This window comes from Micromonospora sp. WMMD1128, from assembly GCF_027497235.1.
In the GTDB taxonomy this organism is placed as follows: Bacteria; Actinomycetota; Actinomycetes; order Mycobacteriales; family Micromonosporaceae; genus Micromonospora.
Window position 1 is genome coordinate 1,015,613 of sequence record NZ_CP114902.1, and the last position, 46,888, is coordinate 1,062,500.

At 72.8% G+C, this 46,888-nt stretch carries 45 protein-coding genes and 2 tRNA genes (2 of these 47 cut by a window edge); 33 read left to right on the forward strand and 14 right to left on the reverse strand.

The features are described from left to right. The 4 genes from ettA to O7602_RS04965 form a co-directional block, all read left to right on the forward strand. Positions 1-377, forward strand: partial view of an energy-dependent translational throttle protein EttA gene (gene ettA, locus O7602_RS04950; protein WP_281587038.1) — the end only. Its footprint begins 1,300 nt before the window's first position; only the last 377 of its 1,677 coding nucleotides appear in the window; its start codon lies off the left edge, out of view; its stop codon occupies positions 375-377. Positions 378-390: 13 nt separating this feature from the next. Next, on the forward strand, positions 391-834 hold the full coding sequence (locus O7602_RS04955; protein ID WP_281587039.1) for a thioesterase family protein: 444 nt from the start codon (positions 391-393) through the stop codon (positions 832-834). After that, the gene (locus O7602_RS04960; RefSeq protein WP_281587040.1) at positions 831-1,499 is read left to right on the forward strand and encodes a hypothetical protein; all 669 of its coding nucleotides are present in this window, start codon (positions 831-833) and stop codon (positions 1,497-1,499) included. Before O7602_RS04955 ends, O7602_RS04960 begins: the two co-directional genes overlap by 4 nt. A gap of 131 nt (positions 1,500-1,630) precedes the next feature. Next, complete coding sequence (locus O7602_RS04965) at positions 1,631-2,215, forward strand: YbjN domain-containing protein (RefSeq protein ID WP_281587041.1); 585 nt, start codon at positions 1,631-1,633, stop codon at positions 2,213-2,215. Between the two features lie 18 nt (positions 2,216-2,233). Here O7602_RS04965 and O7602_RS04970 read toward each other — a convergent pair whose 3' ends face one another. The 3 genes from O7602_RS04970 to O7602_RS04980 all read right to left on the reverse strand — a co-directional run bounded on the left by O7602_RS04970 (position 2,234) and on the right by O7602_RS04980 (position 5,364). Beyond that, positions 2,234-2,620, reverse strand: coding sequence for a globin (locus tag O7602_RS04970; protein ID WP_281590121.1), 387 nt, complete (start codon positions 2,618-2,620; stop codon positions 2,234-2,236). A 78-nt stretch (positions 2,621-2,698) separates the two neighbouring features. Continuing rightward, positions 2,699-4,066 (reverse strand): MFS transporter, encoded by a 1,368-nt coding sequence (locus O7602_RS04975; protein WP_281587042.1) that lies wholly within the window; start codon positions 4,064-4,066, stop codon positions 2,699-2,701. Between the two features lie 236 nt (positions 4,067-4,302). Next, on the reverse strand, positions 4,303-5,364 hold the full coding sequence (locus tag O7602_RS04980) for a mechanosensitive ion channel family protein (protein WP_281590122.1): 1,062 nt from the start codon (positions 5,362-5,364) through the stop codon (positions 4,303-4,305). Positions 5,365-5,618: 254 nt separating this feature from the next. Between O7602_RS04980 and O7602_RS04985 the strand changes: the two genes are divergently transcribed. After that, positions 5,619-6,158, forward strand: coding sequence for an HNH endonuclease (locus O7602_RS04985; protein WP_281587043.1), 540 nt, complete (start codon positions 5,619-5,621; stop codon positions 6,156-6,158). A gap of 8 nt (positions 6,159-6,166) precedes the next feature. Here the strand turns inward: O7602_RS04985 and O7602_RS04990 are convergent, their stop codons facing one another. The 3 genes from O7602_RS04990 to O7602_RS05000 all read right to left on the reverse strand — a co-directional run bounded on the left by O7602_RS04990 (position 6,167) and on the right by O7602_RS05000 (position 8,093). Next, the gene (locus O7602_RS04990; RefSeq protein ID WP_281587044.1) at positions 6,167-7,012 is read right to left on the reverse strand and encodes a class F sortase; all 846 of its coding nucleotides are present in this window, start codon (positions 7,010-7,012) and stop codon (positions 6,167-6,169) included. A gap of 12 nt (positions 7,013-7,024) precedes the next feature. After that, positions 7,025-7,537 carry a hypothetical protein gene (locus O7602_RS04995; protein ID WP_281587045.1) on the reverse strand — a complete coding sequence of 171 codons (513 nt, stop codon included), beginning with the start codon at positions 7,535-7,537 and terminating at the stop codon, positions 7,025-7,027. A 109-nt stretch (positions 7,538-7,646) separates the two neighbouring features. Beyond that, a complete protein-coding gene (locus O7602_RS05000; RefSeq protein WP_281587046.1) occupies positions 7,647-8,093 on the reverse strand; it encodes an Lrp/AsnC family transcriptional regulator in 447 nt (148 codons plus the stop codon). A 144-nt stretch (positions 8,094-8,237) separates the two neighbouring features. On the opposite strand from O7602_RS05000, the gene O7602_RS05005 reads away from it, so the two are divergent. From O7602_RS05005 to O7602_RS05055, 11 genes are read left to right on the forward strand one after another with little or no spacing between them, the layout of a single operon-like run. Further along, on the forward strand, positions 8,238-9,116 hold the full coding sequence (locus O7602_RS05005; RefSeq protein ID WP_281587047.1) for a tryptophan 2,3-dioxygenase family protein: 879 nt from the start codon (positions 8,238-8,240) through the stop codon (positions 9,114-9,116). Positions 9,117-9,132: 16 nt separating this feature from the next. Next, on the forward strand, positions 9,133-10,413 hold the full coding sequence (kynU, locus tag O7602_RS05010; RefSeq protein WP_281587048.1) for a kynureninase: 1,281 nt from the start codon (positions 9,133-9,135) through the stop codon (positions 10,411-10,413). Beyond that, entirely contained in the window at positions 10,410-11,738 is a 1,329-nt protein-coding gene (locus tag O7602_RS05015) for an NAD(P)/FAD-dependent oxidoreductase (RefSeq protein WP_281587049.1), read from the forward strand. The genes kynU and O7602_RS05015 overlap by 4 nt, the downstream gene beginning before the upstream one ends. Positions 11,739-11,758: 20 nt before the next feature. Next, positions 11,759-13,240 (forward strand): 2-hydroxymuconic semialdehyde dehydrogenase, encoded by a 1,482-nt coding sequence (locus O7602_RS05020; protein ID WP_281590123.1) that lies wholly within the window; start codon positions 11,759-11,761, stop codon positions 13,238-13,240. Positions 13,241-13,251: 11 nt separating this feature from the next. Further along, positions 13,252-14,046, forward strand: a complete 795-nt coding sequence (locus O7602_RS05025) for a fumarylacetoacetate hydrolase family protein (protein ID WP_281587050.1) — start codon at positions 13,252-13,254, stop codon at positions 14,044-14,046. Next, positions 14,043-14,975, forward strand: a complete 933-nt coding sequence (locus tag O7602_RS05030) for an acetaldehyde dehydrogenase (acetylating) (protein WP_281587051.1) — start codon at positions 14,043-14,045, stop codon at positions 14,973-14,975. The genes O7602_RS05025 and O7602_RS05030 overlap by 4 nt, the downstream gene beginning before the upstream one ends. Then, entirely contained in the window at positions 14,972-16,030 is a 1,059-nt protein-coding gene (dmpG, locus tag O7602_RS05035; protein ID WP_281587052.1) for a 4-hydroxy-2-oxovalerate aldolase, read from the forward strand. The genes O7602_RS05030 and dmpG overlap by 4 nt, the downstream gene beginning before the upstream one ends. After that, on the forward strand, positions 16,027-16,800 hold the full coding sequence (locus tag O7602_RS05040) for a fumarylacetoacetate hydrolase family protein (RefSeq protein ID WP_281587053.1): 774 nt from the start codon (positions 16,027-16,029) through the stop codon (positions 16,798-16,800). The genes dmpG and O7602_RS05040 overlap by 4 nt, the downstream gene beginning before the upstream one ends. Further along, positions 16,797-17,219: a RidA family protein gene (locus tag O7602_RS05045; RefSeq protein WP_281587054.1), complete on the forward strand. Its 423-nt coding sequence runs from the start codon at positions 16,797-16,799 to the stop codon at positions 17,217-17,219. Before O7602_RS05040 ends, O7602_RS05045 begins: the two co-directional genes overlap by 4 nt. Continuing rightward, positions 17,216-17,740, forward strand: coding sequence for a 3-hydroxyanthranilate 3,4-dioxygenase (locus tag O7602_RS05050; protein ID WP_281587055.1), 525 nt, complete (start codon positions 17,216-17,218; stop codon positions 17,738-17,740). The genes O7602_RS05045 and O7602_RS05050 overlap by 4 nt, the downstream gene beginning before the upstream one ends. Next, positions 17,740-18,837, forward strand: coding sequence for an amidohydrolase family protein (locus O7602_RS05055; RefSeq protein WP_281587056.1), 1,098 nt, complete (start codon positions 17,740-17,742; stop codon positions 18,835-18,837). The genes O7602_RS05050 and O7602_RS05055 overlap by 1 nt, the downstream gene beginning before the upstream one ends. A gap of 63 nt (positions 18,838-18,900) precedes the next feature. Here the strand turns inward: O7602_RS05055 and O7602_RS05060 are convergent, their stop codons facing one another. Further along, positions 18,901-19,854, reverse strand: coding sequence for a dienelactone hydrolase family protein (locus O7602_RS05060; RefSeq protein WP_281587057.1), 954 nt, complete (start codon positions 19,852-19,854; stop codon positions 18,901-18,903). A 186-nt stretch (positions 19,855-20,040) separates the two neighbouring features. Here O7602_RS05060 and O7602_RS05065 point away from each other — a divergent pair, with 186 nt between their 5' ends. The 3 genes from O7602_RS05065 (at position 20,041) to O7602_RS05075 (ending at position 22,261) form a co-directional block, all read left to right on the forward strand. Further along, complete coding sequence (locus tag O7602_RS05065; protein ID WP_281587058.1) at positions 20,041-21,504, forward strand: amidase; 1,464 nt, start codon at positions 20,041-20,043, stop codon at positions 21,502-21,504. Positions 21,505-21,576: 72 nt separating this feature from the next. After that, the gene (locus O7602_RS05070) at positions 21,577-21,861 is read left to right on the forward strand and encodes a hypothetical protein (RefSeq protein WP_281590124.1); all 285 of its coding nucleotides are present in this window, start codon (positions 21,577-21,579) and stop codon (positions 21,859-21,861) included. Beyond that, positions 21,848-22,261, forward strand: coding sequence for a DUF5130 family protein (locus tag O7602_RS05075; protein WP_281587059.1), 414 nt, complete (start codon positions 21,848-21,850; stop codon positions 22,259-22,261). Before O7602_RS05070 ends, O7602_RS05075 begins: the two co-directional genes overlap by 14 nt. Positions 22,262-22,324: 63 nt before the next feature. On the opposite strand, the gene O7602_RS05080 is transcribed toward O7602_RS05075, so the two are convergent. Together O7602_RS05080 and pepN are read right to left on the reverse strand one after the other, a co-directional pair. Next, a complete protein-coding gene (locus O7602_RS05080) occupies positions 22,325-22,888 on the reverse strand; it encodes a Uma2 family endonuclease (protein ID WP_281587060.1) in 564 nt (187 codons plus the stop codon). Between the two features lie 84 nt (positions 22,889-22,972). Beyond that, entirely contained in the window at positions 22,973-25,519 is a 2,547-nt protein-coding gene (gene pepN / locus O7602_RS05085; RefSeq protein WP_281587061.1) for an aminopeptidase N, read from the reverse strand. 255 nt (positions 25,520-25,774) lie between these two features. Here pepN and O7602_RS05090 point away from each other — a divergent pair, with 255 nt between their 5' ends. The 4 genes from O7602_RS05090 (at position 25,775) to O7602_RS05105 (ending at position 28,757) form a co-directional block, all read left to right on the forward strand. Next, positions 25,775-26,401 carry a DsbA family protein gene (locus O7602_RS05090; RefSeq protein WP_281587062.1) on the forward strand — a complete coding sequence of 209 codons (627 nt, stop codon included), beginning with the start codon at positions 25,775-25,777 and terminating at the stop codon, positions 26,399-26,401. Positions 26,402-26,595: 194 nt separating this feature from the next. Next, on the forward strand, positions 26,596-26,883 hold the full coding sequence (locus O7602_RS05095; protein WP_281587063.1) for a hypothetical protein: 288 nt from the start codon (positions 26,596-26,598) through the stop codon (positions 26,881-26,883). Between the two features lie 128 nt (positions 26,884-27,011). After that, entirely contained in the window at positions 27,012-28,211 is a 1,200-nt protein-coding gene (locus O7602_RS05100) for a DUF1015 family protein (RefSeq protein ID WP_281587064.1), read from the forward strand. 75 nt (positions 28,212-28,286) lie between these two features. Further along, on the forward strand, positions 28,287-28,757 hold the full coding sequence (locus tag O7602_RS05105) for a ribose-5-phosphate isomerase (RefSeq protein ID WP_281587065.1): 471 nt from the start codon (positions 28,287-28,289) through the stop codon (positions 28,755-28,757). A gap of 27 nt (positions 28,758-28,784) precedes the next feature. Here O7602_RS05105 and O7602_RS30955 read toward each other — a convergent pair whose 3' ends face one another. Further along, a complete protein-coding gene (locus tag O7602_RS30955) occupies positions 28,785-29,120 on the reverse strand; it encodes a hypothetical protein (protein ID WP_348651325.1) in 336 nt (111 codons plus the stop codon). Positions 29,121-29,673: 553 nt separating this feature from the next. Then, positions 29,674-30,894: a GNAT family N-acetyltransferase gene (locus tag O7602_RS05115; protein WP_281587066.1), complete on the reverse strand. Its 1,221-nt coding sequence runs from the start codon at positions 30,892-30,894 to the stop codon at positions 29,674-29,676. A gap of 99 nt (positions 30,895-30,993) precedes the next feature. Between O7602_RS05115 and O7602_RS05120 the strand changes: the two genes are divergently transcribed. Then, a complete protein-coding gene (locus tag O7602_RS05120) occupies positions 30,994-31,524 on the forward strand; it encodes a hypothetical protein (protein ID WP_281587067.1) in 531 nt (176 codons plus the stop codon). Between the two features lie 216 nt (positions 31,525-31,740). Here O7602_RS05120 and O7602_RS05125 read toward each other — a convergent pair whose 3' ends face one another. Further along, positions 31,741-34,743, reverse strand: coding sequence for an Hsp70 family protein (locus O7602_RS05125; protein ID WP_281587068.1), 3,003 nt, complete (start codon positions 34,741-34,743; stop codon positions 31,741-31,743). Positions 34,744-35,024: 281 nt separating this feature from the next. Here O7602_RS05125 and O7602_RS05130 point away from each other — a divergent pair, with 281 nt between their 5' ends. Continuing rightward, positions 35,025-35,351 carry a trypco2 family protein gene (locus O7602_RS05130; RefSeq protein WP_281587069.1) on the forward strand — a complete coding sequence of 109 codons (327 nt, stop codon included), beginning with the start codon at positions 35,025-35,027 and terminating at the stop codon, positions 35,349-35,351. A gap of 22 nt (positions 35,352-35,373) precedes the next feature. After that, positions 35,374-39,888: a serine protease gene (locus tag O7602_RS05135; protein ID WP_281587070.1), complete on the forward strand. Its 4,515-nt coding sequence runs from the start codon at positions 35,374-35,376 to the stop codon at positions 39,886-39,888. Positions 39,889-39,918: 30 nt separating this feature from the next. On the opposite strand, the gene O7602_RS05140 is transcribed toward O7602_RS05135, so the two are convergent. After that, positions 39,919-39,989 (reverse strand) — tRNA-Gly (locus O7602_RS05140). A gap of 159 nt (positions 39,990-40,148) precedes the next feature. Between O7602_RS05140 and O7602_RS05145 the strand changes: the two genes are divergently transcribed. From O7602_RS05145 to clpX, 5 genes are all read left to right on the forward strand, one after another. Continuing rightward, a tRNA-Pro gene (locus tag O7602_RS05145) sits at positions 40,149-40,222 on the forward strand. A 149-nt stretch (positions 40,223-40,371) separates the two neighbouring features. After that, positions 40,372-41,718 (forward strand): trigger factor, encoded by a 1,347-nt coding sequence (gene tig / locus O7602_RS05150; protein ID WP_281587071.1) that lies wholly within the window; start codon positions 40,372-40,374, stop codon positions 41,716-41,718. A 174-nt stretch (positions 41,719-41,892) separates the two neighbouring features. Continuing rightward, positions 41,893-42,534, forward strand: coding sequence for an ATP-dependent Clp protease proteolytic subunit (locus O7602_RS05155; protein ID WP_089158260.1), 642 nt, complete (start codon positions 41,893-41,895; stop codon positions 42,532-42,534). Positions 42,535-42,548: 14 nt separating this feature from the next. Continuing rightward, entirely contained in the window at positions 42,549-43,211 is a 663-nt protein-coding gene (locus O7602_RS05160) for an ATP-dependent Clp protease proteolytic subunit (RefSeq protein ID WP_281587072.1), read from the forward strand. A 225-nt stretch (positions 43,212-43,436) separates the two neighbouring features. After that, complete coding sequence (gene clpX / locus O7602_RS05165) at positions 43,437-44,729, forward strand: ATP-dependent Clp protease ATP-binding subunit ClpX (RefSeq protein WP_281587073.1); 1,293 nt, start codon at positions 43,437-43,439, stop codon at positions 44,727-44,729. A gap of 23 nt (positions 44,730-44,752) precedes the next feature. Here the strand turns inward: clpX and O7602_RS05170 are convergent, their stop codons facing one another. Continuing rightward, complete coding sequence (locus tag O7602_RS05170) at positions 44,753-45,391, reverse strand: XRE family transcriptional regulator (protein ID WP_281587074.1); 639 nt, start codon at positions 45,389-45,391, stop codon at positions 44,753-44,755. Between the two features lie 26 nt (positions 45,392-45,417). Here O7602_RS05170 and O7602_RS05175 point away from each other — a divergent pair, with 26 nt between their 5' ends. Together O7602_RS05175 and O7602_RS05180 are read left to right on the forward strand one after the other, a co-directional pair. Beyond that, positions 45,418-46,251: an EamA family transporter gene (locus O7602_RS05175; protein ID WP_281587075.1), complete on the forward strand. Its 834-nt coding sequence runs from the start codon at positions 45,418-45,420 to the stop codon at positions 46,249-46,251. A gap of 39 nt (positions 46,252-46,290) precedes the next feature. After that, a protein-coding gene (locus O7602_RS05180; RefSeq protein WP_281587076.1) for a carbon-nitrogen hydrolase family protein crosses the window boundary here: on the forward strand, positions 46,291-46,888 show its 5' portion. 200 nt of this gene lie beyond the right edge of the window; only the first 598 of its 798 coding nucleotides appear in the window; its start codon is at positions 46,291-46,293; its stop codon lies beyond the right edge, outside the window.

Genomic DNA, 46,888 nt, shown 5'->3' on the forward strand with positions numbered 1-46,888 from the left:
CGGACCAGCAGAAGCCGACCAAGGTGCTCTCCGGCGGCGAGCGGAACCGGCTCAACCTGGCGCTGACGCTCAAGATCGGCGGCAACGTCATCCTGCTCGACGAGCCGACGAACGACCTGGACGTGGAGACGCTCTCCAGCCTGGAGAACGCGCTGCTGGAGTTCCCCGGCTGCGCCGTGGTCATCTCCCACGACCGGATGTTCCTGGACCGGGTCGCCACCCACATCCTGGCCTGGGAGGGCACCGACGAGGACCCGTCGCGGTGGTTCTGGTTCGAGGGCAACTTCGAGGCGTACGAGAAGAACAAGATCGACCGGCTCGGCGCCGAGGCGGCGCGTCCGCACCGGGTGACCTACCGCAAGCTCACCCGTGACTGACCGGTGCTGACCCTTGTCTGACCGGTTTGTCTACCACTGCGCGCTGCGCTGGTCCGACCTGGACGCGTACGGCCACGTCAACAACGCCCGCATCCTCACGCTCTACGAGGAGGCCCGGGTGGCGATGATGTTCGCCGGCGGCCGGGCGTGGGGGGTGGGTTCGTTCGCCGACGGGGTGGTCATCCGCCGGCACGAGGTCGACTACCTGCGCCCGGTCGACTACGCGCTGGGCCGGGCCAGTGCGGACGCGGCGCCGACCGTGCGGATCGAACTCTGGGTCGACGAGATCAGGGCCGGGTCCTTCGCGGTCGCCTACGAGATGTACGACGGGGACACGCTGGCCGGCACCGCCCGGTCGGTGCTCGTGCCGTTCGACCTGTCCGCGCAACGGCTGCGCCGGATCTCCCCGGAGGAGCGGGCCTTCCTGCTCCGCTACGCCCCCGGGCTGGCCGGATGACCGGGCCGGGGGCCGGGCACGGGTTGACCGGGGTGGCCGACGCCGGCGCCTTCCTCGCCCGGCTGGTCCGGTTCGACCCGGCCGCCCTGGTCCGGCTGCGGCCGGTGCCCGGCACCGGCCGCACCGCCCTCTGGGCGCGCCTGCCCTGGGGGGTGCTCGTGGTGCGCACCGTGCCCGGCGGCGCGCCGGGTGACGCCACGGTCGCCGCGGGAGAGTTGCTCACCGAACTCTCCGCCGGCGGCGCGACGCTGCCGCGACGCCGCGACGACGGTTGGCGCTGGCCGCTGCCACCGCCGGCCAGCCGGGCGGTGGAGGTGCTTCCCGGCGCCGAGCTGCGCCGGATCGCGGACGCGGCGGCCGGGACGCTGCGCGAGGCGGTCACCCACGGGGTGGCCGGCCGGGCGGTCGGTCAGCGGGCGCTGCGGGACGCGCTGCTGGACCACGTCGCGGTGGTGGTGACCCCGGACGAGGAGCCGGGTACGCCGGTGGAGGTGTCGCAGCGGTTGGTGCAGGGCGTGGTGCGGATGGGCTTCGTCGGGACCGGTGACGTTCAGGTGCGGGCGGTCGGCCGTTGGGTCGGGCTGGTCGGGCCGTACGGGGCAGCGTGGTCGCGTACCGTCGCGGATCTTGCACTCACGCCTACCCGAATTCATCCGAACGGATGACCCGACATCGTTCTTCCGGGCTGGGGCGGTCGTTGGGGGGGTGCCTCCTGCCGGCTGTCCGGGTACCGTCCATCCTCGGATCCAACGCACCGTAGGCGACTGGATCCGCTGGGGAGTGAGGTGCGCGAGCGATGCCGTGGTGGTCATGGCGCCCCGGTCCCGCCGGTGGCGGCGATCCGGATACTCGAAGCGGGACCACAGTGGACGAACCCGTCCGGGTCGGGCCACCGACCCCACGCCAGCCGGGTGACGACGCGGCGGCGCCCGAGCGGCAGGTCATCACCGACATGCCGGCCACCGTCGCTCCGGTCACCCTGTGCCGGGTCCGCGACGCGCTCGACCTGCTCGACGTGCGCTACCTGGCCGACGGCGACGGCAACCTGCTGGCCATGTGGGAGCGGCACGCCGTGCTCGTCGCGCTCGAGGGTCCGGAGGACGAGATCCTGGTGATGCGGGCCCGTCCGCACGCGACCGTGCCGCCGGACTGGGCCGACCGGGCCTACCGGGTGGTCAACGAGTGGAACCACACCCGACGGTTCTGCAAGGCGTACATCGGCGACCCGACCGAGCGTGGCCAACTGCCCATCTACGCCGAGCTCCAGGTGCCGCTCGGCGCGGGCACCCACGACGCGCTGCTGGTCGAGATGCTCGACTGCGGCGCCGCGGTGGCCACCACGTTCGTCGACTGGCTGCACGACGAGGGCGCCCTGCTCTGAGCCCGCGCCGGCCGCCGGTCAGCCGGCGGCCGGGTCGTCCTCCGCGTTCACCATGAAGTAGGCGGACCGCTCCAGGTAGTCCCAGAGCGTGGCGGCGAGCTGTGGCGGCAGGTCCAACGTGGCCACCGCGTGCCGCATGTGGCGCAGCCAGGCGTCCCGCTCGGCGGCGCCGATCCGGAACGGGGCGTGCCGCATCCGCAGCCGCGGGTGCCCGCGTTGATCCGAGTAGTCCCGCGGGCCGCCCCAGTATTGGATGAGGAAGAGGGTCAGCCGGTCCGCCGCCGGGCCCAGATCCTCCTCCGGATACATCGGCCGCAGCAGCGGGTCGTCGGCGACGCCGGCGTAGAACTCGTCGACCAGCTTGCGGAAGGCGGGCTCACCGCCGATCGCCTCGAAGAGCGTCATCGACTCGCCTGGGGAAGTCACACGTCCATCCTGCCAGGTGCGACCCGCCACCCGCGCCCGCCCGCCGGGCGGTGGCGGTCACGTCACCGCGTGCCGGCGTCGGGCGGGCTCCCGCCCCCGGTCGTCCGCGCCCGGCCCCCGGTGCGGTGGGTGCTGGCTCCCGACGACCGACTCCGCCCGCGCGCTCTGGACGGCCGCCTCGATCGCCGCCGGACGGGGCCAGGTGACCGCCGCGACGAGCATGAGGAGAACGCCCGCCGCGCTCCAGAACCCGACCACCGTCGGGATGGGGAACCGCTCGGCCAGCGCGCCGGTGGCCAGCACCGAAGCGCCCTGGATGATCTGGGTGCCGCTGGCCATCACCCCGAACGCCCGGGCCCGGTAGCCGTCCGGCAGCGCCTGCATGAACAGGCCGTTCGACAACGGGAGGATCCCGCCGACCGCGAAGCCGCACGCGCCGGCCAACAGGGCCACCACGGCCGGCGGTGGATCGAGGAGCGCGGGCACGAGCACCGCGGGCGCGGCGACCGCCAGCGCCGGCATCAGGGCCAGCCGGCGGGCCGGGCCGACCAGCCGCCCGATCACCAGCCCGCCGAGGACGTATCCCACCGGGTTCGCGGCCATGATGACCGCCTGTGCGGTGCCGGCGTTCATGCCGCCGCCGGTCCGCTCGGCGGCCCAGCCGGCGGCGAGCCCCTCGGGGACGATCGAGAAGACCATGGCGCTGAACACCAGCACCGCGATCGCGCGCAGCACCGGCCGCGCGAAGACGATCCGGAAACCCTCGGCGGTCTCCCGCAGGAGGTGGCCGCGGTGCGCCCCGGCGGTCGCCGGAGCGCGGTCCCGCAGGCCGAACCGGACCAGCGCGGCCGACAACGCGAACGTGCCGGCGTTGATCAGCAGGGCGGTGCTCGGGTTCAGCACCGCGATGGTCGCGCCGGCCAGGTAGCCGACGACCTGGGCGGCCTGCACCGCGCTTGTGGAGGCGGTGAGGCCCACCACCAGCCGGTCGCCGGTGAGGATGTGTGGCAGCAGCGCCGAGCGTGCCGCCTGGCTCGGCGGGTTGGCCAGCGTCGCCACGAAGATCAGGCCGATGATCGCCCAGGCCGGCATGAAGGGCATGGCGACGAGCACCATCAGCGCCATCCGGATCAGGTCACAGAGCACCATCACCCGGCGGTAGCGGTGCCGCCCGGCGAGCGCCGACAGCAGTGGGCCGCCGATCAACCAGGGCAGGTAACTGGCCGCGAACGCGGCGGCGGAGAGCGCGACCGACTGCGTCTCGTGCAGCACGAGCACGGTGACCGCGGCCTTGGCGAGATAGTCGCCGACCCAGGACAGGACGTTGGCGGCGAAGAGCGCGCGGAACTCCGACTGGCCGAACACGTCGCGGAAGGTGGCCGGGCTCTCCTGAGCGGGCCGCTCGTCGGACACCGTCGCCTCCATCGTTCCGGGTCGACCACTTGTGATGGCCCGACCGGGAACCGTCGTCGGATCGGTCGATCAGCGAGGACACGAAGCGCACTCCCCGGTGGAGCGCGTGCATCGGATTCTGCCCGATCGTCTGACGGGTGCCTAGGGCGAACGGATCGATCGTCGCATCTCCGACTGAACCGAACGGACGATACCCGAGGGGCCGTGCGGCACGCGACCCCCGGCGAACGTCCGTACCAATCCCGACGTCAGGTGGCCGCGTCGGTGCCCGTTCCCCCCGCTTTGGGCTGCGGCGGCAGCCCGGGATAGAGCCGGGTCGCCGCGATCTGGGCGGTGATCCCCGAGTTCTCCAACGCCTCCGCCAGCCGGCGGCGCAGCTCGCGAGCGACCGTGAACTGCCCGTCCGCGGTGGTCTTGACCACGGTACGGATCACCGACCCGTCGACCGTCACCTGCTCGATGCCGAGCACCTCCGGCTGTTCCACGATCTTCGGCGACAGCTCCGGGTCCAGCGCCACCGACGCCGCCGCGGTCCGCATCACCGCGGTCGCCTGCTCGGTGCCGGCGAAGCCGATCGGCAGGTCCACCACGACAAGTGCCCAGCCCTGGCTCTTGTTGCCGACCCGGACGATCTCGCCGTTGCGGATGTACCAGAGCACCCCCCGAGCGTCGCGCACCGTGGTCACCCGCAGGCCCACGCCCTCCACCACGCCTGTCGCCTCGCCGAGGTCGACGGTGTCGCCCACGCCGTACTGGTCCTCGATCAGCATGAACAGGCCGGCGATCAGATCCTTGACCAGGCTCTGCGCGCCGAAGCCGAGCGCCACCCCGGCGATGCCGGCGCTGGCCAGCAGCGGGGCCAGGTCGAAGCTGAACTCCTTGAGCACCATCAGCAACGCGATGCCGAAGACGAACGCGGTGACCATGCTGCGCAGCACCGACCCGATCGCCTCCGCGCGCTGCCGCCGCCGCTCCGGCACGAACTGCTCCGGCGCGAGCGTGGCGCTGGGGATCCGCTCCCGCAGCGGGCGGAGCATCGTCGGCACCGCGCCCTGGGTGGTGGTGCGCACCAGCCGGTTGATGGTCCGGTGCAGCGCCCAGCGGGCGGCCACGGCGAGCAGCAGGATCAGCGCCACCCGCAGCGGCTTCAGCAGGACCCAGTAGCTGCTCTCGGCGAACCAGGCGGAGCCGGTGAGTCGGTACAGGAACTCGCAGGAGCTGCTGCCCTGGCAGTCGGGGCGCCGGTCGGAGATCGCGGAGAGCACGGCGGCGATCAGGTCGGAGACGTTCACCGTGCTTTCGTACCGCATCGGCGGTGGGCGTCCACCGCGGACCCGCCGGTCCGGTCCGCCGCCCGGGCGGAGCGAACCGGTCATCTTGGCACGCCCGGGTCAGCCCCGAAGTGGGTACCCCGGATTAGTACGTGCAATCCGGGGCGCGATCAGGGACTATTGGCCCAACGGACGTCGGTGGTCCCGCCGGCGTCGGGGCCGTTCCGCGCGGTGTGCGGGGCGGTCCCGCCCGTGGTGGTGGCGGGAGCGGCTGGACCGGGAGGGTGAGCGCGATGCCTGACATACGACCCACGGCGGGCTCCGGTGCACTCGTTCTGAACGCCACCTACGAGCCCCTGTGCGTCGTGTCGGTGCGTCGTGCCGCGATCCTCGTCCTCTCCGCCAAGGCGGTCTGCGTGGCCGACGGCGAGGGCATCCTGCACAGCGCGCGCAACACGCTCCCCATCCCCTCCGTGGTGCGCCTGACCCGCTACGTCCGGGTGCCCTACCGCACCCACGTGGGGCTCTCCCGCCGAGCGATCTTCGCCCGCGACGGTTGGCGGTGCGCCTACTGCCGGGGGCCGGCGGAGACGATCGACCACGTCTTCCCGCGCAGCCGCGGTGGCCGGCACGCCTGGGAGAACGTCGTCGCCGCCTGCGCCCGCTGCAACCACACCAAGGGCGACCGGACCCCGGCCGAGCTGGGCTGGCGGCTGCACCACCTGCCGGCCGCGCCGAAGGGCAACGCCTGGCGGGTGCTCGGCCACCGCGCCCCCGACCCGCGCTGGGCGGACTGGCTAGACCTGCGCGAGCCCGAACACGAAGCGGCCTGAACCCCGGCTCAGCGGGCCTGGACCAGCGCGGCGTAGACGACCAGGTTGTCGGCGTACCCGGTCTCGCCGCCCACCCAGCGTCCACCGCAGGTGATCAGCCGCAGGTTGGGGCGGCTGAAGTCCCCGTAGACCTCCCGCACCGGCAGCTTCTCCTTGCCGTACCGCTCGATCGAGGTCACCTCGAACACCGCCACCGAACGGTCCTGGCGGGTCACCTCGATCCGGTCGCCGTCGTCGAGTTTCCGCAGCCCGTGGAAGACGGCCGGGCCGGTGGTGGTGTCGACGTGCCCGACGAGCACCGCCGGGCCGTACTGGCCGGGGGTGGGCCCCTGGTCGTACCAGCCGACCTCGCCGGCACGGTTCACGTCCGGCACCGCGATGCTGCCGTCGGGCGCGATGCCGACCCGGTGCACCGGCGCCTTCAGGTCGAGCTTGCCGATCGTCAGGTCGGTCGGCGGGCTGGCGGGCAGCACCGGGAACTTCTTCGGCGGCGGGCGCAGGCCGGCCACGATCCGGTCGGGCAGCATGCTGACGCCGGTCACCCGTTCCACCCCCAGCATGGCCACGATCAGCGCCATCAACCCGGCCACCACGAGCACCGGTACGCCGGGGCCGCGCCCCGGGGCGTACCGGCGGGTGGTGGCCGTGGTGGCGCGGGCCGTGACCGGGCGGGCCGTCGGGTCGGCGGTGGTGACGCTTGCCGAGAAGGCGTGCCCGGCGGTGTGGCCGAACCGGCGCGCGGCGGCCGAGGCCAGCCGCAGCGCGGTCCGGAGCCGGCTCCGGTCCGGCGGCGGTCGGCCGGGGTGCTTCCGGCCGCGACCGCCGGCCCCGCCGTGGCGCGGTGAGCGGGCCATGGCCGCACCCCGTCAGACGCGGCTACCGGTCTTGCGGCGGGCGCTCACCCCGGCCACCACCGCCACGGCCACCAGGCCGCCGACCAGCAGCAGCGAGCCGGCGCCCCGGCCACCTCCCGCGGTGCCTCCGCCGCCGGTCGCCGGCCCCTTGCTCGGCTGCGACATGTTCAGCACGGTGAGCATGGTCGAGGCGGTGGCGCCGTTGGCGCAGTCCAGGTTCACCGGGTAGTCGCCGGGCGCCTTGTTGCCGGGCACGGTGACCGAGCCGGTGAGGAAGCCGTTGTTCGAGCGCAACGTCACCCGGCCGAACGCGTCCGAGGTGACCTGCGCCTGACGGTCGTTGTTGTTGTCGCAGCCGGCCCGGAGGCTCACCCGGGAACCGGCCTGGACGCTGTTCGGCGTCACCTCGATGAACACGTTCTCCCCGGCCCGGGCCGGCGCGGCCGTGGTCAGGACGAACGCCGCGATCAGGCCGAACAGGCCGAGTACGGACGACAGCGCGCGATGTGACAGGAGCCCTCGCATGGTTCCCCCCTCCCGGTGCGACGGCGCACCGGACCCACTGACGGGCAGCGAGGGCTGCCTTCCCGGTCAGCGGGGCTGTTAACAGGGGCCCCCTCCGCTACCGGAGGCGTTAAGCGGGGGCCCCTCCTTTCACCACGGGGTGCCAGGTGAGCGGCGTCGAGAGGACCATGGTGCTTGACGGCTGGCCGTAGGGGGCCAGACGGTCGATCACCGCCTCGAACTCGCCCATCGAGGTGGCCGCGACCTTGAGCATGCTGCACGCGTCGCCGGTGATCCGGTTGATCTCCATGATCTCCGGCCACTGCGCCACCCGCGGGTCGTTGAGGATGCAGCGGGAGCCGTAGCAGGACATCCGGATCAACGCGAGCACGGTCCGCCCGGCCCGGGCCAGGTCCACGTGCGCGTGGTAGCCGGTGATCACCCCGGACTCCTCCAGCCGCCGGACCCGTTCCGCGACCGCCGGCGGGGACAGGTGCACCCGGCGGGACAGCTCGCTGTAGGAGAGCCGGGCGTCGGCCTGGAGTTCGCGCAGCAACGCCCAGTCCATGTCGTCCACGCGGCGACCTTTCTTCCGTGAAGTCAGTCTCCTGAGATGCTTTCAGCTCATGAAGTCAGACCACCCTACCCCCGTTGAACAGGCATTCCATCCGGCCGTCCACCAGCGAGATCATGGCATCTACCCCGCAGGACGGAGAAGACGGTGGAACACACGACGGCGGTCCGCCCGGCCACCCCGGAGCAGCGGGCGGCCCGGGCGGAGCGCAACGGAGGCGAGCCGACGCTTGAGTTCGCCGAGCGCGTGCCCTACGACGCGTACGTGCACGCCAGCACGCTGCACCGGCTCCAGCAGCCGCTCAGCGACGACCCGGGCGAGATGTCCTTCCTGATGGTCAGCCAGATCATGGAGCTGTACTTCAAGCTGACCTGCCACGAGCTGCGGCACGCCCAGCGCGAGCTGCGGGCCGACCGGGTCTGGGAGGCGCTGCCGCCGCTGCGCCGGGCCGCGCTGCACCTGGAGGGGCTCAACGCCGCCTGGCAGGGGCTGCGGTGGATGACCCCGGCCGACTTCAACCGGTTCCGCGACCGCCTCGGCGAGGGGTCCGGCTTCCAGTCCGCGATGTACCGGCACCTGGAGTTCCTGCTCGGCCTGCGCGACCCGGCGCTGATCCGCCCCTTCCGCCGGCAGACCGACGTGTACGCGGAGCTGACCGCCGCGATGGCCACGCCGAGCCTCTGGGACGACGTGGTCGCGCTGCTCGCCCGGCGCGGCTTCGACGTGCCGGCCGAACTGCTGGAGCGGGACGTGACGGCCGAGCACGAGTCCCATCCGGGCGTGGAGGCGGCCTGGGTGCGCGTCTACGGCGACAGCGGGCCGGACAACCACCTGCGGATGCTCGGCGACGCGCTGACCGAGGTGGCCGAGCAGTTCGGCGACTGGCGGTGGAACCACGTCAAGGCGGTGCAGCGCGCCATGGGCGCGAAGGTCGGCAGCGGCGGGTCGGCCGGGCTGGCATGGTTGCAGCGCAGCATGGCCCGGGTGGTCTTCCCGGAGCTGTGGTCCGCCCGTACCGCGATGTGAGGCGAAAGAGCAGGCGATGAGGATCCCCGAGAACGAAGCCCACCGGCTCGACGCCGCCGACCCCGGCCACCGGCACCTGTTCCACGTGCCGGCCGCCGACGGCGGGCGTTACCCCGAGGCGGCCTATCTGGCCGGCAACTCGCTGGGCCTGCAACCCCGGGCCACCCGGGACGAACTCGTCGCCGACCTGGACGCCTGGCGCCGGCTGGGCGTCGAGGGGCACCTGGAGGCGGACCGGCCCTGGCTGCCGTACCACGAGCTGTTGTCGGCCCCGGCCGCGCGACTCGTCGGCGCGTCACCCGCGGAGACCGTGGTGATGAACTCCCTCACGGTCAACCTGCACCTGCTGATGGTCAGCTTCTACCGCCCGGCCGGGGACCGCACCCGGATCGTCATCGAGGACAGCGCGTTCCCCTCGGACAGCTACGCGGTGCGCAGCCAGGCCCGCTTCCACGGCCTGGACCCGGACGTCACGGTGGTGCGGCTGAAGCCCCGCCCGGGCGAGGACACCCTGCGCACGTCCGACGTCACCGCCTTCCTGGCGGCCGAGGGGCACACGGTCGCGCTGCTGCTGCTGGGCGGCGTCAACTACCTGACCGGCGAGCTGATGGACATCCCGGCGATCACCGCCGCCGGGCGGGCCGCCGGCGCGGTCGTCGGATGGGACCTGGCGCACGCGGCCGGCAACGTGCCGCTGGCGCTGCACGACTGGGACGTCGACTTCGCCGCCTGGTGCTCCTACAAGTACCTGAACTCCGGCCCGGGCGCGCTCGGCGGCGTCTTCGTCCACGAGCGCCACCTCGGCGATCCGTCGCTGCCCCGGTTCGAGGGCTGGTGGAGCACCGAGGCGGCCACCCGGTTCGAGATGACGCCGGTGTCCCGCCCGCCGGCCACCGTGGAGGCGTGGCAGATCTCCAACCCGCCGATCTTCGCGATGGGGCCGGTGCGCACCTCGCTGGAGCTGTTCGACTCCGTCGGCATGCCGGCGCTGCGGGAACGCAGCCTGCGACTCACCGGCTGGCTGGAACGGCTGCTCGACGACGTGACCCCGGGTCGGCCGCTGACCGTGGTGACGCCCCGCGACCCGGCCCGCCGCGGCTGCCAGCTCTCCGTCCGGATCGGCGCGGGCAGCGCGAACGAGCTGACCAAACGGCTGCGGCACGAGCACGGCGTCATCGCGGACGCCCGGGAGCCGGACGTGGTCCGGTTCGCCCCGGTGCCGCTCTACTCGACGTACCACGACTGCTGGCGGGTGGCCGAGGCACTGGCCGCGACGGTTGCGAAGGAGGAGTCGTGACGGAACGCGACGAGATCGCGGTGGTCGGCGCCGGACTGGCCGGCTGCCTGTTGGCCTGCTTCCTGGCCCGGCGGGGCTACCCGGTCGCCCTCTACGAGCGGCGTCCCGACCCGCGCGGCGGCGCCGCCGAACGGGGCCGCTCGATCAACCTGGCCCTCTCCGAGCGCGGCCTGGACGCGCTGCGCCGGATCGGCCTGGACGAGCAGGTGATGACGGACGCGCTGCCGATGCGCGGCCGGATGATCCACCCGGTGGCCGGTGAGCCGCAGTTCCAGTCGTACAGCGTCTCCGGCGACCGGGCGATCAACTCGATCAGCCGGGGCGCGCTCAACAACGCGCTGCTCGACGCCGCCGCCGCGCTACCGGGCGTGCGGATCGCGTTCGACCACCGGCTCGTCGGCCTCGACCCGGTCGGCGGCGAGATGACGTTCGAGACCCCGCAGGGCAAGACCAGCGCCACCGCGTCGGTCGTCCTGGGCGCCGACGGCGCCGGCTCCGCGGTGCGCGGGCAACTGCTGGCGTACGGGGGGTTGAGCGAGAGCCTGGACTTCCTCGACTACGGCTACAAGGAGCTGACCATCCCGCCGATCGGCGGGGAGTTCGCCCTCGACCCGGGCGCGCTGCACATCTGGCCGCGCGGCACCTCGATGATGATCGCGCTGCCGAACCCGGACCGCTCCTTCACCTGCACGCTCTTCTGGCCCACCCACGGCACCCGCAGCTTCGCGTCACTGAGCAGCCCGGCCGCGATCGAGCGGTTCTTCGCCGCCCACTACCCGGACCTGGTGCCGCTCGCCCCGAACCTGGTCGACGACTACCGGCACAACCCGGTCGGCGTGCTCGGCACGGTGCGCTGCACGCCGTGGCAGGTGGCCGGCACGGTCGGCCTGATCGGCGACGCCGCGCACGCCATCGTGCCGTTCTACGGCCAGGGCGCGAACTGCGCCTTCGAGGACGTGGTCGAACTGGACCGCTGCCTCGACGAGTGCGACGACGAGTGGGCCGCCGCGTTGCCGCTGTTCGAGCGCCGCCGCCAGGACGACGCCGAGGCGATCGCCCGGATGGCGCTCGCCAACTTCGTGGAGATGCGGGACAAGGTCGCCTCCCCGGTGTTCCGGGCCCGCAAGACCGTCGAGCACGCGCTGGAACGCGCGTTGCCCGGCCGCTACGTCTCCCAGTACGAGCTGGTCTCGTTCTCCACCACTCCGTACGCGCAGGTCCGTCGCCGGGTCCGCCGGCAGTACGCGGCGGTCGGCGCGGTCGCGGCCGGCGCGGCGGCGCTGCTGGCCGCCGGCGTGGGCGCGGCCCTGGGGCGGCGGCGGTGACGCTCTGGGACCCCCGGCTGATGACCGGGCACGCGCCGGACGGCCCCGGCCTGCTGCGCAACTTCGTCGACGGCGCGTTCGTCGACACCGGCACCCGGTTCACCAAGCGCAGCCCGGTCACCGGTGAACCGGTCTTCGAGGTGGTCGAGGCGTCGTCCGCGGTGGTCGACGACGCCGTCGCCGCCGGCCGGGCGGCGCTGCGCGGCCCGTGGGGCCGGATGGGGGAACGGGACCGCGCCGAGGTGCTGCGCCGGGTCGCCGACGAGTTGGAACGGCGCTTCGACGACCTGGTCGCCGCCGAGGTGGCGGACACCGGCAAGGCCATCTCGCAGGCCCGCACGCTCGACATCCCGCGCGGCGCGGCCAACTTCCGGGCGTTCGCCGAGATCGTGGCGACCGCGCCGACCGAGTCGTTCACCACGGTCACCCCGACCGGCGGCCGGGCGCTCAACTACGCGGTCCGCAAGCCGGTCGGCGTGGTCGCGGTGATCGTGCCGTGGAACCTGCCGCTGCTGCTGCTCACCTGGAAGGTCGCCCCGGCCCTGGCCTGCGGCAACGCGGTGGTGGTCAAGCCCAGCGAGGAAACCCCGGCGTCGGCCACGCTGCTGGCCGAGGTGATGGCCGCCGCCGGCGTGCCGGACGGCGTGTTCAACCTGGTGCACGGCTTCGGCCCCGACTCGGCCGGCGAGCACCTGACCCGGCACCCGGGGGTGGACGCGATCACGTTCACCGGCGAGTCCACCACCGGCAGCGCGATCATGCGGGCCGCCGCCGACGGGGTGAAGGCGGTCAGCTTCGAGCTGGGCGGCAAGAACGCCGGCCTGGTCTTCGCCGACGCCGACCTGGACGCGGCGGTCGCCGGCTCGGTCCGCTCCAGCTTCACCAACGGCGGCCAGGTCTGCCTCTGCACCGAGCGGATCTACGTGCAGCGGCCGGTCTTCGAGGAGTTCACCGCCCGGCTGGCCAAGCGCGCGGACGAACTGGCGTACGGCTGGCCGTCCGACGAGGCGACGGTGAACATGCCGTTGATCTCGCACGGCCACCGGGACAAGGTGCTCGGCCACTACGCGCTGGCCCACATCGAGGGCGCCGAGGTCCGCGCCGGTGGCGGGACGCCGCGCTTCGGCGACGGCCGCGACGGCGGCGCGTACGTGCAGCCGACCGTGCTCACCGGGCTGGGGCCGGACGCCCGGACCAACCGCGAGGAGATCTTCGGCCCGGTGGTGCACGTCGCGCCGTTCGACAGCGAGGACGAGGCGTACGCGCTCGCCAACGGCACCGACTACGGGCTGGCCGCGACCGTCTGGACCCGGGACGTGGGCCGGGCGCACCGGGCCGGGATGCGGCTGGACGCCGGCATCGTCTGGGTCAACACCTGGTTCCTGCGCGACCTGCGCACCCCGTTCGGCGGGGTGAAGGCGTCGGGCGTCGGACGCGAGGGCGGCGTGCACTCGCTCGACTTCTACTCGGAGCTGACGAACGTCTGCGTTGACCTGGCATGAGAGGAGCCGGCATGACCGTGGACATCGAGGCCGCCAACCGGGAACTGGCCGTGGCCCGGCAGGAGGGGAAACCCTGCCCGCCGTTGCGCGGCCGGCTGCTGCCGGAGGGCGACGTCGAGGCCGCGTACCAGGCGCAGCAGGTCTACACCCGGCAGCGCCTGGGCAAGGGGCACCGCCGGGTCGGCGCGAAGATCGGCCTGACGTCCCGGGCGGTGCAGGAGAGCTTCGGCGTCTTCCAGCCCGACTTCGGGGTGCTCTTCGACGACATGGCCGTCGGCGACGGCGAGGAGGTGCCGATCGGTCGGCTGCTCCAGCCCCGGGTGGAGGCGGAGATCGCCTTCGTGCTCGGGGCGGACCTGCCGGACGAGCGGGTCACCACGGTGGACCTGATCCGCGCCGTGGACCACGTGCTGCCGGCCATCGAGATCGTCGACTCGCGGGTCGCCGACTGGGACATCTCCATCGTGGACACCGTGGCGGACAACGCCTCGAGCGGGTTGTTCGTGCTCGGCACCGCGCCCCGCCGGCTCGCCGACGTGGACCTGCGGCTGTGCGGGATGGTGCTGGAGCACGCCGGGGAGCCGGTCTCGGTCGGCGCGGGCGCGGCCTGCCTCGGCAACCCGCTGCACGCGCTGCGGTGGCTGGCCGAGACCATGGCCCGCGCCGGCGACCCGCTGCGGACCGGGGACGTGGTGCTCTCCGGCGCGCTCGGCCCGATGGTGCCGGTCACCCCGGGCGCCGGGTACGAGGCGCGGATCTCCGGGCTCGGCTCGGTGCGTACCTGCTTCTCGAAGGAGACCTCATGACTGTCGGCGTGGCGGTGCTCGGGTCGGGCAACATCGGCACCGACCTGATGATCAAGGTGTTGCGGCTCAGCGACACCCTGAAGATGGTGGCGATGGCCGGCATCGACCCGGCCTCCGACGGCCTGGCCCGGGCCCGCCGGCTCGGCGTGACCACCACCGCCGAGGGCGTCGACGGCCTCGTGGCGCTGCCCGAGTTCGCCGACGTCCAGCTCGTCTTCGACGCCACCTCGGCCGGCGCGCACAGGCGTCACGACGAGGTGCTGCGCGCGCACGGCCGCACCGTGGTCGACCTGACGCCGGCCGCGCTCGGCTCGTACGTGGTGCCGCCGGTCAACCTCGACGAGCACCTGGCCGAGCCGAACGTCAACATGGTCACCTGCGGTGGGCAGGCCACCGTGCCGATCGTGCACGCGGTCGGCCGGGTCACCCCGGTCGCGTACGGGGAGATCGTCGCCTCGATCGCCTCGAAGTCGGCCGGTCCGGGCACCCGGGCCAACATCGACGAGTTCACCGAGACCACCGCCCGGGCCATCGAGGTGGTCGGCGGCGCCGGGCGCGGCAAGGCCATCATCGTGCTGAACCCGGCCGACCCGCCGCTGCTGATGCGCGACACCGTCTACTGCCTCTGCCCGGACGCCGACGCCGACCGGGTGGAGATCGCCGCGTCGGTGGCCGACATGGTGAAGACCGTGCAGGAGTACGTCCCCGGCTACCGGCTCAAGCAGGACGTGCAGTTCGACCCGGTGGACACGTACGCGCCGGTGCTCGGCCGGCACTTCCGCGGCCTTCAGGTGTCGGTGTTCCTGGAGGTCTCCGGCGCCGGGCACTACCTGCCCGCGTACGCCGGGAACCTGGACATCATGACGTCGGCCGCGCTGCGCACCGCGGAGCGGCTGGTGGCCCTGCGCGCCAAGGGGGTGCCGGCATGACCGACCTCTACATCCAGGACGTGACGCTGCGCGACGGCATGCACGCCATCGCCCACCGCTACACGACCGACCAGGTGCGTACCATCGCCGCCGCGCTGGACGCGGCCGGGGTGGCCGCGATCGAGGTGGCGCACGGCGACGGGCTGGCCGGCTCCAGCGTCAACTACGGCCACGGGGCCGCCGCCGACGCGGACTGGATCTCCGCCGCCGCCGAGGTGCTGACGAACGCGCGGCTGACCACGCTGCTGCTACCCGGCATCGGCACCATCGCCGACCTGAAGGCGGCGAAGGCGCTCGGGGTGACGAGCGTGCGGATCGCCACCCACTGCACCGAGGCGGACATCTCCGCCCAGCACATCGCCTGGGCCCGGGAGAACGACATGGACGTCTCCGGGTTCCTGATGATGTCCCACCTGAACGATCCGGCCGGGCTGGCCGCCCAGGCCAGGCTGATGGAGTCGTACGGCGCGCACTGCGTCTACGTCACCGACTCCGGCGGCCGGCTGCTGATGTCCGACGTGGCGCAGCGGGTCGACGCGTACCGGCAGGTGTTGGCGCCGGAGACGCAGATCGGCATCCACGCGCACCACAACCTGTCCCTGGGCGTGGCGAACAGCGTGCTGGCGGTCGAGCACGGCCGTATCCTCGGCGCCGGCCCGCTCGGTTCTCCGTCCGGACGGACCGTCCGGGTGGATGCGTCGCTGGCCGGGATGGGCGCGGGCGCCGGCAACGCGCCGCTGGAGGTGTTCGTCGCGGTCGCCGAGCTGCACGGCTGGAAGCACGGCTGCGACGTGTTCGCGCTGATGGACGCCGCCGACGACCTGGTCCGCCCGGTGCAGGACCGGCCGGTGCAGGTCGACCGGGAGACACTCTCCCTGGGGTACGCGGGCGTCTACTCCAGCTTCCTGCGCCACGCCGAGCGGGCCTCGGCGAAGTACGGGGTGGACGTCCGCTCGATCCTGGTCGAGTTGGGTCGCCGCCGGATGGTCGGCGGCCAGGAGGACATGATCGTGGACGTGGCACTGGACCTGGCGAGCAAGGAGAGCACCTCATGAGCGGGCCGGACGTCGCGGGGATCGCGGAGAAGCTGGGCGCGGCGGCCGACACCGCCACCGCGATCCCGCAGCTCGCCGCCGAGACCGGCCTCGACGTGGACGCCGCGTACGCGGTGCAGGAGGCGCTGGTGCGGCGCTGCCTCGACCGTGGTGAGCGGCTGGTCGGGCTGAAGATGGGGCTGACCAGCAAGGCCAAGATGGCCCAGGTCGGCGTGGACGAGGTGATCTGGGGTCGGTTGACCGACGAGATGCGGGTGCCCGACGGCGGCACGGTTGACACCGCCGGTTTCATCCACCCCCGGGTCGAGCCGGAGGTGGCGTTCCTGCTGGACCGGCTGCCCGAACCCGGTGAGCCGGTCGGCTCGTTCACCCGGGCCGTGCGCGCGGTCGCCCCGGCGATCGAGTTGATCGACTCCCGGTACGCCAACTTCACCTTCTCGCTGCCGGACGTGGTCGCCGACAACACCTCGGCCGCCGCGTTCGTGGTCGGACCCTGGTCGCCGGTGCCGGACGGGTTGGACAATCTGGGCGTGTTGCTGGAGGTCGACGGGCGGGTGGCGCAGGTCGGTTCGACCGCGGCCATCCTCGGCGACCCGCGCCGCGCGCTCGACGAGGGCCTGCGGCTGGCCGGCCGGCACGGCGTCCGGCTGCGCAAGGGGTGGGTGTTCCTGGCCGGCGCGGCCACCGCTGCGGTGCCGCTGCGACCGGGCGCGCACGTGCGCGCGGTCGTGGAGAAGCTCGGCACGGCGTCCCTGAGGGCCCGCCCATGACCAGCCGGGTGGTGGCCGGGAAGGCCGTGCCGCGCGGGGCGTTCCCGCACGTCAAGGTCGCGGGCGGCTTCGTCTTCGTCTCCGGTACGTCGTCGCGGCGGCCGGACAACACGTTCGCCGGCGTGTCGGTGGACGAGTTCGGCACCACCGACCTCGACATCCGGGCGCAGACCCGGGCCGTGATCGACAATCTCCGCGACCTGCTCCGCTCGGTCGGCGCCGAGCTGACCGACCTCGTGCAGGTGACCAGCTACCTGGTCAGCATGAACGACTTCGGTGGCTACAACGAGGTCTGGGCGGAGTTCTTCGACGCCACCGGTCCGACCCGGACCACGGTGGCCGTGCACCAGCTTCCGCATCCGCACCTGCTGATCGAGATGCAGGCCGTGGCCCTACTTCCGTCGGGAGGTCCGTCATGAGTGAGATCGCCGAGCCGTTCAGCTTCGCCGGCTGGATCGGGGACAACCAGCACCTGCTCAAGCCGCCGGTGGGCAACAAGGAGATGCTGCCCGGCAGCGACGACTTCATCGTCATGGTGGTCGGCGGGCCGAACCAGCGCACCGACTTCCACGTCGACCCGTACGAGGAGTTCTTCTTCCAGGTCAAGGGCAACATGCACATCAACCTGATGACGCCCGAGGGCCCGCGTACGGTGCACGTGCGCGAGGGGCAGATGTGGATGCTGCCGCGCAACACCCCGCACTCGCCGCAGCGCCCGGAGGCCGGCTCGATCGGCATGGTGATCGAGCGGGTCCGCGAGGAGGGCACGCTGGAGAAGTTCCAGTGGTACTGCGCCGAGTGCAGCCACAAGGTGTACGAGGTGGAGTTGCAGGTGCGCGACATCGCCGCCGACCTGCCCCCGGTCTTCGCCGCGTTCTACGGCGACGAGACCGCCCGCACCTGCGACAACTGCGGCGCGCTGCACCCGGGCAAGGGCTGATGCCGGTGCCGGTGGTGGACGTGCACACCCACGTCGTACCGAAGGGGTGGCCGGATCTCGCCGCGGCCTGCGGCGGGTCCGGCTGGCCGTGGCTGCGGGTGGACTCCGAGCGCGCCGCCATGATCATGGTGGGGGAGACCGAGTTCCGGCCGGTCGGCGCGTCCTGCTGGGACGCGCCCACCCGGCTCGCCGACATGGCCGCCGACGGCGTCGACGTGCAGGTGGTCTCGCCCACCCCGGTCTTCTTCGGCTACGACCGCCCGGCCGACCAGGCGGCCAAGGTGTCCCGGATCTTCAACGACCTCACCCTTGAGGTCACCGCGGCCGGCGACGGCCGGCTGGTGCCGTTCTGCCAGGTGCCGCTCCAGGATCCGGACGCCGCCTGCGCCGAGCTGGACCGCTGTCTCGCCGCCGGGCACGCCGGCGTGGAGATCGGCAACCACGTCGGCGACCGGGACCTCGACGACGCCGGCGTCGTGCAGTTCCTGACCCACTGCGCCGAGGTCGGCGCGCCGGTCTTCGTGCACCCGTGGGACATGCCCGGCGGCCCCCGGCTGAACCGGTGGATGGCCCGCTGGCTGGCCGGGATGCCGGCCGAGACGCACCTGTCGGTGCTGGCGCTGATCCTCGGCGGGGTGTTCGACCGGGTGCCGGAGACGCTGCGGATCTGCTTCGCCCACGGCGGCGGTAGCTTCCCGTTCTGGCTGGGCCGCGCCGACAACGCCTGGCACCGCCGGGGCGACCTGGTACGCGGCGCGTCGGCCGCGCCACCCAGCTCCTACGTCGACCGGTTCAGCGTCGACTCGGTGGTGTTCGAGCCGGCCGCGCTGCGGCTGCTGGTGGACACCATGGGCGCCGAGCGGGTGCTGCTCGGCAGCGACTACCCGTACCCGCTGGGGGAGCGGCCGGTCGGGCAGGTGGTGCACCGTTCGGACTTCCTCACCGACGCCCAGCGGACCGCGCTGCTCGGCGGCAACGCCCTGCGCTTCCTCGGCTCGGGCGTGCTCGCCGAGCGGAGCGAGGCGATCCGGGAGCTGCTGTCGATCGATCGGGACTGGACCGGCATCGTCGACGACGACAAGGTGGCGCCGGCCTGACGCGACGGGCGCGTCCGTCGCCGATCCGGCGACGGACGAACCCGAAACTTCCGCGTGGGCGGGTCAGGAGTGCGGGCAGGTGTCCCGGTACTCCTGGATGGCGCTGCCCCGGGGTGCCGGGCAGAGGAACTGCTCGTAGCGGGTGTCGTCGTCGACGAACCGCTTGAGCCAGGAGATGCTGTACTTCGCGATGGTCACGTTCGGCGAGGTCGGCGCCGAGTGGCCGGCGGCGTTCAACTCCAGGTACGCCTTGTCGAGGCTGGCCGGCAGGCTGGTGTAGAACGGCTCCGAGTGCGACGAGACCGGGGCCGTGGTGTCGTTCTCGGCGCCGATGACAAGCGTCGGCACGCGCACCGACGACCAGTTCTTCACGGTGTGCCAGCCGGTCAGCGGGATCGCCGCCTGGAGGCTCGGCCGGGCGGCTGCCGCCGAGAGGCTGCCGCCGCCGCCCATCGAGTGTCCCATCACGGCGAGCCGGTTCCGGTCCACCCGGGTACGCACCGAGCTGCTGTTGGCCAGGTAGTCCACGGCGGCCAGGAGCTGGGTGCCCCGGCTGGCCGGCTGGTCGTAGACGGAGAGCGAGTCGATGGTGATGACCACGAAGCCCTGGGAGGCCAGGCGCGGTCCGAGCCAGGCGACCGCGGACTGGCTGGAGGTGAAGCCGGGGGAGACGGCCACCGCGCCGAAGGTCCCCTCGGCGGTGCTGGTCGGGTAGTAGATCGTCCCGCCCCGGAAGCCGCTCACGCTCGACGCGGCGACAGTGGTCTGGGCGATGGCGAACGGGCCGCGGGTGGCCTCGATGCTCGCCACGGTGGGCGCGGGGCCCCGCTGGTAGGGGTTCGCGGCAAGTGCCGTGGCGGGCGCGCCGTCGCGGGCCCCGGCCGGCGCCACGGGCAGCGCGGCGAGGCCGGCGGCGGTCAGCGCCAGCGCGAGCAGCGGGCGCAGGGCGCGCGGTAGGCGGCGGCGCGTCGGCCGGGTCGGGGGTGGGATGCTCTGCGAGTCGGGTACGGGTTGCACGGCACGCTCCCTGGGGTGGTGGTTGCGGCGACATCAATCGGGGTCGATCGATTTGTCAATCGTCCGCGCCCCCGCGCCGGCCGGGCAATCCCGATCCGGTCATGCCAGCCGGGTATGGCCGGGCCGCCGCCGCCGGCCGGACGTGTCGTCCGGCCGACCGACCGCCGAACGGGCAGGATGGTGGCCATGGCCGAGCCGCACGACCTGACCGCGCTGGAACAGGCCGCCGCCATCCGTCGAGGCGAACTGTCCAGCCTGGAACTCGTCGAGCACCACCTGCGCCGGGTCGACGCGCTCGGCGACACCGTCGGCGCGTTCGTCACCGTCACCGCCGACCGGGCCCGGGCCGCCGCCCGGGCCGCCGACGCCGTCCCCGCCCCGGAGCGCGGGCCGCTGCACGGGGTGCCGACCGCGATCAAGGACCTGACGCTCACCGCCGGGGTGCGGACCACGTTCGGCTCGGCCGCCTTCGCCGACTTCGTCCCGCCCGTCGACGCCGACGTGGTGCGCTTCCTGGCCGACGCCGGGCTGGTCAGCCTCGGCAAGACCACCACCTCCGAGCTGGGCTGCTCGCTCTACTCCGAAGGGCGGGTCGCGCCGCCGGCCCGCAACCCGTGGGACCCGGCGTACACCGCCGGCGGGTCCAGCGGCGGCGCGGCGGCCACGGTGGCCGCCGGCCTGGCCCCGGTGGCGCAGGGCTCCGACGGCGGCGGTTCGCTGCGCATCCCGGCCGCGCTCTGCGGCCTGGTCGGCCACAAACCCAGCCGGGGGCTGGTCTCCGGCGGCCCGCTCGGCTTCGGCGCGTTCGGGCTGCCCACCAACGGGCCGCTCGGCCGCACCGTCGCCGACGTGGCGGCGCTGCTCGACGTGCTGGCGCAGCCGGTGCCCGGCGAGCCGTACCTGCCGCCCGCCACACCCGCCGGCGGCCATCTCGGCGCCGCCCGCCGCGCCGACCCCGGCCGGCTACGGATCGGCCGCTTCACCACACCGATGCTCGCCGACGAGCCGGTCCACCCCGACTGCGTCGCCGCCGTCGACCGGGCCGCCGCGCTGCTCGCCGACGCCGGCCACGAGGTGGTCGACGTCCCCGCACCGCTCGGCCCCGAGGTGTGGCCGATGTTCGAAACCGTCTGGTACGCGCTGGCGCTCGCCCCGGTGCCCGCCGGCCGGGAGGGCGAACTGCTGCCACTGACCCGCCTCCTGCGCGAGCGCGGAGCGGCGATCGGCGCCGGCCGGCTGATGGCCGCGCTCGGCGAGCTACAGGCCCAGGTGCGCCGCGGCGTACGCCGTACCGCCGGCTGTGACCTGCTGCTCTGTCCCACACTCGCGGCGCCGCAGGCGCGGGTCGGCGCGTTCGCCGCGCTCGACCCGGCGGAGGATTTCGACAGGCAGCGGCGCTTCTCGCCGTACTGCGCCGTCTTCAACGTCACCGGCGATCCGTCCGTTTCGCTGCCGGTCGGCCGGACCGCCGAGGGCCTGCCGGTCGGGGTGCTGCTCACCGGCCGGTACGGCGACGACGCCACATTGATCGCCACAGCCGCGCAACTGGAGCACCGCTGTGGCGGATGGGATCAGCACCCCGCAATCTGGCGGGCCGTCGACTCCGCTAACGTGAACAGCACAAGCGAGGTCGGGCACGGCCCGTCGTGACCGTCCACCCGACCCGGAACATTCCTGGTCTCTTTCCGCCTGGGGGCGTTGGGATTGTCTGTTACCGAGACGTTGGTGTTCTTCGCCGGCATCCCGCTCGCCGCGGTGCTGCTGATCGCCGGCCTGGCGGCGGCCGGCAGCCGTGGCCACGGTGGCGGCGCCAAGCGCTACCGGCCGGGCCGGCCCTTCGACTTCACTCCGGTGTGGTTCCTCGGCCGCCCGGAGCAGTTGGCCGACTCGGCCGGCGCCGCGCTGACCGCCGGCGCCCAGGCGCCGGCGCTGACCAGCCGCAAGCAGGAGCAGGCCGGCCGGGAGGCGCCGGCCGGTGGAACCGGAGGCGCAAGTGACCGTTGGTGAAGCGCGGCCCACGACGGGGGCGGACACTCCGCCCGACGTGCTGGACGGGCCGTTCTCGACCCGGCAACTGCTCCGCATCGACGAGGCGCTCCGCCTGGCCGACCAGGGCACCGGCCTGATCTTCTCGATCTACGTGGGCGGCCTCGACGAGCCGGTCCGGGAGCACGCCGAGCGGCTGCACCGGCAGCTCGCCGAGCCGGACAAGTCGGTGCTGATCGCGATCTCACCCAACCAGCGGCAGTTGGAGATCGTCACCGGCAAGTACGCGCGCAAGCGCATCCCCGACACGTACGCCAAACTGGCCGCGCTCTCCATGGTGGCCGCCTTCGGCGGCGGCGACCTGGCCGGCGGCGTCATCCAGGGCCTCGACCAGCTCGCCAGCCACGCCGGCAAGGGCTGATCACCGGGCCGCACACCGACGAAGCCCGGCCCGCGTACGTGCGGGCCGGGCTTTCTCGCGCGCTCAGCGGGGCCAGGCGGACGGATCGAGCCGCATCGGCCATGGCTCGTCGAGCTGCACCGGATCGTCCGGCCCGAGAGTCCCGACCAGGTCGTAGTGCACGCCCTTCACCAAGTGGTAGCGGTAAACGACCGGGCCGAAGTCCCCCTGCTCGACCCGCCAGTAGTGCGAGATGCCAGCCTCGGCGTAGAGCGCGGGTTTGGTAAAACGATCATGCCGCCGGCTGTTGGGCGACTCCACCTCGACAACCAGCGCAACGTTCGTCGGTTCTGCCCACATCTGTTTCCGAGGTGCATCCGGCTTGAGTACGGTGATGTCCGGAATCAAGTTGCCCTCCGGCACTCGTACTCCGATCTCGCGAATCACCCGCCAACCCTCCGGGGCAACCTGTCGCAAGGCCATCCGGATATCGTCCGCGATCTCGTGGTGCTCCGGCAGGGCCGGTGGGGTCACGTGCAGGCTCCCGTCGATGATCTCGTAGTGGTTTCCGTCCTCCGGAAGGTCGGACAGATCGTCTTCCTGCCACGGCCGCTCCGGTGGGCGCCACTCGTGGGTCGGTTGTGCCATCACGTCCACCTCCTCCGTACACGATAAACGGCCGGGGCCGGCGCGGGCCTGCGCCCACGCCGGCCCCGGCCGGCGTACCCCCGATCAGGCGCTGCGGGCGTCCCGCTCGCGGGCCTTCAGCGCGCGGACCACGCCGTCGCGGCCCTCGGCCACCAGACGGCGCAGCGACGCCGGCCGGCCGTCCCGGGCCAGCCACCCGTCAGTGGCCGCGACCGTGTCCTCGTCGACCAGGTACGACGGGTAGGCGAGCTGCACGAACTCCTGCGCCGGCTCGCTGTCCCGCTGCGCCCAGACCTGATCCACCGCGTCGAAGTAACGCTCCCGGTAGGGCGCGGTCAGCTCCACCTGCGCCGGGTGGGTCAAGCCCTGCAACAGCGCCCGGTTGCGCCAGTTGGGCAGCGCCTCCGGGCCGGTGAGCTGTGCCCACACCGCCGCCTTGTTCGCCTCGGTCGGCACCAGCGCGTACGCGTACGCGGCCTCCCGCTCGCCGCTCGCGGTGCGGTCGTTGGCCAGCTCGGCGTCCACCTCGGCGGCCCCGGCCGCGCCGTTGGCGACGAGCGACTGCAACACGGTCCAGCGCAGCTCGGTGTCGACGGTCAACCCGCCCGGCACCCCGCTGCCGTCCAGCCAGCCGCGCAACGTCGCCAGGTCCTCGCTGGAACGGGCCGACGAGGCGTACGCCCGGGCCCAGGCGAGCTGGAACCCGCTGCCCGGCTCGGCCGCGGCGAGCGCCGTCCGCGCGGTACGGGCCACGTCGGCCCAGCCGGTCGGCGCCCACGCCGGGTCGGCGTAGAAGGTGAGCGCGGTGGTCGCCTGCCGCAACGTGGCGGTCACCAGGTTGATGTCGGTCTCGGCGGTCAGTCCGGCCAACACCAGCGCCACGTAGTCGCGCGCCGACAGCTCGGCGTCGCGGGTCATGTCCCAGGCGGCCGTCCAGCACAACGCCCGGGCCAGCGACGAGTCGAAGCCGGCGATGTGCTGCACCACCGTCGACATGGACCGCTCGTCCAGCCGCAGCTTGGTGTAGGTGAGATCCTCGTCGTTGAGCAGCAGCACGTCCGCGGCGGGCTTGCCGTGCAGCGCGGACAACTCGGTCAGCTCGCCGGTCACGTCCACCTCGACCAGTTCCCGGCGGACCAGCCGGCCGTCGGTCAGGTCGTAGAGGCCCACGCCGATCCGGTGGGTGCGCAGCGTCGGGTGCCCGGCCGGCGCCTCCTGCCGGACCACCACCCGCTCGTACGCGCCGTCCGCGTCGACGGTCACCTCTGGGCGCAGCGTGTTGACCTGCGCGGTCTCCAACCACTGGGCGGCGAACTTGCGCAGCTCCCGGCCGGAGGCCGCCTCCAGCTCGGAGAGCAGGTCGTCGAAGGTGGCGTTGCCCCAGGCGTGCTTGCCGAAGTAGGCCCGCAGACCGGCCACGAACGGCTCCTCGCCCACGTACGCGACGAGCTGCTTGAGCACGCTGGCGCCCTTGGCGTACGTGATGCCGTCGAAGTTGACCTCGACGGCCTCCAGGTCCGGCATCTCACAGTAGACCGGGTGCGTGGAGGAGAGCTGGTCCTGCCGGTAACCCCAGTTCTTCCGGATGGACAGGAACGTCGTCCAGGCGTCGGTGAAGCGGGTGGCGTGCGTGTTGCACCAGTGGCTGGCCCACTCGGCGAACGACTCGTTCAACCACAGGTCGTTCCACCAACGCATGGTGACCAGGTCACCGAACCACATGTGCGCCAGCTCGTGCAGGATCGTGTTGGCGCGCTGCTCGTACTCGAAGTCGGTGACCTGCGAACGGAAGATGTAGTGCGACTCGGCGTGCGTGACGCAGCCGAAGTTCTCCATCGCGCCGGCGTTGAAGTCCGGCACCCAGAGCTGGTCGTACTTGGGCAGCGGGTAGCGCACGCCGAACTTCTCCTGGAAGAAGTCGAAGCCCTGCGTGGTGATCAGGTGCAGCTCGTCCGCGTCCATGTGGGGCGCCATGCTGGCCCGGCAGAAGTAGCCCATGTCGATGCCGTCGTGGGTGTGCCGCACCTCGTGGTACGGCCCGGCGCAGAGCGCGGTGATGTAGGTGCTCATCCGCTCCGACACGGCGAAGTGCAGCGTCTTCAGGCCCTCACCGGCGGCCTCCTCACGGGCCACCGGCATGTTCGACACGACCTTCCAGTGGTCGGCGACGGTGGCGTGCCAGGTGTAGACGCTCTTCAGGTCCGGCTGGTCGAAGCAGGCGAAGACCCGCTGCGCGTCGGCGGTCTCGAACTGGCTGTAGAGGTAGGTCTCGCCGTCCACCGGGTCGACCGTGCGATGTAGGCCCTGCCCGCTGTTCGAGTAGCCGAAGTCGGCGTCGACCACGAGGACGTTCTCGGCCGCGAGACCGGTAAGCGTGAGGCCCTTCTCGGCGGACCAGCCGGACAGGTCGACCGCCTCGCCGTTGAGCGTGGCCGCACGCACCGAGTCGGCCGCCGCCTCGATGAAGGTGGTCGCTCCCGGCTCGGCGCAGCGGAACCGGACCTCGGTCACCGAACGGAACGTGCGACCGGTGGGCTGCACCGCGGTCGACAGGTCAAGGCTGATGTCGTACCCGGTCACCTCGAGCAGGCGGGCCCGCTCGGTCGCCTCGACCTGGGTCAGGTTGCGCACTCCCGGCACTGTTCGTCTCCATCCCACTCGTCTCGCCGCGCCCCGCGGCACCGGTCTCTGCCGGGTCCGCTCGTGACGGCCCGCCGAGAACCGAGTCTTCCATGCACGCACCGCATTCGGTGGTCGAGGTCACGCTCTCATTCCGCTACCGGTCGATGCGGCGCGGGGTGAGGATCGGAAGGTGAAGGCGTCGGAGTTCCGGCGCCGTGCAGGCGTCGGGGTTCCGGCGCGGAAAAGACGTGAAGGGACGACACCGTGACCGAACGTGTCACCGCGGACATGTGGTTCGACCCGCTGTGTCCGTGGGCGTGGATCACCTCCCGCTGGCTGCTCGAGGTCGAGCAGGTCCGGGACGTGGACATCCGCTACCACGTGATGAGCCTGGCCGTGCTCAACGAGGGCCGGGACCTGCCGGAGGAATACCAGGAACTGATGCGCAAGGGCTGGGGCCCGGTGCGGGTGTGCGTCGCCGTCGAGCAGGCGCACGGCGCCGAGACGCTGGCGAAGCTCTACACCGCGATGGGCACCCGGATCCACCTCGGCAAGGAGGAGTTGGGCCGGGACATGCTGGTGGGCGCGCTCACCGACGTCGGGCTCGACCCGGCGCTCGCCGACGCCGCCGAGTCGACTGAGTACGACGACGCGCTGCGGGCCAGCCACGAGGCCGGCATGCGCCCGGTCGGCACCGAGGTGGGCACCCCCGTGGTCCACGCTCCGGGTCCGGACGGCAGCGGGACCGTCGCCTTCTTCGGCCCGGTGATCACCCCGGCGCCGAAGGGCGAGGCGGCCGGCCGCCTGTGGGACGGCGTCCTCCTGGTCTCCGCCACGCCCGGCTTCTACGAGCTCAAGCGCACCCGCACCCAGCCCCCCATCTTCGACTGAGGTGTAAGGAGGGGCCCCCGCTTAACGCCTCCGGTATAGGAGGGGGCCCCGCTTAACACCCCCGCTCAAGGCGCCGCGCCGCGCGCCGAGCCCCGTGCCGCCCGTCACCGGGCCGGTGCGGGGCTCGTTTCACCGGGTGTTCCAGCCGGCGGCCCGACCGTGGCCGCGCCACGGCAGCTCCGGGAGGCGTACTCATGGGTAAGCATCGCCGTCTGTCCGACGACGCGCCGCCGTCGGCGGCCGAGGACTCCGGTGCGACGTACTGGTCGGTGGCCGAGGGTGGCTGGCCCTCCGGCGCGCCCGAGCTGGCCGACCTGCTGGCCCCGCCGATCGTGGTCGGCGTGGCCCGGGTGGCGGCCACCTCCCGGGTGCACCCGGCCGCCGTCGGGGCGACGACGGTACGCCTCCACGCCGGCTCCCGCGCGACCGTGCCGGTCCGCCGCTCGCCCGCCGTCGGCCGGCACCGCAACGTCACCGCATGAGTCGCCCGATTGTTAAGCGGGGCCCCCTCCTCTACCGGAGGCGTTAAGCGGGGCCCCCGCCTTTCACTCAGTGAGAGGGGGTGAGTCCGGCGGCGAGGGCGGGGCGGGCGCGGGTAGCGTCAGCGGGCATGACGGTCGTGCATCCGATCGCCCGGGCCTGGATCACCACTGGCGGCACCGGCGCGCAGAACTACGACGAGTTCGCCGACGACGCGGAGATCACCGCCATCGTCGAGGCGAACCCGCACAGTGCCCTCGGCATCGAGATGCCCCACCGGGCGCCGGGCAGCCTCGGGAGTTCGTTCCTCGAGGCGCTCCCGGACGCGGTGGACCGCCTCACCGAGGCGAAGGCGGACGGCAGCTACACCCCGGCCGAGCAGGTCGTGGTGCTCTACCGGATCAGCGCGCCGGGGGAGGAGAGCGCGTACGGGCTGTGGGCGATGGTCGACACCGACCAGATCTCCACCCGCGCCGACGAGCCCGGCCTGGTGATCCGCAACGAGGACGTGTTCATCGCCAAGGTGCGGGAGCGCGTCGCGTTGGCCGAGGCGCTCGGTCACCTGCTCTCGCCCGTACTCCTGCTCCAGACCGGGCGCGGCGACGAGCTGCACGCGGCGCTCGCGGCGGCCACCGAGGCGGCCGGCGCTCCCGCCGCGACCGACCTGGACCAGTCCGGCCGTACCCACGCGATCTGGCTGGTCGGCCCGGGCCCGGCGCAGGACGAGCTGACCGCGTTGGCCGGCGGCGGCGAGCTGGTGGTCGCGGACGGCAACCACCGCAGCCTGGCCGCGCAGACCGGCGGTTTCCCGCGCTTCCTCTCGGTGATCACCACGCCTGCGTCGGTCGCCATCCAGCCTTACAACCGGCTGGTCAGCGAGCTGACCACCACCCCGGACGAGCTGCTCGACCGGCTCCGCGCCGCGGGCGCCGAGGTCACCCCGGCCGCCGGCCCGGTCGAGGTCCCGGCCACCGGCGGCACCGTGCACCTCCACCTCGCCAGCGGTGGGTACGCGGTGACGCTGCCGCACACCGGCGACGACCGGTTGGAGAACCTCGACCACGCGCTCGTCGAGCGGTTGCTGCTGCGTGAGGCGTTGGGCCTCGACCCGGGCGACAAGCGGATCACGTACGTGGGCGGCGACTACCCGGCGAGCTGGCTCACCGGCGAGGTCGACGCCGGCCGGGCCGAGCTGGCCGTGCTGGTGGCGCCGGTGACCGTGGACGACTTCGTCGCGGTCAACCTGGCCCGGGAGAAGATGCCGCGTAAGAGCACCTGGTTCACCCCGAAGGCACGGGCCGGCCTGGTGGTGGCCGAGATCCCCCGTTGATCGGCGTGTGACGAATCCGCCTCCGGGCCGCTGCCCGGGCACCGGCTCGGAGGCGGGCCTGTCAGACTGCGCGGTATGCGCGTCTACCTGGGATCCGACCACGCCGGTTTCGAGCTGAAGGTGCACCTGGCCAATCACCTGGCCAAACAGGGCTACGAGGTGGTGGACGTGGGTCCGCGCACCTTCGACCCGGACGACGACTACCCGGCGTTCTGCCTGCACACCGGCGATCGGGTGGTCGGCGATCCGGGCAGCCTCGGCGTGGTGATCGGCGGTTCCGGCAACGGCGAGCAGATCGCCGCGAACAAGGTGGCCGGGGTCCGGGCGGCGCTGGCCTGGAACGTCGACACCGCGCAGCTCTCCCGGGAGCACAACGACGCCAACGTCATCGCGATCGGGGCGCGGCAGCACACGCTCGACGAGGCCACCGCCCTGGTCGAGGCGTTCCTGACCACCGCGTTCTCCGGCAACCCCCGGCACAGTCGGCGGATCGCCCAGGTGGCCGACTACGAGAAGAGCCGCCGGCTGCCCGAGTTGCCCGCCTGACGGGTCGCGTCCGGGGCGGCGCGTCGGTCAGCGTCCGCTGCGGGGCAGTTCCTCGCGCGGCACCCAGTTGCGGCGGACCAGCACCACTCGCTGTTCCGCCTCGGCGAGGTCGTCCTCGCTGGGACGGGCGGCGTCCCGGGCCCGCATCGCGGCGGTCACGCTCACCTGCGACGATCCCGAGCCGACGAGGCCACGCAGTCCGCGTTCCCCCTCGTCGGCGGACGGTGCGCCACGTCGGCCCCGGTGCTCCGGCTCCGACTCGGCGCGTCGAGCGAAGCGTGGTGCCCGGACGCCGTCATCCGATGGCTCGGGCTCGCCGCGTCGGACGCCGCGCCCGGGGCGGGGCGCGACGTCGTCGTGCACCGCGGCCGTGCTCGCGCTCATCTCCCCGGCGTTCACGCCGGCGTCGGGGGGACCGCTCATGTTCCGGGCGCTGGTGTCGGGGGGGCCGCTCGTCCGGGCGCTGGCGCTGGTGTCGGGGGGACCGCTCATCTCCCCGGCGCTGACGCTGGCGTCGGCGGGACCGCTCGCCTCGCCGTGATGCCGCAGCCGCCGTCGCCGTCGCTCTGCCTCACCCACCCCCCGACCGTACCGCCCCCACCGTCCACTTTCCCGCCCCCGCCCGTCCATCCCGCGCCGGCTCTCGCCGGTCGATCATGAGGTGGGCTGGGATAATCCAGACGAGGTGCCACAACTCCTAGATCGCCGCGTGCAGGCCGAGATCTTGGAGGGAAACGGCCCCTGGAGGGGCGCTTAGCTTCCAAGATCTCTCCGGCTCCTGATATGGGAGATGGATTGTCCACCATATGGGACGGGTGCAGTGGGTGGAACGCCATGGGTGGCCCCAGGCCGTTCAGACACCCATGACGTGCCGGCCGCGCCCACGTATAAGCCCGACGAGCAGGCCCGCAGCCACTCAGAAGACCTCCATGGGGGCGGGGGCGCGGTGCCAGGGGAAGGCCGCGGTCAGGGCGGTGAGCGTGTCCGGGTGCAGCTCGCGGACCCGGCCGGCGGCGGCCAGCGCGGCCGGGGTGACGCCGCCCAGATATAGCTCACCGAGCGCACGGACGTCGCAGGCCAGCCCGGCCGGCGCGGTGGTGGCCGTGCATTCCGCGCCGGCCGGGCCGCCGACCAGCCGCCACCGCCCGCTGTTCTCCGGCAGCAGTTCGTCGGTGACCTCGATCACCACGTCGACGTCGGCGGCGTAGCGGCGGGCGGCGAGCGCGGCCGGCACGTCCACCACCCGCACCCAGAGCGCGTCGGCGAGTTGCGGGGCGAGCTGCCGGGGCTCGTCCACCAGGCGCAGCAGCGGCTCGTCCACGGCGGCGGTCGGGAAGGACAACCGCCGGGTCAGGTCGACCGAGAGCAGCAGCCGCCACAGCGCCAGGGACGCCTCCGGGGTGACCGCCACCACCTCGTCGACCCGCACCTCGCCCCGGGGGACGTCGCCGCTCCACCCTTCCTTCGTCCGGTAGAGCGCGTACCCGTCGAGCCCGTCCGGGCCGTCGTGCAACAGCACCCGGCGTTCGGTGGCACCGTCCCGCCGGCTCTTCACGTCCGCCAGGACGTACGCCCACCAGCGTTCGTCCCGGCGGGACCAGCCGGGACGGTCGGCGCGTGCCCGCTCGTACAGCCGGGCCAGCTCGTGCCGGTGCGTGGCCGGTCGATCCAGGCGAAGCGTGCCCTCGGCGGGCGTCGGGGCGGGCAGCCGCAGCCCGGTGGTGTCGGCGGTCAGCATCAGTCGCTGCGCCGCCGAGCCGTAGCCGAAGCGGGGGTAGATGCGGCCCTCGCTGGCCCAGAGCACCGCGACCGGCTCGCGGCCGGCGTCGCGGATGTCGCGTAGCTGCCGCCGCATCAGCCCGGTGAGCAGGCCGCGCCGGCGGTGCGTGGGCGCGACCGCGACCATTGAGACGTGCGCGGCCGGCACGGTCGACCCGGGCACGGTCAGGTCGCGGCCGAACGCGGCGGCGTGCGCGACCGGGGCCCCGCCGTCGCGGACCAGCAGCGAGCGTTCCGGCTCGAAGATCGGGCGTTCGACCTCCTGCACCTCCGGGTCGATCTCGCCGTGGAAGGCCAGGGCCAGCAGCGCGGCGATCTCGTCGAAGTCCTCGGCCCGGGGCACCACCGCGTCGGTCATCGCACGTGTCTACCCCACCACCGTGGGGGTCGGCACCCTATTTGCGGGGTGGCTACCCTCGGAACCGAGGCCGACGTCGGTCGAGGGGGAGGACGGAAGATGGCGGACCAGACACAACCGTGGGCGGAACGCACCGTGGAGGTGCCGCCCCAGCCGGACGTGGCACCCGGGCAGCGGGACGCGTTCCAGCGCGGGGTGGCGGCGGTCGGTCAGCCGCGTACGCCCCGAACCGAGCCCTTCCCCACGGTGGAGCACGGCGACTGGGCCGGTGAGTCGGCGCCGCGCCGGTCGATGAGCTGGCACCTCGCGCAGGCCCGTCGGGGCGGGGAGTGGAGTGCCGCCGGCGCTCTGTTCGCGTTCGTCTGCTGGGGCATCTGGGCGATCTCCGGCCGGGGGAATCTGATCGCGCCGCTGCTCACGTTCGTGCTGAGCCTGCTCACCGCGGTCGGGGTGTTCGCGCTGGTGCGGCTGCTCGGCCGGCTGATCCTGGAACGGCAACTCGGCCGGGTGCGCCGCAGCGCCCGCGGCGCGCACATGATCACCGCGTTGTTCCTGGCCGGCGTCGGCGTGGCCTATCTTCAGCAGACCGAGTGGGTGGTCTCGGCCTGGAACTGGGTCACCGGCAACTGAGCCGCGTGGCGGCGGGCGGGTCGGCGTGGTGCCGCCCGCCCGCGCGCCCGGTCGCGGTACGCCGCGACGCCGGCCGTCACTCCACCAGGACGGCGCTGGCATTACCCGGCCCGGCCCGGTTCATCCGTCGCCCATCGGGGTGAGCGGCGCTCCGCGAACTCACGGGCGGCGTCGCCCACTCCCGCTCAAGCTCACATTCGGTCACCGCCGGGTCGGTCACCCGGCGAACCGGTACAGCCGGAACTCCTTCTCCGCGCCGCACACCAGCATCTCGGTGTTCCACGAGCAGGACTCGCTGCGGATCTGCGTCACCTTCCCCATCTCGTACGGCTTGCCGTCCACCGCGAGCCCGGCCAGGACGCGGTCGTCCTCGTAGCCGCTCGGCTCCTTGTCGAACAGCAGCAGGTTGCCGGCGTCCAGCCGGACCGCCACGCCGTCGCGGTCGCGCAACCTGACCGTGCCGTCCGGCGTGAACAGCGTCACCGCGTCCCGTGGGGTGTCCCGTTCGGCGAGCAGGTGGTCGCCGAGCGGGACCAGCCGCCGCGTCCGTGGCGCCGGCCAGTGCCGACTGTCCTCGCCCTCGGTGGCCACCACCACCCGGGCGTCGTCCGCGCCGGCGCTCGGCACCTCCAGCAGGCAGGCACGGTGCTCGCCGCAGCTGACAAGCGCCTGCGCCCGGCTGCCGGCCTCGGTCGCCTCGTACAGCACGTCGGGCACGCCGAGCGCGCCGAGATCGTAGGACACGAGCCGCAGGCTCCGGCCGCTCTCCGCCACGTACAACCGGTCGTCGCGGGCGGCCACCGGGTCGTCGAGGTCGGCCACGTTGCCCCGGCTGCGCAGGATCTTCCCGTCCGTCATGGCGAGCACCCGCACCGAGCGGTCCGCGCCGACCTGCACCAGCCGGTCCGCGTTGCCGGACCAGGGCGCGCGCGGCGAGCCGTCCGCGTATGCCGCGCCGTCGAGCGCCGCGCCGGTGCCGACCGGCACCACCACGGTGCGCGTGTCGCCGTACTCGCTGCGTGGGTTGTCCCGCGTCCACCGCGGCCGGCCGTCGTCCAGCCGCAGCCCGACCAGCCGGTTGCCGGCGCGGTCCACCCAGACCAGCGTGTCGGCCCCGGGCAGGATTTCGTCGTCGCCGTGGATGTCGACGGCCCACCGCTGCGCACCGCTGCCGCCGTCGAGCACCAGCAGGGGCCGGGGCGTGCTGGAACCGGAGGCGTCGGCGACGACGGCGACCCCGTCGGGCAGCGCCCGGATCCCGGCCCACCGGTCGGCGCTCGCCGGGGTCGGCTTCTCCCAGATCTTCCGACCGGTGGCCGGGTCCACGGCGACCACGTTCAGCCGGTCGTCCGGCAGCGACCAGGCCAGGTAGGCGCGGTCGGCAAGCATCGCGGTGAACATCCCGTCCGGCCGCTCGTCACCCGCGGCGATGCTCCCGACCAGCTCCGGCGAGTGGAAGTCGAGCGCCGGGTGCCGGTCCCGGAACACCCAGAGCAGCGTCGCGGCGACCAGGCCGACCACGGTCAGGCCGGCGCCCAGCGCGATCCAGCGACCGCGCCGGCTGCGTCCCGGTCGGCCACCGCCGGCCGGCGGCGCGCCAGCCGGCGATCCGGGCCCGCCGGGACCGGCCGGCGAGGAGGGCCAACCCGGGGGTACGCCGGGCGCGGCGTACGCCGACGCGTCGGAACCGGGCGGCGGGGCAGCAGGGTACGCGTGCCCTCGCGCGTATGCGGCTGGGATGGGTGCGGGTGGTGCGGAGGTCGGGGCGTACCCGGGCGGGGTGGGGCCGGGTGGTGCGGAGGTCGGGGCGTACCCGGGCGGGGTGGGACGGGCCGGGTCGGCGACGAGCGTGCCGTGCGGGCCGCCGGGCGCGGTGGTCGCCGCGTCGGCGGCCGTGCCGTGCGGGCCGAACGCCGCGGCCCGGTCCTCCCGGGTCGGGCCGGGCGTCGCGTGGGCCACTGTCGTCCCCCCTCCGGCGGGGTCGGCCACCGTGTCGGCCGCGGCGGCGTGCGCCGGTGGTCCTTCGGGTTCCGCCGGCGGGCGCACGGGTTGCGCCGGCGCGGCGGGCCGACCGGCCCGGCGGGGCAGCGGCAGGTCGGTGAGCGCCCCCTCGGCGACCGGCAGTTCCGGCTGTTCCAGCACGGTCGGCGCGATGCCCAGCTCGGCGTGGAGCAACCGGGCCACGAGCGGCACCCGGGTCGACCCGCCGACCAGGAAGAGGCCGGAGAGCTGTTCCGGGCGCAGACCGGCGGCGGCGGTCACGTTCCGGGTCTCGGCGACGGCGCGCGCGAGCAGCGGCGCGGCGAGGCGCTCGAAGTCCGTCCGGGTCAGCGGGAACGCCGCCTCGACCCCCGGTACGGCCACCGGCGCGACCGTGGCCCGGGAGAGCATCTCCTTCGCGCCGCGCACGTTGTCCCAGAGCTGCTGCCGGTCCCGCCGGTCGGCGGTGGCCGCCGGCTCGGCCAACCGGGCCCACTGCCGGGGGTGGGCCGGCCGCACCAGCTCACCGAGCCGTCCGAGCAGGGCCGCGTCCAGGTCGAGGCCGCCGAGGTCGGCGAGCCCGCCGGTGGCGACGAGGTGGAAGCCGGAGTCGCCCCACGGGTCGGCGCCCTCGTTGCGCAGCACGGCGATGTCGAGCGTGCCGCCGCCGAAGTCGAACACCGCCACCGCGCCGCCCACCGGCACCGGCCGGCGCAGCACCTGGGTGTAGTAGCGGGCCGCCGCCACCGGCTCGCGCAGCAGGCGGGTGCCGGGCGTGATCGGACCGGCGAGCGTGTGTTCGGCCGCCGCCGGCCAGCCGGCGAGTTCCAGCGCGTCGTGCAGGACCTGGCGCCGGGGCGGGTCCCAGGCCGCCGGGTGGGTCACCACCGCCGGGGGCAGCAGGCCGACCGACGCCACCGCCGCGTCCGCGACCGCCCGCAGCGCCGCGGCCAGCAGCTCCGCCGGCCGGTACGCCCGCCCGGCCAGCTCGACCGTCGGCTCGTCGATCCGGCGCTTCGGGTTCGGCTCGTAACCGACCGGGTCGGCCTGGGCCAGCCGCTGGGCGTCCCGCCCGACGTGCAGGTGGCCGTCGGTGTCGGCGTACACCCCGGACGGCAGGATCGGCTGCCCGTCCACGAGCACCGGCCGGGTGGTCCCGTCCGGCCGGCGCAGCACCGCCACGGTGTTCGAGGTGCCGAGGTCCACGCCCAGGGCGAAACCGTCCCGCTGGCCTGACATCCTTCGCTACCTCCACCGACGTGGGCTTGTCCGGTCCCGCATCGTACGCAGCCCGCGCCGCCGCGCTCCCCGGCCCGCGCCCCGGGCGGGAGATCGGAGATCGGGTCGTCGGAGTCGAAGCCGGTGGTCACGGCTGTCGTGTTGCCGACCCGGGCACCGCACCGACCGACCCAGCTATGGCTGTTTGCCCCGTTATGCGCGTCCTCGGCGGCGTTCCGGGACTGGGCCGGGCCGATACCCTTTCCGTCTATACGTGGGCCACCCAGACACGGAGGTAGTTCGTGGACGACGGCACCGTCCTGATGGATGAGTACGGCGTTTCCCTGTCGACCGCGATCGGGCTGCTCCGCGCCGAGCTCACGGAGGCCCTGGCCGACGGCGCCGACTCCCAGATCCGGTTCGCCGTCGACTCGATCGAGCTTGAGCTGGAGTTGGTGGTCGACGCCGCCCGCGACGCTTCCGGCAAGCTGACGCTGTGGCGTGTGCTGTCGGCCGGCGGTGGGCGCAAGCACACGAACACGGCCACCCATCGGATGACCCTCACCCTCAAGCCGAGGGACACCCTGCTACCGGCATCGGGGGAGACCCTCATCGGCGACGACAGCTGAGCCGACCGGGGGGACATCGGGGATGCAGTCGGTCGCCTCGCACATCGCTCGCCTGGCCCTGGTGCAAGGGGCGCGGCGTGGCTCCGGACATGTGGTCGGCCGCAACCTGATCCTCACCGCCGGCCACGTGGTCGGCCCGCTGGGCGCGACCTGCCGCGTCCGCGTGCACGGGGACGCCGAACGCGACGGCGCCGTGGTGTGGCGGGCGGACCACCTGCACCTGGACGCCGCGCTGGTCCAGGTGCCGCAGTCCGGCTGGCCCGAGTCCACCCCCGACATCCGGTACGGCGAACTCGCCGGCCCGCAGCCCGTCGAATGCCTCACGGTCGGCTACCCGTTGGCGAGCGTGGACGCCGACGGACGGAGCGGGGTCGAGGAACACGCGTGGCTGGTGGCGCCCGGGACCGGCGTCGAGCGGGACCGCTATGCGCTCAACAGCGTTCTCACTCCGCCGCACGAGCGGGTGGCCACGTCAGGTGGACCGCGCTCGGGCTGGGCGGGCCAGTCCGGTGCCGCCCTGCTCAGCGGCGACGGCCGCGTCGTGCTCGGGGTGGTGGTCGCCGACCCGAACAGCTTCGGGCCGGGACGCCTGGAGGCGGTGCGGGTCAGCTCGCTGATGAGGGACGGGGTGTTCGGCAACTGGGTCGGGGTCGCCCCGGACGACGTCGTCCGCCTCACCGCGAAGGGCCAGGCCGACGAGCCGCAACTACCGCCGGGCATCGTTCCGCACGCGGACGAGGTGGCCGGCCTGGACGGGCTGTTGCGCAACCTGCAGGAGGAGTGTCTGCCCTTCGTGCCGCCGATGGACGCCACGGCGCCCACGCATCCCGACCGCCTGCTCGAGCGGCTGAACGAGTCGGCCGGACGGTCGGGCGTGCTCCTGGTCGGCGCCGCCGGGGCCGGGAAGACGCGCACCTGCTTCGAGGTCGGCATGCGGGCGGAGAAGGACGGGTGGACCGTCCTGCACGTGAAGTCCGGTGAGCCGCTGGTCACCAACGCGGATGTGGCGGAAGCGCTGCAGTCCGTGGGCAGCGAACGGACTCTGGTGATCCTCGACTACCTCAACGAGTGCCGGGGCCTCGACCTGCCCGGCCTCCGTCAGCAGGTGCTGCCGGAGGCCAGGCGCCACGGCACCCGCGTGGCGTTGCTGGCGTCCGCGCGGCCCGGTTGGCAACTTCAGACGGCAGCCGAGCTCACTCCGCTGTTCGACCTCGTCCGCCTGGCTCCGGACGACCAGCAGGCGGCCAGGATCCGCCAGCAGGTGGTGACCTCGCTGTCCCCGACCGCGCTGGGCATGCTGGGCGAGGAACGCCTGCTGGAGCTCTGCGGCAGCCGGCCGATCATCGCCATGCTCGTCGCCCTTGAGGCGGAGACGCGCGCGAAGGCGGGGACGCTCAACCGCGCGCTCCCGAGCGTCCGTCCCGGGGAACTCGTCGACTGGCTGAACCGGCGCCTGCGCGAGGACGGCCTGCTCCCGCAGGCGGTGAGCCTGATCAGCGACCCCGAGCCGAGCGTGGAACTCCAGACGTGTGTCGCCATGGCGGTCGCCGCCCCGCAGGAGCGGACGAGCCTGATCGCCTGCGGGGGCCGCGTCGCGGGCGGCGACACCGAGCGGGCGGAACACCTGCTCGGGATCCTGCTCACGATGGGCTGGCTGGTGCCCAGCTTCGGCGAGTACACGACCGTGCACGACATCGTCACGGACCAGCTGACGGAGAGCACCTTCCATCGGCCCGGCAGCGGGACGGTGCGCTCCGCGGTCGCCGACCGGATCCTGGCCGCCTCGCTGACCCGAGGTCGGACGATCGGGAGGTACGCCACGAACCTGGGCCGCCTGATGCGCGACCTCACCCTGGAGCAGCGGTCCGGCCCGTTGCAGGAACACTGCCGACACTGGCTGGAGGGTCACGAGCGGGAGGTGGGTGGTCTGCTCGCCGAGCAGCAGGACGAGGGGGCGTACGCGCTCGGCGCGGTGATGGACAACCCCTCGTGGTCGCCCGTCGCGTTCGGCAGGTGGGACACCGTCGTAGCGCCGTGGCTGGCGGTGCACGCCCGCACGTTCTCCGCCCGCCACCTGCTCTACAAGGGCCTGCGGGCCTCGGTCTCCGACGATCGGTTGGTGCGCGAGTCGATCGAGTGGCTCGCGGTCCACCATCGGGCGGAAGCCACCTTCGTCCTGCGTCCCCTGTTGCAGCGGGAGCTCTCCGACGAGCAGGCCGCAGTGGTCGTACGGCGGGCCCTGGCGTGGCTCGACGACCACGCCACCACGCTCAATGCGCAGTTCGTGCTCCAGCCGCTGCTGGACCGCGAGTTGTCCGACGAGCAGGCCGCCAAAGTCGTCCGGCACGCCCTGGCGTGGCTCGACGACCACGCCGCCACCTTCAACGCGCGGTTCGTGCTCCAGTCGCTGCTGAGCCGTGAGTTGTCCGGCGGGCAGGCGGACGTCGCCGTCCGGCACGCCCTGGCGTGGCTCGATGATCACCTGGCCGCTCTCGACGCCGGCTTCGTGCTGTGCCCGCTGCTGGGTCGTGAGTTGTCCGGCGGGCAGGCGTGCGTCGCCGTCCGGCACGCCCTGGCGTGGCTCGATGATCACGCGGCCACCTTCAGCGCGCGGTTCGTGCTGCGCTCGCTGCTGGATCGTGACTTGTCCGGCGAGCAGACCAGCGGCGTCGTCCGGAACGCCGTGGCCTGGCTCGATGACCACGCGATGACTCTCGACGCGCAGTACGTGCTGCGTTCGCTGCTGGAGCGCGAGTTGTCCGACGAGCAGGCCACCAAGGTCGTCCGGCATGCTCTGGCGTGGCTCACCGACTACGCCGACATCGCCGACGCCGGTTTCGTGTTGCGTCCGTTGCTGCAACGTGAGCTGTCCGGCGGGCCGGCCACCAGCGTGGTCCGGCAGGCGTTGGTGTGGCTCGACGTCCACGCCGCCACCCTTGAGGGGCAGTTCGTGTTGCGGCCCCTGCTCCAACGCGAGCTTCCCGACGAGCAGGCCGGACCAGCCGTCCGGCACGCCCTGGTGTGGCTCGACGTCCACGCCGCCACCCTCGACGGGCAGTTCGTGTTGCGGCCCCTGCTCCAACGCGAGTTGCCAGACGGGCAGGCCACCAGCATCGTCCGGCACGGCCTGGCGTGGCTCACCGATTACGCGGACATTGTCGACGCCGGTTTCGTGTTGCGTCCGTTGCTGCAACGTGAGCTGCCGGACGGGCAGGCCGCCACGGTCGTCCGGCATGCCCTGGCGTGGCTCGATGATCACTCGGTCGTTCTCGACGCCGGTTTCGTGTTGCGTCCGTTGCTGCAACGTGAGCTGCCGGACGGGCAGGCCGCCACGGTCGTCCGGCATGCCCTGGCGTGGCTCGCCGAGCATGCCGCCACCCGCAACGCCGGCTTCGTGTTGCAACCGCTGCTGCACTGTCCCCTGTCCGACGGGCAGGTCAGCGCCGTTGTCCGGCACGCCCTGGCGTGGCTCACCGAGTACGCGGCCACCCTTGACGCGCAGTTCGTCCTGCGCCCGTTGCTGGATCGCGAACTGCCCGCAGAGCAGGCCGCCACCGTGGTCCGGCACGCCCTGGCCTGGCTCACCGGGTACGCCGACACCGTCGACGCCGGCTACGTGCTGCAACCGTTGTTGCAACGTGAGCTGTCCGACGATCAGGTCACCACGGTCGTCGGGTACGCGTTGGCGTGGCTCACCGCGCACGCCGGCATTCTCAACGCCGGCTTCGTCCTGCGACCGTTGCTGCAACGTGAGTTGCCCGGTGAGCAGGCCGCCACCGTGGTCCGGCACGCCCTGGTGTGGCTCACCGCGTACGCCGCCACGTTCAACGCCAGCTTCGTGTTGCAACCGCTGCTACGACACCGGCTGCCCGGTGAGCAGGCCGGCACGGTCGTCCGGCACGCCCTGGCGTGGCTCGCGGGGCACGCCACCGACATCGGCGCGCGGTTCGTGCTGCGCCCCCTGCTGCAACGACCGTCCCGCGGCGAGCAGGCCGCCTCGGTGGTCCGGTACGCGTCGGCGTGGCTGGCCGTGCACGCGGTCACGCCCGGGGCGCGGTTCGTGTTGCAGCCGTTGCTGCAACGGGAGCTGTCGGACGAGCAGGCGGCTTCGGTGGTCCGGTACGCGTCGGCGTGGCTGGCCGTGCACGCGGTCACGCCCGGGGCGCGGTTCGTGTTGCAGCCGTTGCTGCAACGGGAGTCGCCGGACGAGCAGGCCGTTCCGGTCGTTCGGCACGCGTCGGCGTGGCTCGCCGTTCACGCCACCACGTCCGGTGCCGGTTTTGTCTTGCAGCCGCTGCTGCGGCGTGAGCTGTCGGACGAGCAGGCGGCTTCGGTGGTCCGGTACGCGTTGGCGTGGCTGGCCGCGCATGCCGGCACGTCCGGGGCGCGCTTCGTGTTGCAGGCGTTGCTGCAGCGTGAGCTGTCGGATGATCAGGCCGCCTCGGCCGTCGGACATGCCCGGGCGTGGCTCGCCGACCACGCCGCCGCCCCGGCCGCCGGCACGCTGCGCGCCCAGCTGGATCGGATGACCACCTGAGCGGGCGGCCATCGGCACGCGAGATCGCGGAGCGGGCGACGGGAATCGAACCCGCGTAGTCAGTTTGGAAGACTGAAGCTCTACCATTGAGCTACGCCCGCGAGCCCCCCACCGCGGCGGGGCGCATGCGACAGCGTACCCAATCTCCGGCCCCGGCGCGCAGCGCCCACCCGGCCGGCGCCGCCGCCCACGGCGCGGATCCCACGGTGCGCCCCGGTCACCCACGCGGGGGCCCGGACGGCATACACTCTTCGTCGCCACGGGGTGTGGCGCAGCTTGGTAGCGCACTCGCTTTGGGAGCGAGGGGCCGTGGGTTCAAATCCCGCCACCCCGACTGTCGTTCGCGACCGGATCGTCCCGGGAACCACCGGTTTCTCCGTGTGCTGCCCGGGCGCTGCCGACGCCGCAGCCCGACTCGCCTACACTCGATGCGCGCAATCCCGCCCCAGACTTCAACACCCAGATCCGTCAAGGAGTACGCCTGTGAAGAGCACCGTCGAGACTCTGAGCCCGACGCGCGTGCGGCTCGCCATCGAGGTGCCGTTCGTCGAGCTCGAGCCGAGCCTCAAGAAGGCGTACCGGGAGATCGGCCAGCAGGTCCAGGTTCCCGGCTTCCGCCGGGGCAAGGTTCCCAGCGCGGTGATCGACCAGCGGGTGGGCCGGGGGACCGTCCTCAACGAGGCGATCCAGGAGGCCATCCCGCAGAACATCCTCGCCGCGGTCCGGGAGCACGACCTCAAGACGCTCGGCCGTCCCGAGGTCGACATCACCGAGTTCAACGACGGCGACTCGCTCAACTTCACCGCCGAGGTCGACGTCCGCCCGGAGATCACCCTGCCGGACCCGGCCACCATCGAGGTGACCGTCGACGAGCTTGAGATCGCCGACAGCGAGATCGACGAGCAGGTCAGCAGCCTGCGTGAGCGGTTCGCCACGCTGAAGACCGTCGAGCGGGCCGCCCAGGAGGGTGACTTCGTCCAGATCGACCTGAACGCCACGGTCGACGGCGAGGACGTGCCCGGCGGTTCGGCGAGCAACATCTCCCACGAGGTGGGCAGCAAGCAGCTCCTGCCGGGCCTGGACGAGGCGCTCGTCGGCCTGGCCGCCGGCGACAGCACCACCTTCACCACGCAGCTCGTGGGCGGCGACTACGCCGGCCGGGACGCCGAGGTGGCGGTGACCGTCCGCACGGTCAAGGAGAAGGAGCTGCCCGAGCTGGACGACGACTTCGCGCAGATGGCGAGCGAGTTCGACACGATCGAGGAGCTCCGCGCCGACCTGCGGGAGCGGGTCACCCGGGGCAAGCAGGTCGAGCAGATCTACGCCGCCCGCGACAAGGCCCTGGAGCAGCTGGTGGCCGCCGCCGACGTGCCGGCGCCGGAGGGCGTCGTCAAGGACGAGGTCGAGAGCCGCAAGGCCGCGATGGTCGACCAGCTCGAGCGCATCGGCGCCTCGCTGGAGGAATACCTCGCCGCGGAGGAGAAGACCGAGGAGCAGATCGACACCGAGCTGACCGAGGCCGCGACCGACGGCGTCAAGATCCAGCTCCTGCTGGACACGCTTGCCGACGCGGAGGACGTGCAGGTCTCCGACGACGAGTTCGGGCACGAGATCGTGCACCGGGCGCAGCGCGCCGGGATGGCCCCGCAGCAGTACTACGACCAGCTCGCCCGCTCCGGCGCCGCGGCGGCCGTCTTCGGTGACGTCCGCCGGGGCAAGGCGCTGGCCGCGGTGATGGAGAAGATCAAGATCAAGGACTCCGCGGGCAACGAGGTCTCCCTCGACGCCCTGCGGGCCCAGAACGAGGCCGAGCACGACCACCAGCACTGATCGTTCCGGTGACGGCCGCCGTCCCGCGCTGCGCGCCGGGCGGCGGCCGAAACCCTTTCCGGGGTACGCCGAACGGGTGACTGCGCTGAGAGCGAACAGTGCCCCGACCGGGAGTGCGCCCGGAGGCCGAGCGGTTAGTGTCGGACAGGACGGTACGGAGAGCGAAGGGCTGCCATGACCGACATGCACATCCCCAAGAAGTCGCTCCGGGCGATCGAGGCCCGCGGTGGCGACTCCATTGGCAACCTCGACGACTCGGTCTACAACCGGTTGCTCAAGGAACGGATCATCTTCCTCGGCAGCGAGGTGAACGACCAGGTGGCCAACCGCATCTGCGCGCAGCTCCTGCTGCTCGCCGCGGAGGACCCGGACCGCGACATCTTCCTCTGGATCAACTCGCCGGGCGGCTCGGTCTACTCCGGCATGGCGATCTACGACACCATGCAATACATCGACAACGACGTGTCCACCGTGGCGATGGGCATGGCCGCCTCCATGGGCCAGCTGCTGCTGTGCGCGGGCACCAAGGGCAAGCGTTACGCCCTGCCGCACGCGCGGATCATGATGCACCAGCCCTCGGGCGGCCTCGGCGGCACCGCGTCGGACATCGCGATCCAGGCCGAGCAGATGCTCTACACCAAGCGGATGTTCCAGGAGCGGGTCGCGCACCACACCGGCCAGAGCCAGGCCCAGATCGAGGCGGACTCGGACCGTGACCGCTGGTTCACCGCCCAGGAGGCCATGGACTACGGCTTCATCGACAAGGTGATCATCGGGGCCGCGCAGGTTCCGGATGGCGCCGGGACCCTGAGCTGATCGAGGAGCTGACGATGACCGACCTGAGCCTGCCGCCCCAGTTCGCGGCCGTGCACAACCGTTACGTCCTGCCGTCGTTCGTCGAGCGCACGTCGTACGGGATGAAGGAGTCGAATCCCTACAACAAGCTCTTCGAGGACCGGATCATCTTCCTCGGGGTCCAGGTGGACGACGCGTCGGCGAACGACGTGATGGCCCAGCTGCTGACGCTTGAGGGCACCGACCCGGACCGCGACATCATCATGTACATCAACTCGCCGGGCGGCTCCTTCACCGCCATGACGGCGATCTACGACACGATGCAGTACGTCCGGCCGGACATCCAGACCGTCTGCCTCGGGCAGGCGGCCAGCGCGGCGGCGGTGCTCCTCGCCGCCGGCACCCCGGGCAAGCGGATGGCGCTGCCCAACTCCCGGATCATCATCCACCAGCCGGCCACCGAGGGCGGCTACGGCCAGGGCTCGGACATCGAGATCCAGGCCCGGGAGATCCTGCGGATGCGGACCCAGTTGGAGGACATGCTGTCCCGACACTGCAACCGGCCGATCGAGCAGGTCCGTAAGGACATCGACCGTGACAAGATCATGACGGCCGAGGAGTCGAAGGACTACGGGCTGGTCGACACCATCCTGACCAGCCGTAAGAAGGGCCTGCTGGCGACTCACGCCGCGGGCTGAGCACTTGTGGTTCGGAGGTCGGCCGGGGCATCGATCCCGGCCGGCCTCTGACACACCCGTTTTGGGGGTCGGAGAAAACCCGGCCACCGGGTAACGTCGGGTCTGTACCGCTCCGGGGTCGGATCGGTGGATCCGGCAGCATGGTGACACGACAGGACGGACGAGTGCCGAGGCGCTCGCAGGTCAGGGCCGGCGCTTCGGCCGATGAGTGCAGGGAGAACGTAGGTGGCACGGATCGGTGACGGCGGCGACCTACTGAAGTGCTCCTTCTGTGGCAAGTCACAGAAGCAGGTCAAGAAGCTCATCGCGGGCCCCGGGGTCTACATCTGCGACGAGTGCATCGATCTCTGCAATGAGATCATCGAGGAGGAGCTGGCCGAGTCCGGCGAGGTGAAGTGGGAAGAGCTTCCCAAGCCGATGGAGATCTGCCAGTTCCTCGACAACTACGTCGTCGGTCAGGAGCAGGCCAAGAAGGCGCTCGCCGTCGCGGTCTACAACCACTACAAGCGGATCCAGGCCGAGGCGGCCGGCGCCCCCGGCTCCGGCAGCGACGGCGTGGAGCTGGCCAAGTCCAACATCCTGCTGCTCGGCCCCACCGGCTGCGGCAAGACCCACCTGGCGCAGACCCTGGCCCGGATGCTCAACGTCCCGTTCGCGATCGCCGACGCCACCGCGCTCACCGAGGCGGGCTACGTCGGCGAGGACGTGGAGAACATCCTCCTCAAGCTCATCCAGGCCGCGGACTACGACATCAAGCGCGCCGAGACCGGCATCATCTACATCGACGAGGTCGACAAGATCGCCCGCAAGTCGGAGAACCCGTCGATCACCCGGGACGTCTCCGGCGAGGGTGTGCAGCAGGCGCTGCTCAAGATGCTTGAGGGCACGGTCGCCAATGTGCCGCCGCAGGGCGGCCGGAAGCACCCGCACCAGGAGTTCATCCAGATCGACACCACGAACGTGCTGTTCATCTGCGGTGGCGCGTTCGCCGGCCTCGACCAGATCATCGAGGCCCGCACCGGCTCCGGCGGCACCGGCTTCGGCGCCCGGCTCCGGTCGGTGTCGGAGCGGTCCACCGACGACATCTTCAGCCAGGTCATGCCGGAAGACATGTTGAAGTTCGGGTTGATCCCCGAGTTCATCGGCCGACTCCCGGTGATCACCAACGTGCGCAGCCTCGACCGCGGCGCCCTGGTCCAGATCCTCACCGAGCCGCGCAACGCGTTGGTCCGGCAATACCAGCGCCTGTTCGAGCTCGACGGCGTCGAGCTGGAGTTCGAGCAGCCGGCGTTGGAAGCCATCGCCGACCAGGCCATGCTCCGCGGCACCGGCGCCCGCGGCCTGCGGGCCATCATGGAAGAGGTGCTCCTCTCCGTGATGTACGAGGTGCCGAGCAACCCCGACGCCGCCCGGGTGCTGATCACCCGCGAGGCCGTCCTGGAGAACGTCAACCCGACGATCGTGCCGCGCGAGTTCACCGGCCGGCGCCGCCGGGACCGCGAGGAGAAGTCGGCCTGATCGTCGTCGCGACCGCGCCCGGGTCAGCTCGGGCGCGGTCCGCGTGACCGGGTTCGGCGGTCCCACTCGCCCGACGGGGTGACCACCACCATCATCAGGCGCACCGGCTCGTCGCCGGCCGTGCGGTAACCGTGTTCCCGGTCGGCGTGGAACTCGACCGTCTCGCCGGCGCCGACCTGATGGTCGACTCCGTCGACGGTGACCGTGACGGCGCCGTTCAGCACGTGCAGGACCTCCCGGGTGCCGTGTGCGTGGTCGGCGGAGCGCAGCGCCTCCCCGGGGCGCATCCGCCAGTCCCAGAGCTCGACCAGGTCGGGTTCGCCGAGACCGCTGAGCAGACGCGCCGCGCCGCCGTGCTCGCCGCGCCACAGCACCGGCGCCTCGTCCGCCGGGGTGATCCGCACCGGGGCTTCCTCGGCCGGTTCCAGCAGCCGGGCGATGCTGACGCCGAACGCGTCGGCGACGCGGCAGAGGGTGCCGATGCTCGGATTGGTCCGTCCGCCCTCGATCTGCACCAGCATGCCCTTGCTCACTCCGGAGCGGCCGGCCAGTTCCTCGAAGGACCAGCCGCGGGTGGCCCGCAACTCGCGTACCTGCTGGGCGACCGCGGCGGTCACCGCGCCCACCCGCCCACCGGTGTCGGTCATCATACTGTCCTTCACGGTCACTATTATGGTACGACTGCGGTATGCTTCCCATTGTGCTCGCCGCGGTCTCCGCGATCGCGTTCGGCACGGCCGACTTCTCCGGCGGCAAGGCGTCCCGGCACGCCGACCCGATCGCCGTGACCGTGGTGTCCCAGTTGCTCAGCCTGCCGCTGCTGATCGTCCTGGTGCTCGTCGTACCCGGCTCCCCGGGCAAGGCCGACCTGGCGTGGGGCCTGCTCGCCGGGGTGGCCGGCGCGGCCGGCGTCATGCTGCTCTACCGCGCGCTGGCCACCGGCGTCATGTCGGTCGTGGCCCCGGTCACCGCGATCACCGCCGCGGTGGTGCCGATCGTCGCCGGGCTGGTCTTCGCCGCTTCCCCGGGCGCGGTCGCGCTCGGTGGCGCCGGGCTCGCGGTGGTGGCGATCGCGCTCGTCAGCCTGGGCGAGCGCGGCGGCGCCGGCCGCGTCTCCGGCCGGGTGGTCGGCATCGCCCTCGCCGCGGGTCTGCTCTTCGGCGTCTTCTTCGCCCTGCTCGGCCAGGCCGACGAGCGCGCCGGCATGTGGCCGGTGCTCGCGGTGCGTGTCAGCTCCATCGCGTTCGGCCTCGCGCTCGCCGCCCGCACCGGCGCCCGCCTGCGCCTCGGCCGCCGGGTGCTCGGCTGGGCCGCCGCCGCCGGACTGCTCGACTCCGCGGCGAACGCGCTCTTCCTGGCCGCCGCCGGACGTGGCCACCTCAGCGTGGTGGCGGCCATCGCCTCCCTCTACCCGGCGAGCACCGTCCTGCTCGCGCTCGCCGTCGACCGGGAGCGGCTGCGGCCGGTCCAGCTGGCCGGGCGCGGCTTCGCCGCCGCCGCGCTCGTCCTGGCCAGCGTCTGAGCCTGTCCTCCGGCCGCCCGCGCCCGTACCCTCGATCTCATGCGCGTCGCCGTCTGCCAGCTCAACACCCGTGACGACCGGGCGGCGAACCTCGCCGCCGCCGAGGCCCTGCTGATCCGGGCCGCGGCGGCCGGCGCCGACCTCGCCCTCCTGCCCGAGTACGTCGACTACCTCGGCCGTGCCGACCGGATGCCACCGGCCGAACCGGTCGACGGCGAGGTGGGGCGGTTCTTCGCCGAGACCGCCCGCCGGCTCGGCCTCTGGGTGATCGCGGGCTCGTTCCACGAGGCCGGCCCGGACCGGGCCCACACCTGGAACACCTCGCTGGTCTTCGACCGTGAGGGCGCGCTCGCCGCCGCGTACCGGAAGATCCATCTGTACGACGTGGAGATCCCCGGCCGGGTCTCCTACCAGGAGTCAGCCACGGTCGCGCCGGGGGAGAAGCCGGTGGTGGTCGATGTGGAGGGTCTCCGGGTCGGTCTGTCGATCTGTTACGACCTGCGGTTCCCCGAGCTCTACCGGCAGCTCGCCGTCGACGGCGGCGCCGAGCTCCTGGTCGTGCCGGCCGCGTTCATGATGCACACCGGGCGGGACCACTGGGAGGTGCTGCTCCGGGCCCGGGCGATCGAGAACCAGT

Coding starts and splice junctions, on each gene's coding strand:
- O7602_RS05030 (WP_281587051.1), top strand. CDS start 14,043: ATGACTGTCGGCGTGGCGGTGCTCGGGTCGGGCAACATCGGCACCGAC.
- O7602_RS05175 (WP_281587075.1), top strand. CDS start 45,418: ATGCTTCCCATTGTGCTCGCCGCGGTCTCCGCGATCGCGTTCGGCACG.
- O7602_RS05050 (WP_281587055.1), top strand. CDS start 17,216: ATGAGTGAGATCGCCGAGCCGTTCAGCTTCGCCGGCTGGATCGGGGAC.
- O7602_RS05160 (WP_281587072.1), top strand. CDS start 42,549: ATGACCGACCTGAGCCTGCCGCCCCAGTTCGCGGCCGTGCACAACCGT.
- O7602_RS05125 (WP_281587068.1), bottom strand. CDS start 34,743: ATGTCAGGCCAGCGGGACGGTTTCGCCCTGGGCGTGGACCTCGGCACC.
- O7602_RS04990 (WP_281587044.1), bottom strand. CDS start 7,012: ATGGCCCGCTCACCGCGCCACGGCGGGGCCGGCGGTCGCGGCCGGAAG.
- O7602_RS05135 (WP_281587070.1), top strand. CDS start 35,374: ATGCAGTCGGTCGCCTCGCACATCGCTCGCCTGGCCCTGGTGCAAGGG.
- dmpG (WP_281587052.1), top strand. CDS start 14,972: ATGACCGACCTCTACATCCAGGACGTGACGCTGCGCGACGGCATGCAC.
- O7602_RS04980 (WP_281590122.1), bottom strand. CDS start 5,364: ATGCGGTACGAAAGCACGGTGAACGTCTCCGACCTGATCGCCGCCGTG.
- O7602_RS05080 (WP_281587060.1), bottom strand. CDS start 22,888: ATGGCACAACCGACCCACGAGTGGCGCCCACCGGAGCGGCCGTGGCAG.
- O7602_RS05055 (WP_281587056.1), top strand. CDS start 17,740: ATGCCGGTGCCGGTGGTGGACGTGCACACCCACGTCGTACCGAAGGGG.
- O7602_RS04970 (WP_281590121.1), bottom strand. CDS start 2,620: ATGACGCTCTTCGAGGCGATCGGCGGTGAGCCCGCCTTCCGCAAGCTG.
- O7602_RS05020 (WP_281590123.1), top strand. CDS start 11,759: ATGACCGGGCACGCGCCGGACGGCCCCGGCCTGCTGCGCAACTTCGTC.
- O7602_RS04985 (WP_281587043.1), top strand. CDS start 5,619: ATGCCTGACATACGACCCACGGCGGGCTCCGGTGCACTCGTTCTGAAC.
- O7602_RS04975 (WP_281587042.1), bottom strand. CDS start 4,066: ATGGAGGCGACGGTGTCCGACGAGCGGCCCGCTCAGGAGAGCCCGGCC.
- O7602_RS04960 (WP_281587040.1), top strand. CDS start 831: ATGACCGGGCCGGGGGCCGGGCACGGGTTGACCGGGGTGGCCGACGCC.
- O7602_RS04995 (WP_281587045.1), bottom strand. CDS start 7,537: ATGCGAGGGCTCCTGTCACATCGCGCGCTGTCGTCCGTACTCGGCCTG.
- O7602_RS05155 (WP_089158260.1), top strand. CDS start 41,893: ATGACCGACATGCACATCCCCAAGAAGTCGCTCCGGGCGATCGAGGCC.
- O7602_RS05040 (WP_281587053.1), top strand. CDS start 16,027: ATGAGCGGGCCGGACGTCGCGGGGATCGCGGAGAAGCTGGGCGCGGCG.
- O7602_RS05045 (WP_281587054.1), top strand. CDS start 16,797: ATGACCAGCCGGGTGGTGGCCGGGAAGGCCGTGCCGCGCGGGGCGTTC.
- O7602_RS05120 (WP_281587067.1), top strand. CDS start 30,994: ATGGCGGACCAGACACAACCGTGGGCGGAACGCACCGTGGAGGTGCCG.
- O7602_RS05025 (WP_281587050.1), top strand. CDS start 13,252: ATGACCGTGGACATCGAGGCCGCCAACCGGGAACTGGCCGTGGCCCGG.
- O7602_RS05105 (WP_281587065.1), top strand. CDS start 28,287: ATGCGCGTCTACCTGGGATCCGACCACGCCGGTTTCGAGCTGAAGGTG.
- O7602_RS05095 (WP_281587063.1), top strand. CDS start 26,596: ATGGGTAAGCATCGCCGTCTGTCCGACGACGCGCCGCCGTCGGCGGCC.
- O7602_RS04965 (WP_281587041.1), top strand. CDS start 1,631: ATGCCGTGGTGGTCATGGCGCCCCGGTCCCGCCGGTGGCGGCGATCCG.
- O7602_RS05065 (WP_281587058.1), top strand. CDS start 20,041: ATGGCCGAGCCGCACGACCTGACCGCGCTGGAACAGGCCGCCGCCATC.
- kynU (WP_281587048.1), top strand. CDS start 9,133: ATGAGGATCCCCGAGAACGAAGCCCACCGGCTCGACGCCGCCGACCCC.
- O7602_RS05115 (WP_281587066.1), bottom strand. CDS start 30,894: ATGACCGACGCGGTGGTGCCCCGGGCCGAGGACTTCGACGAGATCGCC.
- O7602_RS05100 (WP_281587064.1), top strand. CDS start 27,012: ATGACGGTCGTGCATCCGATCGCCCGGGCCTGGATCACCACTGGCGGC.